Annotated in this window: 53 protein-coding genes and 1 tRNA gene (2 of these 54 only partly in view); 18 read left to right on the top strand and 36 right to left on the bottom strand. The window is 69.5% G+C overall.

Annotated elements, in window-relative coordinates:
- A protein-coding gene (gene gltX, locus KL771_RS02615) for a glutamate--tRNA ligase (RefSeq protein ID WP_261966996.1) crosses the window boundary here: on the bottom strand, positions 1-457 show its beginning. 968 nt of this gene lie to the left of the window's left edge; only the first 457 of its 1,425 coding nucleotides appear in the window; its start codon is at positions 455-457; the stop codon falls past the left edge of the window.
- Positions 458-1,075: 618 nt separating this feature from the next.
- On the opposite strand from gltX, the gene KL771_RS02610 reads away from it, so the two are divergent.
- On the top strand, positions 1,076-3,418 hold the full coding sequence (locus KL771_RS02610) for a ComEC/Rec2 family competence protein (RefSeq protein ID WP_261966995.1): 2,343 nt from the start codon (positions 1,076-1,078) through the stop codon (positions 3,416-3,418).
- Between the two features lie 167 nt (positions 3,419-3,585).
- Here the strand turns inward: KL771_RS02610 and lexA are convergent, their stop codons facing one another.
- From lexA to moaC, 3 genes are all read right to left on the bottom strand, one after another.
- Positions 3,586-4,293, bottom strand: coding sequence for a transcriptional repressor LexA (gene lexA, locus KL771_RS02605; protein ID WP_261966994.1), 708 nt, complete (start codon positions 4,291-4,293; stop codon positions 3,586-3,588).
- A 467-nt stretch (positions 4,294-4,760) separates the two neighbouring features.
- Entirely contained in the window at positions 4,761-5,972 is a 1,212-nt protein-coding gene (locus KL771_RS02600) for a molybdopterin molybdotransferase MoeA (protein ID WP_261966993.1), read from the bottom strand.
- Between the two features lie 40 nt (positions 5,973-6,012).
- On the bottom strand, positions 6,013-6,492 hold the full coding sequence (gene moaC, locus KL771_RS02595) for a cyclic pyranopterin monophosphate synthase MoaC (RefSeq protein ID WP_261966992.1): 480 nt from the start codon (positions 6,490-6,492) through the stop codon (positions 6,013-6,015).
- A gap of 259 nt (positions 6,493-6,751) precedes the next feature.
- Between moaC and KL771_RS02590 the strand changes: the two genes are divergently transcribed.
- The 4 genes from KL771_RS02590 to KL771_RS02575 all read left to right on the top strand — a co-directional run bounded on the left by KL771_RS02590 (position 6,752) and on the right by KL771_RS02575 (position 8,693).
- Positions 6,752-7,534 carry a 2-keto-4-pentenoate hydratase gene (locus tag KL771_RS02590; RefSeq protein WP_261966991.1) on the top strand — a complete coding sequence of 261 codons (783 nt, stop codon included), beginning with the start codon at positions 6,752-6,754 and terminating at the stop codon, positions 7,532-7,534.
- Positions 7,535-7,633: 99 nt separating this feature from the next.
- Positions 7,634-7,718 (top strand) — tRNA-Leu (locus KL771_RS02585).
- 118 nt (positions 7,719-7,836) lie between these two features.
- Positions 7,837-8,175 carry a type II toxin-antitoxin system TacA family antitoxin gene (locus KL771_RS02580; RefSeq protein WP_390866515.1) on the top strand — a complete coding sequence of 113 codons (339 nt, stop codon included), beginning with the start codon at positions 7,837-7,839 and terminating at the stop codon, positions 8,173-8,175.
- Complete coding sequence (locus tag KL771_RS02575) at positions 8,163-8,693, top strand: GNAT family N-acetyltransferase (protein WP_261966989.1); 531 nt, start codon at positions 8,163-8,165, stop codon at positions 8,691-8,693. Before KL771_RS02580 ends, KL771_RS02575 begins: the two co-directional genes overlap by 13 nt.
- Before the next feature lie 16 nt (positions 8,694-8,709).
- On the opposite strand, the gene KL771_RS02570 is transcribed toward KL771_RS02575, so the two are convergent.
- The 6 genes from KL771_RS02570 to KL771_RS02545 form a co-directional block, all read right to left on the bottom strand.
- A complete protein-coding gene (locus tag KL771_RS02570; RefSeq protein WP_261966988.1) occupies positions 8,710-9,336 on the bottom strand; it encodes a MarC family protein in 627 nt (208 codons plus the stop codon).
- Positions 9,337-9,339: 3 nt separating this feature from the next.
- Positions 9,340-10,464, bottom strand: coding sequence for a caspase family protein (locus tag KL771_RS02565; RefSeq protein WP_261966987.1), 1,125 nt, complete (start codon positions 10,462-10,464; stop codon positions 9,340-9,342).
- Between the two features lie 68 nt (positions 10,465-10,532).
- Positions 10,533-11,351 (bottom strand): hypothetical protein, encoded by an 819-nt coding sequence (locus tag KL771_RS02560; protein WP_261966986.1) that lies wholly within the window; start codon positions 11,349-11,351, stop codon positions 10,533-10,535.
- Positions 11,348-12,397, bottom strand: a complete 1,050-nt coding sequence (locus tag KL771_RS02555) for a glycosyltransferase family 4 protein (RefSeq protein WP_261966985.1) — start codon at positions 12,395-12,397, stop codon at positions 11,348-11,350. The genes KL771_RS02560 and KL771_RS02555 overlap by 4 nt, the downstream gene beginning before the upstream one ends.
- Positions 12,390-12,794, bottom strand: a complete 405-nt coding sequence (locus KL771_RS02550) for a 6-pyruvoyl trahydropterin synthase family protein (protein ID WP_261966984.1) — start codon at positions 12,792-12,794, stop codon at positions 12,390-12,392. The genes KL771_RS02555 and KL771_RS02550 overlap by 8 nt, the downstream gene beginning before the upstream one ends.
- A 42-nt stretch (positions 12,795-12,836) precedes the next feature.
- Positions 12,837-13,859, bottom strand: coding sequence for a zinc-dependent alcohol dehydrogenase (locus tag KL771_RS02545; protein WP_261966983.1), 1,023 nt, complete (start codon positions 13,857-13,859; stop codon positions 12,837-12,839).
- A 92-nt stretch (positions 13,860-13,951) separates the two neighbouring features.
- Here KL771_RS02545 and mdoH point away from each other — a divergent pair, with 92 nt between their 5' ends.
- The 6 genes from mdoH to KL771_RS02515 all read left to right on the top strand — a co-directional run bounded on the left by mdoH (position 13,952) and on the right by KL771_RS02515 (position 18,817).
- Positions 13,952-15,859: a glucans biosynthesis glucosyltransferase MdoH gene (gene mdoH, locus KL771_RS02540; protein WP_315901468.1), complete on the top strand. Its 1,908-nt coding sequence runs from the start codon at positions 13,952-13,954 to the stop codon at positions 15,857-15,859.
- On the top strand, positions 15,856-16,638 hold the full coding sequence (locus tag KL771_RS02535) for an FkbM family methyltransferase (protein ID WP_261966982.1): 783 nt from the start codon (positions 15,856-15,858) through the stop codon (positions 16,636-16,638). The genes mdoH and KL771_RS02535 overlap by 4 nt, the downstream gene beginning before the upstream one ends.
- A gap of 8 nt (positions 16,639-16,646) precedes the next feature.
- A complete protein-coding gene (locus KL771_RS02530; RefSeq protein ID WP_261966981.1) occupies positions 16,647-17,648 on the top strand; it encodes a hypothetical protein in 1,002 nt (333 codons plus the stop codon).
- Positions 17,649-17,740: 92 nt separating this feature from the next.
- Positions 17,741-18,031, top strand: a complete 291-nt coding sequence (locus KL771_RS02525; protein WP_261966980.1) for a helix-turn-helix domain-containing protein — start codon at positions 17,741-17,743, stop codon at positions 18,029-18,031.
- Between the two features lie 73 nt (positions 18,032-18,104).
- Positions 18,105-18,350, top strand: a complete 246-nt coding sequence (locus tag KL771_RS02520; protein WP_261966979.1) for a hypothetical protein — start codon at positions 18,105-18,107, stop codon at positions 18,348-18,350.
- A gap of 134 nt (positions 18,351-18,484) precedes the next feature.
- Complete coding sequence (locus KL771_RS02515) at positions 18,485-18,817, top strand: hypothetical protein (RefSeq protein WP_261966978.1); 333 nt, start codon at positions 18,485-18,487, stop codon at positions 18,815-18,817.
- A 27-nt stretch (positions 18,818-18,844) separates the two neighbouring features.
- Here KL771_RS02515 and trpC read toward each other — a convergent pair whose 3' ends face one another.
- The 12 genes from trpC to KL771_RS02455 form a co-directional block, all read right to left on the bottom strand.
- Positions 18,845-19,636, bottom strand: a complete 792-nt coding sequence (gene trpC, locus KL771_RS02510; protein WP_261966977.1) for an indole-3-glycerol phosphate synthase TrpC — start codon at positions 19,634-19,636, stop codon at positions 18,845-18,847.
- 7 nt (positions 19,637-19,643) lie between these two features.
- The gene (gene trpD / locus KL771_RS02505; protein ID WP_261966976.1) at positions 19,644-20,657 is read right to left on the bottom strand and encodes an anthranilate phosphoribosyltransferase; all 1,014 of its coding nucleotides are present in this window, start codon (positions 20,655-20,657) and stop codon (positions 19,644-19,646) included.
- Positions 20,658-20,712: 55 nt separating this feature from the next.
- Positions 20,713-21,321: an anthranilate synthase component II gene (locus tag KL771_RS02500; RefSeq protein WP_261966975.1), complete on the bottom strand. Its 609-nt coding sequence runs from the start codon at positions 21,319-21,321 to the stop codon at positions 20,713-20,715.
- A gap of 78 nt (positions 21,322-21,399) precedes the next feature.
- Entirely contained in the window at positions 21,400-22,692 is a 1,293-nt protein-coding gene (locus tag KL771_RS02495) for an amidohydrolase family protein (protein WP_261966974.1), read from the bottom strand.
- Positions 22,693-22,801: 109 nt separating this feature from the next.
- Positions 22,802-23,743, bottom strand: a complete 942-nt coding sequence (locus KL771_RS02490; RefSeq protein ID WP_261966973.1) for an ABC transporter permease — start codon at positions 23,741-23,743, stop codon at positions 22,802-22,804.
- A 6-nt stretch (positions 23,744-23,749) separates the two neighbouring features.
- The gene (locus tag KL771_RS02485) at positions 23,750-24,814 is read right to left on the bottom strand and encodes an ABC transporter permease (RefSeq protein ID WP_261966972.1); all 1,065 of its coding nucleotides are present in this window, start codon (positions 24,812-24,814) and stop codon (positions 23,750-23,752) included.
- Positions 24,811-26,358 (bottom strand): ABC transporter ATP-binding protein, encoded by a 1,548-nt coding sequence (locus KL771_RS02480; protein WP_261966971.1) that lies wholly within the window; start codon positions 26,356-26,358, stop codon positions 24,811-24,813. The genes KL771_RS02485 and KL771_RS02480 overlap by 4 nt, the downstream gene beginning before the upstream one ends.
- A 109-nt stretch (positions 26,359-26,467) precedes the next feature.
- The gene (locus KL771_RS02475) at positions 26,468-27,478 is read right to left on the bottom strand and encodes a BMP family protein (protein WP_261966970.1); all 1,011 of its coding nucleotides are present in this window, start codon (positions 27,476-27,478) and stop codon (positions 26,468-26,470) included.
- Positions 27,479-27,818: 340 nt separating this feature from the next.
- Positions 27,819-28,280, bottom strand: a complete 462-nt coding sequence (locus KL771_RS02470) for a type III secretion system chaperone (RefSeq protein WP_261966969.1) — start codon at positions 28,278-28,280, stop codon at positions 27,819-27,821.
- Between the two features lie 15 nt (positions 28,281-28,295).
- Positions 28,296-28,475, bottom strand: coding sequence for a hypothetical protein (locus KL771_RS02465; protein ID WP_261966968.1), 180 nt, complete (start codon positions 28,473-28,475; stop codon positions 28,296-28,298).
- A 1-nt stretch (position 28,476) separates the two neighbouring features.
- Positions 28,477-29,361 carry an ADP-ribosyltransferase gene (locus tag KL771_RS02460; RefSeq protein WP_261966967.1) on the bottom strand — a complete coding sequence of 295 codons (885 nt, stop codon included), beginning with the start codon at positions 29,359-29,361 and terminating at the stop codon, positions 28,477-28,479.
- A gap of 16 nt (positions 29,362-29,377) precedes the next feature.
- A complete protein-coding gene (locus KL771_RS02455; RefSeq protein ID WP_261966966.1) occupies positions 29,378-29,785 on the bottom strand; it encodes a type III secretion system chaperone in 408 nt (135 codons plus the stop codon).
- A gap of 380 nt (positions 29,786-30,165) precedes the next feature.
- On the opposite strand from KL771_RS02455, the gene tig reads away from it, so the two are divergent.
- The 5 genes from tig to KL771_RS02430 all read left to right on the top strand — a co-directional run bounded on the left by tig (position 30,166) and on the right by KL771_RS02430 (position 37,902).
- On the top strand, positions 30,166-31,506 hold the full coding sequence (gene tig / locus KL771_RS02450; protein WP_261966965.1) for a trigger factor: 1,341 nt from the start codon (positions 30,166-30,168) through the stop codon (positions 31,504-31,506).
- Positions 31,507-31,808: 302 nt separating this feature from the next.
- Positions 31,809-32,441 carry an ATP-dependent Clp protease proteolytic subunit gene (locus KL771_RS02445; protein WP_054361424.1) on the top strand — a complete coding sequence of 211 codons (633 nt, stop codon included), beginning with the start codon at positions 31,809-31,811 and terminating at the stop codon, positions 32,439-32,441.
- Between the two features lie 483 nt (positions 32,442-32,924).
- Complete coding sequence (clpX, locus tag KL771_RS02440; protein ID WP_054361425.1) at positions 32,925-34,190, top strand: ATP-dependent Clp protease ATP-binding subunit ClpX; 1,266 nt, start codon at positions 32,925-32,927, stop codon at positions 34,188-34,190.
- A 605-nt stretch (positions 34,191-34,795) separates the two neighbouring features.
- Complete coding sequence (gene lon / locus KL771_RS02435) at positions 34,796-37,213, top strand: endopeptidase La (protein ID WP_261966964.1); 2,418 nt, start codon at positions 34,796-34,798, stop codon at positions 37,211-37,213.
- A gap of 413 nt (positions 37,214-37,626) precedes the next feature.
- Positions 37,627-37,902, top strand: a complete 276-nt coding sequence (locus tag KL771_RS02430) for an HU family DNA-binding protein (RefSeq protein ID WP_261966963.1) — start codon at positions 37,627-37,629, stop codon at positions 37,900-37,902.
- A 209-nt stretch (positions 37,903-38,111) separates the two neighbouring features.
- On the opposite strand, the gene KL771_RS02425 is transcribed toward KL771_RS02430, so the two are convergent.
- From KL771_RS02425 to KL771_RS02375, 11 genes are all read right to left on the bottom strand, one after another.
- Positions 38,112-38,450, bottom strand: coding sequence for a hypothetical protein (locus KL771_RS02425; RefSeq protein ID WP_261966962.1), 339 nt, complete (start codon positions 38,448-38,450; stop codon positions 38,112-38,114).
- A 91-nt stretch (positions 38,451-38,541) separates the two neighbouring features.
- Positions 38,542-40,059 carry a hypothetical protein gene (locus tag KL771_RS02420; protein WP_261966961.1) on the bottom strand — a complete coding sequence of 506 codons (1,518 nt, stop codon included), beginning with the start codon at positions 40,057-40,059 and terminating at the stop codon, positions 38,542-38,544.
- Between the two features lie 273 nt (positions 40,060-40,332).
- Positions 40,333-42,609, bottom strand: coding sequence for a TRAP transporter permease (locus tag KL771_RS02415; RefSeq protein ID WP_261966960.1), 2,277 nt, complete (start codon positions 42,607-42,609; stop codon positions 40,333-40,335).
- 202 nt (positions 42,610-42,811) lie between these two features.
- Positions 42,812-43,765, bottom strand: coding sequence for a TAXI family TRAP transporter solute-binding subunit (locus KL771_RS02410; protein WP_261966959.1), 954 nt, complete (start codon positions 43,763-43,765; stop codon positions 42,812-42,814).
- A 107-nt stretch (positions 43,766-43,872) separates the two neighbouring features.
- Positions 43,873-44,808, bottom strand: a complete 936-nt coding sequence (locus KL771_RS02405; RefSeq protein WP_261966958.1) for a dethiobiotin synthase — start codon at positions 44,806-44,808, stop codon at positions 43,873-43,875.
- A gap of 120 nt (positions 44,809-44,928) precedes the next feature.
- Positions 44,929-45,915: a hypothetical protein gene (locus KL771_RS02400; protein WP_261966957.1), complete on the bottom strand. Its 987-nt coding sequence runs from the start codon at positions 45,913-45,915 to the stop codon at positions 44,929-44,931.
- Between the two features lie 106 nt (positions 45,916-46,021).
- A complete protein-coding gene (locus KL771_RS02395; RefSeq protein WP_261966956.1) occupies positions 46,022-46,993 on the bottom strand; it encodes a 2-hydroxyacid dehydrogenase in 972 nt (323 codons plus the stop codon).
- Between the two features lie 254 nt (positions 46,994-47,247).
- Positions 47,248-48,159 (bottom strand): succinate--CoA ligase subunit alpha, encoded by a 912-nt coding sequence (gene sucD / locus KL771_RS02390; RefSeq protein ID WP_261966955.1) that lies wholly within the window; start codon positions 48,157-48,159, stop codon positions 47,248-47,250.
- 14 nt (positions 48,160-48,173) lie between these two features.
- A complete protein-coding gene (locus KL771_RS02385; protein ID WP_261966954.1) occupies positions 48,174-49,358 on the bottom strand; it encodes a malate--CoA ligase subunit beta in 1,185 nt (394 codons plus the stop codon).
- Positions 49,359-49,660: 302 nt separating this feature from the next.
- Positions 49,661-50,614: an HpcH/HpaI aldolase/citrate lyase family protein gene (locus KL771_RS02380; RefSeq protein WP_261966953.1), complete on the bottom strand. Its 954-nt coding sequence runs from the start codon at positions 50,612-50,614 to the stop codon at positions 49,661-49,663.
- Between the two features lie 202 nt (positions 50,615-50,816).
- On the bottom strand, positions 50,817-52,007 hold the full coding sequence (locus KL771_RS02375) for an aminotransferase class V-fold PLP-dependent enzyme (RefSeq protein ID WP_140941460.1): 1,191 nt from the start codon (positions 52,005-52,007) through the stop codon (positions 50,817-50,819).
- 153 nt (positions 52,008-52,160) lie between these two features.
- Between KL771_RS02375 and gcvA the strand changes: the two genes are divergently transcribed.
- A complete protein-coding gene (gene gcvA / locus KL771_RS02370; RefSeq protein ID WP_054361438.1) occupies positions 52,161-53,063 on the top strand; it encodes a transcriptional regulator GcvA in 903 nt (300 codons plus the stop codon).
- 282 nt (positions 53,064-53,345) lie between these two features.
- Complete coding sequence (locus KL771_RS02365; RefSeq protein WP_261966952.1) at positions 53,346-53,855, top strand: TspO/MBR family protein; 510 nt, start codon at positions 53,346-53,348, stop codon at positions 53,853-53,855.
- A gap of 41 nt (positions 53,856-53,896) precedes the next feature.
- Here the strand turns inward: KL771_RS02365 and KL771_RS02360 are convergent, their stop codons facing one another.
- The 3 genes from KL771_RS02360 to murJ form a co-directional block, all read right to left on the bottom strand.
- Positions 53,897-55,150: an RNA polymerase sigma factor gene (locus KL771_RS02360; protein ID WP_261966951.1), complete on the bottom strand. Its 1,254-nt coding sequence runs from the start codon at positions 55,148-55,150 to the stop codon at positions 53,897-53,899.
- 20 nt (positions 55,151-55,170) lie between these two features.
- Positions 55,171-55,527, bottom strand: a complete 357-nt coding sequence (locus KL771_RS02355; protein ID WP_261966950.1) for a YciI family protein — start codon at positions 55,525-55,527, stop codon at positions 55,171-55,173.
- Positions 55,528-55,687: 160 nt separating this feature from the next.
- Positions 55,688-56,607, bottom strand: partial view of a murein biosynthesis integral membrane protein MurJ gene (gene murJ, locus KL771_RS02350; RefSeq protein ID WP_261966949.1) — the 3' portion only. It continues 460 nt past the right edge of the window; 920 of the gene's 1,380 nt are visible here — the last part of the coding sequence; its start codon lies beyond the right edge, outside the window — the gene reads right to left on this strand; the stop codon is at positions 55,688-55,690.

Here is a 56,607-nt window from a genome sequence, read left to right as displayed (position 1 = left end):
TCTCGCCGGTCTGCGGCGCCTTCAGCCGGATCACCGGGCGGACGCCCTCCGGTGCCTCTGCAGGGTCGCGATCGCGCCAGCGGCCGTCATAGCGCGGCGGGCGGCCCTCTTTCATGGCCGCTTCGCGCATCGCCTCCAGTTCGGCCTGGCTGGCATAGCAGCGATAGGCATGGCCGCGGGCAAGCAGTTCGTGGGCGATCTCGGCATGCCGGTCCATGCGCGCGAACTGGAAGATCGGCTCGCCCTCCCAGTCGAGGCCGAGCCATTTCAGTCCGTCCAGGATGGCCGTGATGGCCGCCTCGGTCGACCGCTCCCGATCGGTATCCTCGATCCGCAGCAGCATCTTGCCGCCGGTGTGGCGGGCATAGAGCCAGTTGAACAGCGCCGTGCGGGCGCCGCCGATATGCAGGAAGCCGGTCGGCGAGGGGGCGAAGCGGGTGACGACGGGGGCGGACATGGCGTGAGGCTCCGACCGGCGCGGCAGGGCGCCAGGATGGCGTGATCGAGGGCGGTTCCTGTAGCATGGCGCGACAGAAAAGCCAGAGCTTCGGCAGGTCCCGGGCGCGGGCGCGGCGGTCGGATCTGGGCCCGGCGGCCGAATGCGGTGCAAGTCCGAAAGAGCGCGGCGCCTGGCGGCGATGCGGCGGGCCGGACGCTGCGGAGATCGGGACGGGAAGTGAGGCGGCCGCCGCCGCGAAGCCGGTCGCCATGTATCCCGTCGGGTCGCGGTATCTCCGAAATGCGCTGTTGTGGCCGCGCCGGGCGCGCCGTCGGTCCGTCTGACGGGGGGCGACGGGGCGATCCGGCGGAATCGGGCGGCCGGTCCGGGGAGGGTGGGACGGCGGCCAACCGGCCGGCCGGCGGGAACCGCCGGCGAGGAAATGCGCTCGGGAACAGGCGTCCGAAGCAGGCGCCCGGAACAGGCGGCCGGAACAGGCACCCGGAGAGCCGTCGGGCAGGGATGTCGGGACCCGAGGCTCTGCGGTTCGGTCGGAACCGGTGGTGGGATCCCGTCTCGGCAACCGCTATGGTGCGCTCCGGGGCGGGCGCGCCCCGGGATCGAGCGGGGTCTAGGGTGCTGGACGAGCAGGCGCCATCCGCCGCCACGGAGCTTCGGCCGGCCCCGGGACCGGACGACGGGCGGAGCCGTGCCCGTATCGGCCTGGCGCGGCTGCGCGCGCTGCCGCGGCCGTCCGCGCTGCGCGTGGCCGTCGCGGCCCTGATCGAACACGATCTCGATCGGGGCGCCGGCTTCTGCTGGATGGTGGTCGCCTTCGGCTGCGGCGCCGGCCTCTATCTGGTCCTGCCGCAGGAGCCGTGGTTCCCCGCACTGGCGCTTGCGGCCGCCGGCCTCGCCGCGCTCGCCACGATCCGGCGCCGGGCCGGGCACCGGGCGGCGGTACTCAGCCTGGCGGCAGCCGTCGCGGCCGGCATGCTGGCCGGCAAGATCGAGGCTTGGCGGGTGGCGGCGCCGCGGCTCGACCGCGAACGGACGGTCGTGGTCACCGGCTGGGTCGCGGAAGCGGAGACGACGGCGAGCGGCGGCACGCGCATGATCGTGCGCGTCGCCCGGATGGAAAGCCGCGGCAGGGCGATCGCGGAGCCGCCGGCGCTGATCGCGGCGACCGCGCAGCGCGGGCGCGATGCCGGCGCAGCGATCGGCGCCGGCGTCACCTTCATGGCGCGGCTGAAGCCGCCCGACGGCCCTGTCCTGCCGGGCGGCTACGATTTCGCCCGCCGGGCCTATTTCGACGGTCGCGGCGCGGCCGGCTACGTGCTCGGCCGGGTGCGGGCAGCGGATGCCGGACCGGCGCCGACAACGCTGGTGCTGAAGGCCGCGATCGCGGACCTGCGCCACCGGATCGCCGTGCGCATCCGCGCCGCGCTGCCGGGCGCCTCGGGGGCGATCGCGGCGGCGCTGACGGTCGGCGAGACCCGGGCCATCCCGGCCGAGGCGAACGAGGCGCTGCGCGCCTCCGGGCTGACCCACATCATCTCGATCTCCGGTCTGCACATGACCCTGGTCGGCGGCGGCGTCTTTGCGGCGGTGCGCTATGGGCTCGCCCTGGTGCCGGTCATCGCGCTGCGCCGGCCGGTCAAGAAATGGGCCGCGGTCGCCGCCTTCGCGGCCGTGACCTTCTATCTGCTGCTGTCCGGCGGCGGGGTCGCGACCGAACGCTCCTGGGTGATGTTCGTGGTCGGACTGGTCGCGATCCTGGCCGACCGGCCGGTGGTCAGCCAGCGCAACGTCGCCTTCGCGGCGCTCGCGCTGATGGCGATCGAGCCCCATACTGTGGTCGAGCCGAGCTTCCTGATGTCCTTTCTGGCGGTTCTGGCGCTGGTCTCGGCGTGGCGCGGCCTCAGCGCCCGGCCGCCCGACCCGGCCTCTGCCGAGGCGTCCGGGATCGTTGCGGAACTGGTCCGGCGCGGCTTCGGCCATGTCATCGGCATGGCGGCGGCCTCCTTCGTGGCGGGTCTGGCGACCGCACCCGTCGTGGCGGCCGAGTTCCACCGGGCGGCACCCTACGGCATGATCGCCAATATGATCGTGTTGCCGATCGTCGGTACCGTGATCATGCCCTTCGCCTGCCTCGCCATGCTGGCCATCCCGTTCGGTCTCGAAATCGTGCCGCTGACCGTGATGGGCTGGGGCATCGACGCGATGCTGGCGGTCGCCCGCATGGTCTCGGCCTGGCCGGGCGGGCAGGGGCTGATCGGGCGCATCCATCCGGCAAGCCTGCCGCTGGCGATCGCCGGCATCCTCTGGTTCTGTCTCTGGACGACGCCGCTGCGCCGTCTCGGCCTCGTGGCGCTGGCGGCGGCCCTGGCGGTCGCCCCCTTCGCGGCGCGGCCGGATATCCTGGTCGGCCAGGGCGGTGCGCCGATCGCGGTTCGGGCGGCCGACGGACGGCTGGCGATCCTCGACGCTCGCGCGAACCGCTTCACCACCGCGACCTGGCTCGCCGCTGGTGCCGACCCGCGCAGCCCCACCGCCGCCCGCGACCTTGCCGGGGACTGGCGCTGCGACCCGCTCGGCTGCGCCTTCCGGGACGGGCATCCCGGCCGTGCGCCGCGGATCCTGGCCCTGGTGCGCGACCCGCGCGCCTTCGAGGAGGACTGCCGGCTGGCCGCCATCGTGGTGACCACGCTCGACGCCCCGCCGGGCTGCGCGGCGAGCGCCGTCGTCATCGACCGCAAGACGCTGGCCCGTACCGGCGCGCTGACGCTCGACTGGCCCCGGCCGCCCGCGTCGACCGGACATCGCCCGTCCTCCGAAGCCGAACCGGGCGATCGCGGCGACCAGTACGACCATCAGCCTGCCTCCGCCCTGGAGCCCGCAGGTCCGACCCCGCCGCAGGCCACGATCACCGCCAGCTTGCCCGCCGGCCGACGCCCCTGGCACGCAGCCGGCCCGTAGTCGTGCAGTCTCCGACCGCGCTGGGACAGTCCGCGCCGGCCCATGACGCCACGCCCAACGCCCCCACCGTACGGCCAGCCATCCAGGGACCCCGGACATCGGACCCCGGATCTCAGCTCGACCGGCACCAGGACCGCTCCGGCCACCGGGCCCGAGCGCCGCGCCGCTCAGTAGCGGCGGATCAGGCCGACCAGCTTGCCTTGGATCTTGACCCGGTCGGGGCCGAAGATGCGGGTCTCGTAGGCCGGATTGGCGGCTTCCAGCGCGACCGAGGCGCCGCGCTTGCGCAGCCGCTTCAGCGTCGCCTCCTCTTCGTCGACCAGCGCGACGACGATGTCGCCGGTATCGGCATTCTCCGAGCGCTTGATCACCACCGTGTCGCCGTCGAGGATGCCGGCCTCGATCATGGAATCGCCGCGCACTTCAAGCGCGAAATGGTCGCCGGACGAGATCAGGTCGAGAGGCACCGGGATCGCGTGGCTGTAGGTCTGGATGGCGGCGATCGGCGTGCCGGCGGCGATCCGGCCCATGACCGGCACCGAGACGACCTGCGCCTTCTCTTCCGCCGGCCCCACCGGCTTCATCTTGCCGAGGCTGCCCTCGATCACCGAGGGGGCGAAGCCCTTGGCGTTGCGGGCGCTGGCAAGGCCCGGCACGACCGAATCCGGCAGCCGGACGACTTCCAGCGCGCGCGCCCGATTGGGCAGGCGCCGGATGAAGCCGCGCTCCTCAAGGGCCGTGATCAGGCGATGGATGCCCGATTTCGAGCGCAGGTCGAGCGCATCCTTCATCTCGTCGAAGGAGGGCGGGACGCCGGCTTCCTTCAGCCGCTCGTGTATGAACATGAGGAGCTCGAATTGCTTCCGCGTCAGCATCGATCGCCGCCTTCGGTTTCGTTTCCAGGTTTCGTGCCCTTCGGATCCGACCGCCGGCCCTCGGCAGCATCGCGGCGGCGAAGACGATCGATCGACCGTCACGACTGCCCGAACACTCTGATGGACCGGTACAAATCACGAACTAAAGCTACACGTTCCCTCGATGTTCTACAAGTGTTAATTTTTCGATAAAAACGGAACACGAACGAAAGAGACACGCATCGAAACGAAACCGTGATGGTCGAAATCGCTCATGTGCGGTCCCGAATCCCGCCGGGCCGGCATGCCCGCCCTCGCGCCCGGCCGGTGGTTCGGCATGGTGGCGCCGTTCGGCGCAAAACCGGCGCGGCCGGACGCGAACCGGCGCGAACCGGGATCGGCGCGTTGCCGGTCTGCCGCCGGGATGCCCGGCGAACCGATCGAATTGTTTAGCCGGCTCTCGGTTGGTCGCGCGGCGGCCGGCCTGCTCAGAAGCGGATGATTCGGCAGGCATCGCCGGCCGCCGCCGCTTCGGCGCCGGGCGCGCGCACGACCAGGCAATCGGCACGGGTGAGCCGGCTCAGCATCGAGGAATCCTGCAGGTCGACCGGCCGGACATGCGGCGGCACAGTGCCGCCGGGCTCGAAGGTCGCGCGCAGGTAGTCCTGCCGGCTGTCGTTCGCCGGCAGTGGCGCGGCCAGCACGGCGGGTTCCTCGGTTTCGATCGCCGGCGCGAGGCCGAGCAGTGCCTTGAGCAGCGGCTTCAGGAACAGGAGCGCGCAGACGAGGCCTGAGACCGGGTTGCCGGGCAGGCCGAGCACGCGCATCGGCCCGAGCGTGCCGAACATCAGCGGCTTGCCGGGCCGCATGGCGATCTTCCAGAAGCCGAGATCCATGCCGGCGCCGCCGAGCGTCTTCTGGACCAGGTCGAGATCGCCGACCGAGGCGCCGCCGAGCGTGACCAGGATGTCGGCCTCCGCGGCCAGTGCCGCGCCGATCTTCTCGGCGATCGCCGCCTCGGTGTCGGCGGCTATGCCGAGATCGATGCCGAGGCCGCCCTGGGCTTCGACCATGGCCAGCACGCCGAAGGCGTTGGAGGCGACGATCTGGTCGGGTCCCGGCATGGCGCCGGGCGGGACCAGTTCGTCGCCGGTCGCCAGCACCGCGACCCGGGGGCGGCGGCGCACCGGCAGCACCGGATGGTTCATGGCGGCGGCGAGCGAGACGGTCCGCCAGTCGAGCCGCGTACCGGCCGGGATGAGCACGTCGCCGGCACGAAAGTCGAGCCCGACGGCACGGATATGGCGGCCGGTCGCGACCGGCTCGACGACCTCGATCTCGCGCTCGGCGACGACCCGCGCATTCTCCTGGATCAGGATGGTGTCGGCGCCCTCCGGCACGGGCGCGCCGGTGAAGATCCGCACGCACTGGCCGGGTCCGAGCCGGCCCTCGAAGGCGCGTCCGGCCGGCGCGGTTCCGATGACGGCGAGGCGGCAGCCGGCGACGGCGTCTTCGGCCCGCAGCGCGTAGCCGTCCATGGCCGAGGCCGCAAAGGGCGGCTGGGTGCGGGTGGCGGCGAGGCCGGCGGCGAGGACCCGGCCCGCCGCCGCGGCGAGCGCGACCGTCTCGCCGCCGAGCGGTTCCACCCCGGCGAGCAGCCGCGCCCGGGCGGCCTCCACCGACAGCAATCCTCCGGCCATGCCTGCGTTCTCCCCGTCGTGCCTGCGTCGCGCTGCCCGGTCAGGCGGCCTGCCAGGGGCCCGACTTGCCGCCCGACTTCTCCAGAAGCCGGATGCCCCCGATCACCATGCCGCGGTCGACCGCCTTGGCCATATCGTAGACCGTCAGGCAGGCGACCGAGACTGCCGTCAGCGCCTCCATCTCGACGCCCGTCTGCCCGGAGACCCGTGCGGTCGCCGTGATCCTGAGGCCGGGCAGCGCCTCGTCGGCCTCGATCTCCACGGCCACCTTGGTCAGCAGCAGCGGATGGCAGAGCGGGATCAGCTCGTGCGTGCGCTTGGCCGCCATGATGCCGGCGATGCGCGCGGTCGCGATCACGTCGCCCTTCTTGGCGAGGCCCTGGCGGATCAGCGCCAGCGTCTCGGGCAGCATGGTCACATGGCCTTCGGCGACGGCCGTGCGCTGGGTCACGCTCTTGTCGCCGACATCGACCATGTGGGCAGCGCCGGTATCGTCGAGATGGGTGAGCCGGGCGGTCAAGGGGCGCTCCTCCGGGGCGGCTGCGTCGGGATTCGGGGACACTAGTCCGCGGCCGGGGCGGGGGAAAGAGCATTGCCGCGCGGCCGGCCCGGCCGCCGGGTGCTGCGGTCGCCGGCCGGCGATGCGCCGGAGCCGCGACCGGCCTCCGCGGTCGGCTCCCGGGGCAGGCGCGCGGGGTGGGCGCGCGGGGCGGGGATTGCGCCTGGCCGCGGGGCGGATAGGCTCCGCACCAACAACCAGCAAGAGGGAGCGAACCGGCATGGAGCGGGATGGGGCGGCGGCGGCGGAGACCGTCTGGGCGGCCTGGCAGGCGGGCGAGCGCTTCGAAGCGCTGCCGGAGGCGCAGCGGCCGGCGGACCGGCGCGACGGCTACAGGATCCAGGCGCTGCTGGCCGCCCGGAGCGCGCGGCCGATCGTCGGCTGGAAGATCGCGGCGACCAGCGAGGCTGGGCAGCGGCACATCAATGTCGGCGGTCCGCTGATCGGGCGGCTGCTGGCCGAGCGGGTCCATCCGGACGGGGCGGATGTGCCCTTCGGCGCCAACGCGATGGCGGTCGCCGAGCCGGAATTCTGCTTCCGCATGGCGCGCGACCTGCCGCCGCGGGCCGAACCCTATGGTGTCGCCGAGGTGCTCGACGCAGTTGCGGTGCTGCATCTGGCCATCGAGCTGCCCGATTCGCGCTTCCGCGATTTCACCAAGGCCGGCGAGGCGCAGCTCCTCGCCGACAATGCCTGCGCGCATGAATTCGTGCTTGGGCCGGAGGCGCCGGCGCTGTGGCGCGACCTCGATCTCGCCGCCCATCGTGTGTCGGGCCGGGTCGTCGGCGGGCCGGTGCACGAGGGTGGCGGCTTCAACGTGCTCGGCGATCCGCGCGCCGCGCTCGCCTGGGCGGCCAACGAGCTTTCGGGCCTCGGCATCCCGCTCAAGGGCGGCGAGATCGTCACCACCGGCACCTGCGTGGTGCCGATCCCGATCGCCCGCGGCGACCGCGTCGAGATGGATTTCGGCAGCCTCGGCACGGTCGCCTGCCGGCTGGTCTGAGGGGCCAGCCGGGGTCTGGTTGTAAACCGTGGGGTTGCGCCGAGATCGTCGCAAGACGGCTTCCAAGCGCGGCCCGATCTCACTATGGTGCGCGCCGCCGCGGGTGTGGTGGAACTGGTAGACACAACGGATTTAGGTTCCGTCGCTGCAAGGCATGGGGGTTCGAGTCCCTCCACCCGCACCATTTGACAGATCCGCCCTCTGGCCCTCGAGGTCGAAGACGGGCGGATTGCCATACAGTGCTTCGTCGACGGCGGATCGGTCGTATTGACATTGTGGATACGCCCACCCATTCTCGGGGCATGGCAAAGCAACTCTCATCGTCCGACGAAATGGAGCCTGCGGAGGTCGCCGTCGCGGCGCGGGGTGCCGGGGGCGACGCCAAGGGCAGCATCAATCTGCGCATCGGTGCCGAAACCCGCCAGCTGATCGACGACGCGGCCGCCGTCTTGGGCAAGACGCGCACGGAATTCATGATCGACAGTGCACGCCGCCAGGCGATCGATGTCCTGCTCGATCAGCGTCTGTTCGCCCTGGACTCCGACCGTTTCGATGCCTTCATGCGGGCGCTCGACAGCGCCCCCGAGCCCGGGCCGAAGCTGCGCGCGCTGATGCGTCGCGTCCCGGCATGGCGGTCCTGACGGACAGGTCCGGGCGCCCGGACGGCTCCCTGTCGGCGCCGGTTCCACTGACCGCGGCGCACGACCTGTCCGGCTTCGATTGCGGCGAACCGGCGTTGAACGAATGGCTGCGCCAGCGGGCCTTGAAGAATGAAAGCCGCTTTTCCCGCACCTATGTGGTCTGTGTCGGCGATCGGGTCGTGGCCTACTATTGCATCGCGGCCGGGGCGGTCGACCGGGCCGTCGCGCCCGGCCGGTTGCGGCGCAATGCCCCCGATTCGGTGCCCGTCTCGGTGATCGGACGGCTGGCCGTCAGCCGCGAGCATGCCGGCCGCGGGTTGGGCACCGACCTCGTGGCGGATGCGCTGCGGCGCATCGCGCATGCCTCGCAGAGCATCGGCATCGGCGCGGTCCTGGTCCAGGCCAAGGACGAAGCCGCCCGTCGCTTCTATCTGCGCTGCGCCGAGTTCATCGAATATCCGGCCGAGAGCCGGACCTTGTTCCTGCCGATCGAGACGGTGGTGACGGCCTTCGGTTGATCGCCGGGGCCTTGCCTCACGGCAGCCGGGCGATGGCCTTGATGCCGTCGGCGACGAACTGAACGGCGAGCGCGGCGAGGACCAGACCGAGCAGGCGTTCGACCACGACGCGGCCGGTCTCGCCGAGCAGGCGGTTCAACTGGTCGGCGGCCATGAAGACGGCGAGGCAGGACCCGACCACCACCACGATGATGCCCAGGAACAGCGCCAGTGCGACGGGGCCGGGGGCCTGCGAGGCGGCCAGGATGGTCGCCGAGATGGCGCCCGGACCGGCGACCAGCGGGATGGCGATCGGGAACACGGCGAGATGGCGGATCTCGTCCTCCGACAGGGGCCGGGCGACCTGCTCGGACTTGCGCTCGCTGCGCTTGGCGAAAACCATCTCGAAGGCGATGTAGAACAAAAGGAGCCCGCCGGCGATGCGGAAGGCCGGCACGGTGATGCCGAGCAGCGCCAGGACCGGCCCGCCGATCGCGGCGAAGACCAACAGCGTGACGGTCGCGATGATCGTCGACCGGATCGCCACGGCACGCCGGTCGGCCGGCTGCAGCCGGGCGGTCAGGGCCATGAAGATCGGCGCCAGACCGGGCGGGTCGACGGTCACGAACAGCGTCACGAAGGCATTGAGCAGATAGTCGGGCATCGGCTATTCCGGGCTCACAACGGTGACGTCCGACCATTGCATCGGATTTTGATATGACCATTGCGTCACACCGCCGGCAATCGGAATTCGATAAAGCATTGGCGAGCCGCGGCTGCTCTTCCGACTGCGGTCGATCAGATAGATCCAGGTGGAATCCACGAAAAGTTCTTCGAACCGAAAATTGCGACCAGGCGCATAGGGAGGCTGCTCGACCCAGCCGGATCCTTCCTTCTGGAACCATCCCGTTGGCGAGCGGTAGCGCCGGGCCGGTTTACGTGGAGCGGGCGTCGCCGGTGCCAGACTGGCCGTGGCGGGGCCGGACGAGCCGGCGCTAGGCGTCGATTCGGATCCCGTGGCCGCCCGCGACAAGGCGATGGCCTCACCGCCGATCGAGCCGGTCTTGAAGGGCCTCTGTGCGCCGCCGGTCGCCGTCATGACGTCGTCGCGCACCTTTCGCAGCGCCATCTCCACATCGAGACCGGGCGTGGCGAGATGCTGTGCGAGGGCGATGGCGAAGGGACTGGCGCCGCGGGTGCCGTCCTGGGCGGTTTCGCCCTCGGCGGTGGCGAAACCCACCAGGGTGTCGCTCGCAGTCGGTTCGAATCGACCCAGGCCTCGCGTCAGCGAGCGCGAGGCTGAGCGGCGCGCCATCGTGGCGAGGAACGGATTGTCCCGGCACGCATCGAGAAGAACCAGCTTCAGGCGCCTGACACCGTCGAGGCTGCGCAGAACGCGGTCAAGCGATACGGTCTCGTCTTCGATGTCCCGGTCGGTAGCCAGACGTGCATCGGTCGGGACCAGATAGTTCTGCCCCTGGGCCGACAGCCCATGACCGGAATAGTAGAGCACGGCGATGTCAGCGTTCTGCGCCGCATCCTCGAACTGACGCAGGGTCCGCTTTATCGCCGTCAGATCCAGATCCTTGGCGACGCTGACATTGTCGAATCCGGCGTCGGCGAGCGTCCTGCGCAGCAATTCCACATCGTGGTGCGGATTTGTCAGCGCCGGCGCCGACCGGTAGGCGGCATTCCCGATCAGCAGGGCGATGCGCCGGTCGGCCATCGCGGCCGTGGCGAAGACGAATGTCGCCGCCAGTGCAACCACGGTCGAAAAAAGACAGCGCGGCATGCCAGTCCCCACCGGTCAACTGCGGGAACCGTAGACTGCGGGGCCGCCGCGCTCAAGGCCGCAACATCTCAGTCCGGCAGCGCGAGGATATCCAGGTGGCCGACCTCGAAGCGGGCAGTGCCGGCGGCGATCTCGGCGTGGCGGCGGCGCGACCAGCGGGCGAGTTCGGCCGGATCGACGAGGCCGGTCTCGGCGGCGGCTGCGGTCCAGCCGTCGAGCAGGCGGATGGCGAATTCCGGTTCGTCGGCGCCGACGGACCAGTCGGAGCGACCGGCCTCGACGCGGAAGCCGCGCTGGCGCAGCACATGCAGGGCGGTGTCGGGCGCGCGCGGGCCGCAGGCCGGACCGAAGCCCTTGTCGCGGCCCATATGGGCGTTGAAGGCGTCGAAGACGGCCCGGTCGAGCGGGTCGGGCGGCTCGCAGGCGAGGCGGCCGTCCACCGTCAGGGCAGCGTAAAGGGGGATGCCGCGGGCGGCGGCGGTGGCGGCGAGCCGTTCCAGGAAACCGCGCGAGACGAGATCGAAGAAGGCCGAGGTGGCGATCAGCCCGCAGCCGTCGAGAAGCGCGGTCGGCACGCCGGCGGAGAGGTCGGCCCGGCAGGTCTCCAGAGCGATCGCCCGTCCGTCGCGGTCGGTCAGGCCTGCGAGCGCGGTGCGGGCGCGGGCGAGATGGCCCTCGTCGTGATCGACCAGACGCCAGCGTTGCGGGCCGGGCAGCAGGCCGGCGATGGCGCGCGCGGTCGAGCCGGTGCCGCAGCCGAGATCGACCACCGTCAGGCCGTCGGCGTCCTTGAAGCGGCTGGCCAGGCGGGCGGCGATGACGCCGTTGCGGGCGCGGCGGTCGGCCGGCTCGCGCAGGTCCAGCCAATCGGTCTCGAACTGGTTCATGTCGGCCGTCCGATCACGCGCGCCACGGCCAGCGCCGTCTCGCGCCAGGTGGGAAGGAGGCGGGCCGCCGCCTGCGCCGCGGCCGAACGGGCCCGGCGGGCGTCGGGGTCGGCGAGGAGGCCGCGCAGGGCGGCGGCAAGGGCCGGGCGATCGCCGGCCGGGACCAGCACGGCGGCCTGCCGCACTGCCTCGGCCATCACCGCCTCGCCGGTTCCGACCACCGGAAGGCCATGGGCCAGCGCCTCCGTATAGGCCATGCCCCAGCCTTCGTAGCGGGAAGCCAGCACGAAGAGATCGGCGGCGCGGTAGCGGGCGGCGACCGCCTCGGCGGGAATCGCGCCGGTCAGGCGGATGCGATCGGCAAGGCCGGAGGCCTCGATCCTCTGTGCCAGGGTGGCGGCATGGCCGCGATCGAGCGTGGCCGAACCGACGATGTCGAGCCGCCAGTCGAGATCGGCGAGGCCGGCCAGCGCGGCGATCAGGTCGTCATGGCCCTTGCGCGGGATCAGCGAGCCGACCGCGAGCAGCCGCACCGGTCCGTCGTCCGAAGGGATGGCCGGCGGCGCCGGGTCGGTGCCGGGAGGGGCCAGCGTGATGCGGCCGGGCGCGACGCCGTACTCGGCGGCGAGGCTGCGGGCCGTGCCGGGACCGGTGGCGACGACGGCGTCGGCATGGGCCAATGCGGCGCGCTCGCTCGCCGCCAGCCGGGCGGCGGTCTCTGCCGAATGCCCGGTCTCGTGGGCGAGCGGATGGTGCACCAGCGCGACCAGCCGCCCCCGCCGGGCGACCGCGGCGGCGGCCTCGGGCAGCACGCCGAGCGCGAGCCCGTCGACCAGCACGGTCTCGCCCGCCGGCACCTCTGCCAGCAGCCGGCCGGCCTCGGCGATGGCCGCGGCATCGGGGAAGGGGAACCCCTCCGGCAGGCGCAAAGGCGTGACGCGCAGGCCAAGTTCGGTCAGTTCGAGCGCGATGCGCCGGCCGTAGCCGTAGCCCCCGGTCGGCAGGCCGGGATCGCCCGGGACCGCGAAGGTGAAGCCGTCAGCCACCGAGCGCCGCCTCGTACCAGGCGCGGGCGACATGGCTCTCGTGCAGGGTCACGCGCAGTTTCGCGATCGCCCGGGCGTCCGCGCCGAGGTCGCCGCGCGCGATTGCGGCCGCCATGGCGTCGAAGATGTGCCGGGCCAGCACCTCGGTGGTGGTGTTGCGGCCGGCGAATTCGGGCAGGTCGTCGAGATTGCGGTAGGTCAGCGGGCCGAGCACCGCCTTCAGCGCCTCGTGGGCGAGGCCGATGTCGACCACGATGCCGTTCTCGTCCAGTTCTGGGCGGAAGAAGGCGAGATCGACCACGAAGGTCGCCCCGTGCAGGGCCTGGGCCGGGCCGAACACGGCGCCCCGGAACGAATGGGCGATCATGATGTGATCGCGGACTTCGACGGCAAACATGGCGGGCTCCGGGGTCGGGCGCGAGGGCTGGGAAAGACGGATCTACGGGCGGGCCGGGTATCGGATCAGCGGACAGGGCGCCGTGCCGGGGGCGGTCAGGATGGCCGGCAGGCGCGCCGGCACCTCGTCGAAGGGTATCGGGTCGCCGAGGAGGACGTCGAGCCTGTCGTCGGCGAGGAGATCGAGCGCCTTGGCCAGACGGCGGCGATAGTCCCAGCGGCTGCGCCGGCCGGGCGCGACGCGGCCGACCTGGCTGGAGACGAGCTTCAGCCTCTGGGCGTGGAAGCCGCCGCCGAGGCAGACCGAGACCTCCGCGGTGCCGTACCAGCTCATCTCGACCACGGTCGCCTCGTCGCCGGCGAGCGACAGGGCGGTGGCGAGGCCGGCGGAGCGGGCGGAGGCGTGGAAGACGATGTCCGCACCGCCCGGCGCCGCCTCCGGCAGGGCGAAGCCGACGCCGAGCGCGGCGGCGATGGTCGCGCGGGTGGGATCGATATCGACCAGCGTCACCTCCGCGCCCGGCAGCCGGCCGGCGAGCGCGGCGGTCAGCGCGCCGACCGCACCGGCGCCGACCACCACGATCCGGTCGCCGGGGCCGGCGCCGCCGTCCCACAATGCGTTGAGGGCGGTCTCCATGTTGGCGGCCAGCACGGCGCGCGCCGGCGGCACGGCGGCCGGCACGACGGTGACGGCACCGACGGGCACGCGGAACAGGTCCTGGTGCGGGTGCAGGCAGAAGACCGTGTGGCCGACGAGGTCGTCGGGGCCATCCTCGACCCGCCCGACGGCCGCATAGCCGTATTTGACCGGAAAGCAGAAATCGCCGGCCTGGAACGGGGCGCGCATGCGCTGATGCTCGCCGGGGGGCACGCGGCCGGCGAAGACGAGGCTTTCGGTGCCGCGGCTGATGCCGGAATAGAGCATGCGCACCTGCACCGTGGCCGGATCGGCCGCGGCGAGGGGCTCGGCCCGGATCGCCGCCCGGCCGATCTCCTCGAACCACAAGGCACGGCCCAGTGCGGGGCAACTGACGGATTCGTGACCGTCACACGGCGATTTCGGCATCTGTCTCCCCGGATCCGCCGCATCCGACGGGCATCCACTCGCGTAACCTTGCCGTCTCCGCTAAGGTTCGTCCATTCTCGATCCGTCTACGCGTGGCGGTGGGATCGGATCGCCGGTGCCCCGGAGACCGGCCACATGCGGGACGAGGGATCCGCAGCCGGCCAGACCTGTCACCCATCCCCATCCAGGCGATCCGACCGATGAGCCTCAGCACCGACGCCGGCCAATTCGATGCCGACGCCAGCCGTAGCACCAACCCGGCCGGAGGGCGCCGGTTTCTTTTCGGGCTCCTGGTTTTCGCCTCCTGGCTCGCCATGATGGCACTCGCCATCGCGGCGCTCGCGCCCGGCGGCTACGGTGCGCTCGACATCGCGATCCTTGTGCTGGTCGGCTTCTACCTGCCCTGGTCGCTTCTAAATTTCTGGAACGCCCTGATCGGCTTCGTGATCATGCGGCTCGCCCGTGATCCCCTGGCGCTGACCTGCCCGCCGGCCGCGACCGTCTCGCACGACCAGCCGATCACCGCCGACACCGCGATCCTGATGTGCATCCGCAACGAGGACAGCGAGCGGGTGTTCCGCAACATCGCGCTGATGCTCGACGATCTGGTCAGGGCCGGCGCCGGCGCGCATTTCGCGCTGCATGTCCTGTCCGACACCAACCGCGCCGATGTCGCCCGCGCCGAGGAGGCGGCCTTCGCAGGCCTGCGGGTCCGCTTCGAGGGCCGCGTCAAGGCGCTCGACTATCGCCGCCGCGCCACCAATCCAGGTTTCAAGGCCGGCAACATCCGCGAATTCTGCGAGCGCCGGGGCCACGAGACCGAATTCGCGCTGGTGCTCGATGCCGACAGTTTCATGGCCGCCGACCGCATCCTGCGCATGGTGCGCATCGCCCAATCCGACCCGAAGCTCGGCATCCTGCAGAGCCTGACCGTCGGCCTGCCCTCGGCGAGCCCGCTGGCGCGTCTGTTCCAGTTCGGCATGCGGCTCGGCATGCGCTCCTACACGCTCGGCAGCGCCTGGTGGCATGCCGATTGCGGACCCTATTGGGGCCACAACGCGCTGATCCGGCTCGCGCCCTTCACCCGCCATTGCCACCTGCCGGCACTGCCTGGCCAGGGACCGCTCGGCGGCGACATCATGAGCCACGACCAGGTCGAGGCGGTGCTGATGCGACGCGCCGGCTATGACGTGCGCGTGGTGCCGGAGGAGGGCGGCTCCTACGAGGAGAATCCGCCCACCCTGATCGAGTTCATCCGCCGCGACATGCGCTGGTGCCTCGGCAACACGCAGTATCTGAAACTCGTCGGCCTGCCGGGCATCCGGCCGACCAGCCGGTTCCAGCTGGTCGTCGCTGTGGTCATGTTCGCCGCCTCGCCGGCCTTCATCGCGATGTGGCTTCTGGCCTTGCTTGCGGCCCATGTCGCGGCTCCGGGCGAGGCCTGGCTCGCGGCCGGCCCCGCGCTCGGCCTGGTCGCGCTCCTGTTCGTGACCATGTTCGCGCCGAAGATCATGTCCGCGCTCGACGTGCTCGCCCGGCCGGCCGCGCGCGCCGGCTTTGGTGGCACGGCGGCCTTTCTCGGCGGGCTCCTGACCGAGACGGTGTTCTCCCTCCTGCTGACGCCGATCTCCGCGCTCAGCCACACGATGATGCTTGTTGCGGTTGCCTGCGGCCGCACGGTCGGCTGGACCGCGCAGGTCCGCGACGCCCACGCGGTGCCGTGGCGCGAGGCCGCCGCCCGCTTCTGGCCCCATACCCTGCTCGGCGCCGTCGCGGGGTTGGGCCTGTGGACGCTGTCGCCTTGGGCCTTTCTGTTCGCCACGCCGCTGTTCCTGGGCCTGCTCCTGGCCATCCCGCTGACGGTCCTGACTTCCAGCCCGGCCTTCGGGCGCTTCATGGTCCGAACCGGCTGGTGCCGGATCCCCGAGGAGGTGGCGACGCCGGCCGAACTCGACGGCTTGCAGCTGCCGGCGCTCGCCATCGCCAAGGCCAAGCCATGAGCGGGGGCGAAGCGCTTGGCCCGGGCGGCGCCGACGCCGAGGCCGGGGTGCGCCGGTCGCTCGACATCTACTATGGCGACCCGGCGCGCGACGCGGCGATGGATCGGCTGCATGCCCGCTTCGTGCGCCCCGGAGACCTCGCCTTCGACATCGGCGCCCATGTCGGCGACCGCATCGCCTCGCTGCGCCGCCTCGGCTGCCGGGTTGTCGCGGTCGAGCCGCAGCCGGCCCTGGTCGCCACGCTGACGCGGCTCTACGGCGCCGCCGCCGCGGTCGCGATCGAGCCGGTCGCGCTCGGATCGGCGGAGGGCCACGTCGACCTGCATGTCAATCTCGCCAATCCGACCATCTCGACGGCCTCGGCCGAGTTCATCGCCGCCGCCGCAGCGGCGCCCGGCTGGGAGGGGCAGGTCTGGTCGGAGCGGATCGCGGTGCCGCTGACCACGCTCGACCGGCTGATCACCCGCCACGGCGCGCCGGCCTTCGTGAAGATCGACGTGGAGGGCTTCGAGGCCGAGGTGCTGGCCGGCCTGTCCCGGCCGGTGCCGGCGATCTCGTTCGAGTTCACCACGATCCAGCGGCCCGTCGCCCATCGGGCTCTCGACCGGCTCGCCGCGCTCGGCTACGACGGCTTCGAGGCCTGCCTCGGCGAGAGCCAGCGTTTCGTCCACGACGCCTGGATCCCGCTCGACGCGTTGCGCGCCTGGCTCGACGCCCTGCCGGTCGAGGCCAATTCCGGCGATATCTACGCGATCCTGCCCGGTTCGCACCTGAGATGAGGATGTTGATGCAAAGCTTTGTCGCCACGCACTTCCGCAAAGGTTTCGGTGCCACGCTGTCCGCCGTTCTGATGGCGCCGGCGATGTTGCTGCCGGCGGTCCTCGGACCGGTCGCGGCGCGCGCCGAGACGGTCACGGTCGATGTGGCGAACAAGTCCTACGCGACCAAATGCGCGGAGGAGGACAACATCTACTACACGCTCGGCGGCGCCAAGGTCGACGGCTTCACGGTGATCGCGCGCAGCCCGGTCTATCTCGACACGGTGATGCGCGATTCGACCGCGCCGGACTTCACCGACTGCTCCTTCGGCCCGGGCCCCGATCCGGCGCCGGTGAAGCCCTACATTCCGCCGACGGCGATCCTCTACGAGGACGACCAGTATATGGTGAAGGGCGTCGTCTATCCGGACTTCTGGCGCCCGACCGTGGTGCCGGTCAAGGTCGGCAAGCTGACGCAGAATTTCCTACATCTGGTCCAGGTCTGGAAGAAGACCGTCGCCGGCCCCTACGAGGTGCTGGTCATGTATCCGCAGGACGGCTACTGGCGCCTGCGGCCGCTGCCGCCCTTCCGCATGCACGAGGTCGCCTACGGCTCGTCCTTCCTGGTCGGCCCGGTCGAGGAATCGACCCGACCCTTCGTCGCCTACAAGGCGATCGAGTTCGACCCGAAGACGCTGACCTTCACGCTCGATTTCGCCAAGGGCGGCAAGGGCACGGTGCGGCTGGCCGATCTCGACATCGGCCACGCCGCGGTCGCGGTCAAGCTCGACCCGCCTTCCGACGGCGCGCTGCCCTTCTCGGCACTGCGCTCGATGTATGTGCGCCCCGGCAATGCCGATACCGCAGAGGCCCAGTGGCGCGCCGCGCCGGGGGCTCCGGTGCAGGTCCAGTCGGTGATCGAGTTCAAGTCCGGCAAGGCCGCCGAGATCGTCTTCGGCCGCTCGACGCCCTCGACCCACAACACCTCCGCCCCCGATGTCGGCTTCACGGGGTTCACGGCCGGGCGGTAAGGGGTATCATCGTTTTTGTTTGATGCGTCGGTCCAGCATGCGTGTTTGAACCAAAGGCGTCCCACGGCCGCCCTCCCTTGAGGGAGATCGCAATGAGCAAGTTCGGCGAGACCCTGGTCGAGGCGGCCCGTGAGGCGCTGGCGGTTGCGGAAGGACGCGCCGAGCCGGCCAGGATCGTCACCGTCGAAGATATCGATGTGAAGGCCATCCGGTTGCGCCTGAAAATGTCCCAGGACGCCTTCGCGGCCGAATTTGGTCTGTCCCCCGCCACGGTGCGCGATTGGGAGCAGGGTCGGCGCAAGCCGGACGGGCCGGCGCGGACGCTGTTGCGGGTCATCGCCAGCGAACCCGATGCCGTCCGCCGGGCTGCCCGCGCCTCATGATCGCCGGGGTGGCAATTGCCAACCTCGGGTGGCCGGGCTAGGCTCCGTTGCGTCACCCGAAGGAGCCGAACCCATGCGCCTGATCCTTGCTGCGCTTCTCGCCCTCGCGGTCCTGCCGGCGGTGCCGGCCGCCGCGGCGGGGTCCTGTTCCGGGTTCCAGTCCATGTGCGCGGCGCGCTGCAAGCAGCGCGCGCCGACCGACCTCAACTGCGTCCAAGACCATTGCACGCCCAAGCTGCAGGAATGTCGGGCGACCGGCTGCTGGCAGGAGGGCAAGCTCTATGGTGGCGCGAAGACCTGCAACCTGAAGAAGACCTGATCCCGTTGGGCAGCGGTTTCCGCATGCCCGACCCGGGTCACGGCGGCCGTCTCGCCGGCTGATCGCGGCTTCGTGTCTTCCGGGCCGACCCGGGCCGCGATAGCGTCTTACCCTGCGGTAACGGGGGATGCGGGATGCAGCGGATCGGGCTCATTCTCTCAGGCGCGGGCGCGGCGCTGCTGCTTGGCGCCGGGCTGGCGCAGGCGGATGCCATCGACGGCAAATGGTGCCGCAAGGATGGCCGGCGCATGGAGATCGATGGCACCCGGATCATCACGCCCGGCGGGGCCGACATGACCGGCGACTACAGCCGTCACGCCTTCCGGTATCTGGTGCCCGAGAAGGAGGAGCACGGCGGCACGCGCCGGTTCCTGCGCCTGCGCGGCGAAAACTGGGTTTATGCCTATCCGGCCGACCAGCCGGGCGCCGATCCGGAAATCTGGGAACGCTGCACGCCGGTCAGCTGATTTAGACCTGGCTCCCGGCCGCTCGCCTCAGCGTGCGAGCAGGGTCCGCGTCGCCGCCGTGACATCGTCCTGGCGCATCAGGCTTTCGCCGATCAGGAAGGTGCCGATGCCGACGTGGTCCAGGCGGGCGAGATCGGCGGGCGTGAAGAGGCCGCTTTCGCCGACCACCAGCCGGTCGGACGGGACCAAGGGCGCCAGCCGCTCGGAGGTGGTCAGCGACGTCTCGAAGGTCTTCAGGTTGCGGTTGTTGATGCCGACCATCGGGCTCGTCAGCTTGAGCGCCCGTTCGAGTTCGGCCTCGTCATGGACCTCGATCAGCACGTCCATGCCGAGCGCGAAGGCCGCGTCCTCGAGCGCCGCCGCTGCATCGTCGTCCAGCGAGGCCATGATGATCAGGATGCAGTCGGCGCCCCAGGCACGCGCCTCGGTGACCTGGTAGGGCTCGAACAGGAAATCCTTGCGCAGCGCCGGCAGGCCGGAGGCGTCGCGGGCGGCGGCGAGATAGTCGGGCCGGCCCTGGAAGGAGGGCGCGTCCGTCAGCACGCTGAGGCAGGCGGCGCCGCCGTCGCGATAGGCGCGGGCGAGCGCGGGCGGATCGAAGTCCGGCCGGATCAGGCCCTTGGACGGGCTCGCCTTCTTGATCTCGGCGATGAGCGCGTAGCGGCCCGCCGCCCGCTCGGCGCGCAGTGCTGCGAGGAAGCCGCGCGGCGGCTCCACATCGGCGATGCGCGCCTTGAGCTCGGCCTCCGGCACCGCGGCCTTGGCGGCGGCGATCTCCTCGCGCTTGTAGGCTTCGATGCGCTTCAGGATGTCGGTCATGGTCGGGTCAGCCGTTCGAGACGCGGATCAGCGCTTCGAGCCGGGCGCGGGCGCCGCCCTCGTCGATGGCGCGGGCGGCGCGCTCGACGCCGTCCTTCAGCCCGTCCGCCTTGCCGGCGACCACCAGGGCCGCGCCGGCATTCATCAGCACGATGTCGCGATAGGCACCCTTGCGGCCGTCCAGCACGGCGCGCAGCGCCTCGGCGTTCTGGATGCCGTCGCCGCCACGCAGATCCGCCGGGTCCGACCGGTCGAGCCCGACATCCTCGGGCGAGACCTCGAAGGTCGCGACCCGGCCGTCGCGCCATTCGGCGATGGTGGTCGGGCCGGTCACGGTGATCTCGTCGAGCCCGTCGGAGCCGTTCACCACCCAGGCGCGCGCGGCGCCGAGATTGCCGAGCACGCGGGCGATCGGCTCGACCCAGGAGCGCGCGAAGACGCCGGTCATCTGCCGCTTCACGCCGGCCGGGTTGGAGAGCGGGCCGAGCAGGTTGAACATGGTGCGCGTGCCGAGTTCGACCCGCGCCGGGCCGACATGCTTCATCGCCGAGTGGTGCGCCGGCGCGAACATGAAACCGAGGCCGGCGACGCGGATGCATTCGGCGATCCGCTCCGGTCCGATGTCGATCTTGACGCCGAGCGCGGTCAGCACGTCGGCGGCGCCGGATTTCGACGACAGCGCACGGTTGCCGTGCTTGGCGACCGGCACCCCGCAGGCGGCGGCCACGAAGGCCGAACAGGTCGAGACATTGTAGCTGCCCGAGCCGTCGCCGCCGGTGCCGACGATGTCGATCGCATCCGCCGGGGCGGCGACGCGCAGCATCTTGTCGCGCATGGTCTCGACCGCGCCGGTGATCTCGTCGACGGTCTCGCCGCGCACCCGGAGCGCCATCAGGAAGCCGCCGATCTGGGCCGGGGTCGCCTCGCCGGACATCATCACGTCGAAGGCGGTGCGCGCCTCCTCCCGGCTCAGCGTGGCGCCCGTGGCGGCCTTGCCGATCAGCGCTTTCAGGTCGGTCATGGGGTGCTCGGTTGGTTCGTCTGTCGTTTGGGGCGGAGCGGCGGGCGCGGCCGGGTCAGGCGGCGGCCGGCCGGGCGCGGTGCGTCCGGTTGAAGTCGTGCGCCAGGTCGAGGAAGTTCTTCAGGATGCGGTGGCCGTTCTCCGAGGCGATCGACTCGGGGTGGAACTGCACGCCGTGGACCGGATGCTCGCGATGCATCAGGCCCATCACCAGACCGTCGTCGGAATGCGCGACCGGAACCAGCGCCTCCGGCATGGTGGCGCGCTCGACCACCAGGGAATGGTAGCGGGTCCCGGTGAAATCGGCGTTGAGGCCCCGGAACACGCCGCGGCCGTCATGACGGATGGTCGAGGTCTTGCCGTGCATCAGATGCGGCGCGCGAATGACGTTGCCGCCATAGGCCTGGCCGATCGCCTGATGGCCGAGGCAGACGCCCATGATCGGCATCCGCCCGTCGAAGCCCGTGATCAGGTCGAGGCAGATGCCGGCCTCGTTGGGCGTGCAGGGGCCGGGCGAGAGGATCACCCCCTCCGGGTCCATCGCCGCCACCTCGTCGACCGTGATCTTGTCGTTGCGCACGACCTTGAGCGTGGCGCCGAGCTCGCCAAGATAGTGGACGAGGTTCCAGGTGAAGCTGTCGTAATTGTCGATGACCAGGAACATGCGCCGACGACCCCGTTTCGCGGACGCACAGGTTTAGAGACATCCGTCCGGTTTGTCATCCGAGCGGCGCGGGATCGCTCACCCGGCCTTCGGGGCGTAGGCGGCCGGGTCGACGGCGGCGGGGCGGCCGGGGAGCGAGAGGCCGGCGATGCGGGCCGGGGTCTCGGCGATCACGCGGCCGCGGCGAACGACGAACAGGCGGTTCGCGCGCAGCCGGATTGCCTCGATTGGATCCTTCGCCTGCAGAACCACCAGGTCGCCATGACTGCCCGGTGCGAGGCCGTAGCCGTCGAGATGCATGATCCTGGCCGGATTGGCGGTGACCGCGTCGAAGCACCAGCGCATCGCCTCGCGCGAGGTCATCTGCGCCACATGCAGCCCCATATGGGCGACATCGAGCATGTCGGCGCCGCCGAGGCTGTACCAGGGGTCCATGGTGCAGTCCTGGCCGAAGCCGATCTCGATGCCGAATGCGCGCATCTCCGGCACCCGGGTCATGCCGCGGCGCTTCGGATAGGTGTCGTGCCGGCCCTGCAGGGTGATGTTGATGAGCGGGTTCGGGATCGCGGCGAGGCCGGCCTCGGCGATCAGCGGCAGGAGTTTTGAGACGTAGTAGTTGTCCATCGAATGCATCGAGGTCAGGTGCGAGCCGGCAACGCGACCGTTGAGGCCGAGCCGCTGTGTCTCGTACGCGAGCGCCTCGATGTGGCGGGAGAGCGGGTCGTCGGTCTCGTCGCAATGGATGTCGACGAGCAAACCGCGCCGCTCGGCGATCTCACACAGCGCCTTCAGCGAGGCGGCGCCGTCCGCCATGGTGCGCTCGAAATGCGGGATGCCGCCGACCACGTCGACGCCCAGGTCGAGCGCCCGGTCCAGATTGGCGGCGGCGGTCGGCGAACGGAAGTAACCGTCCTGCGGGAAGGCGACCAGCTGCAGGTCGAGATAGGGCGCGACGGTCTTCTTGACGTGCAGCAGCGCCTCGACGGCGAGGAGGCGGTCGTCGCAGATATCGACATGGGTGCGCACCGCCAGGAGCCCCTGGGCGACGGCGAGATCGCAATAGCGCAGCGCCCGCTCGACCACCGCCTCGAAGGTCAGGAGCGGCTTTAGTTCGCCCCACAGCGCGATGCCCTCGAGCAGCGTGCCGGAGACGTTCATGCGCGGCAGGCCCAGCGACAGGGTTGCGTCCATATGGAAATGGCAGTCGACGAAGGGCGGCGCGACCAGATGTCCGCCGGCATCGATCACCCGGCCGGCCTCGGCGGCGATTCCGGGCTCGATCGCGGCGATGCGGCCATCCGCGATGGCGATGTCCTGGCCGGTGCGGCCGTCGGGCAGGGTGGCGTTGCGGACGAGGAGATCGAGGCTCATGGGGCGGGTCCGGTGCGGGTCGGCGTGAGGCGGCGGGCGGGGCAGGGCGGTCCGGCGTCGGGGCGATCCCGGCTGAGGCGGGCGGAGGCGCGCGATCGCCGGCGCGCCATCATCGCTGGCCCTTGATGTAGGGCACCATCAGGGCCTTGGGGTAGCTCGCCTTGCGCGACCAGACCACCAGGGCGACGATGGACAGGAGATAGGGGATCATCAGGAAGACCTGGCCGGGCACGGCACCGCCGACCACCTGCTGCAGGCGGACCTGGAAGGCATCGAAGGCACCGAACAGGATCGCGCCGAGCAGGGCCTTGCCGGGACGCCAGGAGGCGAACACGGTCAAGGCGATGCAGATCCAGCCGCGGCCGGCGACCATCTCGAAGAAAAAGGCGTTGAAGGCCGACATGGTCAGGAAGGCGCCGCCGAGCGCCATCACGGCCGAGCCGGCGACGACCGCGCCCATCCGCAACCGGTGCACGTCGAGCCCCTGCGCCTCGACGGCGGCCGGGTTCTCGCCGACCGCGCGTACGGCGAGGCCGAGCGGCGTGCGGGCCAGGAACCAGGCGGTCAGCGCGACCAGCGCGATGGCGAGGAGCGTCAGCGCCGTCTGCTGGAACAGGATCGGCCCGATCACCGGCAGGTCGGAGAGGCCCGGAATGTTCAAGGGTTCGAAGGGCTGGATGCGCGGCGGCGTGTTGGCGTTCGGCAGCACGACCCGGTAGGTGAAGTAGCTGGCGCTGGTCGCCAGCATGGTCACGCCGAGGCCGCTGACATGCTGGCTGAGGCCGAGCTTGACGGTCAGCACGGCCAGCACGAGCCCGCACAGCGCCCCCATCGCCATGGCGGCGGCGACCCCGCCCCAGAGCGATCCGCCGAGATGGACCGTGATCCAGCCGGTCATGGCGCCGACCGTCATGATGCCTTCGATGCCGAGATTGAGCACGCCGGCCCGCTCGCACAGCAGCGCGCCGGTGACGCCGAAGATCAGCGGCGTGGCGATGCGCAGCGCCGCGACCCAGAACGAGACAGTGAGCAGGATGTCGAAGATTTCCATGGCGCCTCAGCCCCCCGGCCGGCCGAAACGGATGCGCCAGCGCGTGACCACGCCGGAGACGAGCACCGAGATCAGGGCGAGCGCCACGATCAGGTTGGCGATGTAGCTCGACACGTTGATGCCGCGGCTCATCGAATCGGCGCCGACGAAGACCGCGGCCACGAAGAAGGCCGCCAGCACCACGCCAAGCGGCGACAGCCCGGCCAGCATGGCGACGACGATGCCGGCATAGCCGTAGCCCGGCGACAGGTTGTTGGTCAGGTAGCCCTTCAGGCCGGCGACCTCGCCGACCCCGGCAAGGCCCGCCAGCGCCCCTGACAGGGCGCCGACCAGCAGCATGGTGCCGGTCACGCTCATGCCGGCGAAGCGGGCGGCGGCCGGGTTGGCGCCGACCGCGCGGATGCGGAAGCCCGGCACCGTATGGGCCAGGAAGACATGCACGCCGAGCGCGGCCAGAAGCGCGACGATCAGCCCGGCATGGACGCGCGTCTTCTCGATCAGCTTCGGCAGGGCGGCCGAATCGATGATCGGCTCGGATTGCGGCCAGCCGAGGCTCATCGGATCCTTCATCGGCCCCTCGATCATGATCTGCACGAACAGGATCACGATGAAGTTGAGGAGCAGCGTGGTGACCACCTCGTCGGCGCCGAGCTTCACCTTCATCAGCGTCGGCCCGAGCATCAGGAGCGCGCCCGCGACCGCACCGGCGATCAGCACGGCGGCGATCATCAGCGCCGGCGGCCCGTCGAAGCGGCCGGAGCCGACCGCCACGGCCGCGACCGCACCGAGATAGAGCTGGCCCTCCGCGCCGATATTGTAGAGCCGCGCCCGGAAGGCGATCGCGGCGGCGAGGCCCGTCAGAATCAGCGGCGTGGCGCGCGAGACGACCTCGGTCAGGGCGAAGCGCGAGCCGAGCGCGCCCTCGAACATGACCTGATAGGCCTTCAGGAGCGGCGCGCCGGCCGCCATGATCGGGATGGCGGCGAGCGCCAGGGCGACCAGGGCGGCGACGACCGGCGCCAGCAGGGCAAGCAGGCGCGGGGTCTCGCCGCGCGGTTCGAGCCGGATCATGCCGCCACCTCTGCCGGATCGTGTCCGGCCATCATCAGGCCGAGGGTCTTCAGGTCGAGCCCGGCCGAGGGCAGGGCGGCGGTCAGGCGCGAGCGGAACATCACGGCGATGCGGTCGGACAGTTCGAACAATTCGTCGAGATCCTCGGAGATGAGCAGCACCGCGGCGCCGCGCATGCGGGCGGCGAGCAGGCGGCGGTGCACCTCGGCAACGGCCCCGACATCGAGCCCGCGCGTCGGCTGGTTGGCGATGATCAGCTTCGGCGCGCCGTCGAGCGCGCGCGCCAGGATCGCCTTCTGCATGTTGCCGCCGGACAGGAGCCGGATCGGCGCGTCGGGCCCCGGGCATTTGATCTCGTAGCCGCGGATCGCCGCCTCGGCGGCCTGGCGCATGGCACCGAAGCGGAGGAAGCCGCCGGTCTGGAAGCGCTCGGTGCCGATCGTCTCGAGCGCGACATTCTCGGCGATCGACATGGAGCCGACCACGCCCTCGCTGTGCCGGTCCTCCGGGATGCGGCCGATGCCGGCGGCCACGAAGGCGCCGGGGTCGAATTCGGTCAACGCGTGGTCGAGCAGCGTCATCGTGCCGGCGCTCGGCGCGACCAGGCCGCAAACGAGGCTCGCCAGCGCGGTCTGGCCGTTGCCGGAGACGCCCGCGATGCCGACCACCTCGCCCTCGCGCAGGTCGAGCGAGACCGAGGCCAGCCGGGTGCGCACGTCGTGACCGGCGACCGAGACGGCGTCGAGCTTCAGCACGGTGCGGCCGGGCTCGCGCGGCTCGCGCCGGGAGGCGGCGATCGGGCGGCCGACCATCAGTTCGGCGAGCGTCGCGCGATCGGCGCCGGCCGTCTCGCGTTCGGCCACCTTGCGGCCGCCGCGCAGGACCGCGACGCGGTCGCTGGCCGAGACCACCTCGTTGAGCTTGTGGGAGATGAAGACCACCGACAGGCCCTGCGCGGCCAAGGCGCGCAGCGTCGCGAACAGGCCGTCGCTTTCCTGCGGGGTCAGCACGGCGGTCGGTTCGTCGAGCACCAGGATGCGGGCATCGCGGTAGAGCGCCTTCAGGATCTCGATGCGCTGGCGCTCGCCGACCGCCAGCCGCGCCACGGTCGCGTCCAGGTCGACGGCGAGGCCGGAGCGGGCCATCAGGTCTTCGAGCTTGGTCCGGGCGGCCCGCGTCGAGCGATGCAGCGCGAACAGCGGCTCGGTGCCGAGCGTGATGTTGTCGAGGACGGTCAGGTTCTCGGCCAGCGTGAAATGCTGGTGCACCATGCCGATGCCGGCGGCGAGCGCGGCATGCGGGCTGCCCGGCGGCAGCGGCTGCAGCCCGCCATGGGCGTCGGCGACCAGGACCTCGCCCGTGTCGGCCAGATAGTGGCCGAACAGGATGTTCATCAGCGTGGTCTTGCCGGCGCCGTTTTCGCCGAGCAGCGCCAGGATCTCGCCCTTGCGCATGACCAGGTCGACCGCGTCGTTGGCGACCAGCGGCCCGAATCGCTTGGTGATGTTGCGCAGTTCCAGAACGATCGGGCGGGTTTCGGTCATGGGGGCTCGTCGCGCCGGACGCAGTGATGGGCGGCGCACGGGATCGCGCGCCGCCGGGAGCCGGGATGGGGGGGCCGGCACGCCTGTCGGCGGCGCCGGCCTCCGGGCGTCAGCTCGACTTCGGCTCGGCGTCGTTGATCTTCACCGTGTAGGTGCCGGCGCGGATGTCCTTCTCCTTGGCCAGCACCATGTCGATCACGTCCTGCGGCACCAGCTTCGGGTCCATCTTGGCGATCGAGCAGCCGCCATGGACCATGTGGCTGTAGAGGCCGTAATTCTCGCCCTTCCAGGAGCCGTCGATGACCTTGGCGATGGCGCGGTCGAGGGTCGGCTCCATGTGCCAGAGCGCCGAGGCGATGACGGTGCCGGGATACTGGGCGGCGGTGTCGATCACGTTGCCGATCGCCTTGACGCCCTTCTCCTTGGCAGCGTCCGAGACGCCGAAGCGCTCGGCATACATCACGTCCGCGCCCTTCTCGATCATGGCGAAGGCGGTCTCCTTCGCCTTGGGCGGATCGTACCAGGAATTGATGAAGGAAACCAGGAACTTGACGTTCGGGTTGACGGACTTCGCACCTTCCATGAAGGCCTGCATCAGGCGGTTCACCTCCGGAATCGCGTAGCCGCCGACCATGCCGATCAGGTTCGACTTGGTCGCCTTGCCGGCGACGATGCCGGTCAGGTAGGAGGCGTCCTGGATGTAGTTGTCGAACACCGACAGGTTCGGCGCCTGCTCGGAGAAGGACGAGCCCATCAGGAAGGCGGTGGTCTTGTAGTCGGTCGCGATCTTGCGCGCGGCGCGCTCCAGCCCGAAGGCCTCGCCGATGACCAGATCCTTCTTGGCCTCGGCATATTCGCGGATGACGCGCTCGGCGTCGGTATCGGCGACATTCTCCGAATAGACGTAGGTGATGTCGCCGCGCGCGACCGCCGCCTTCAGGGCGATGTGCAGGCGGGAAATCCACTGCTGCTCGATCGGCACCGAGGTCACCATGGCGACCGAGATCGGCTTGGCCTTGGCGGCGAGCGCCGGGCTGCCGAGGGCGGCGCTGAGAAGGGTCGCGCCCGTGCCGGCAAGGACCGCGCGGCGGCTGGCGGTGAGATCGAGAAAGTCGGTCATGTGGCTCCCCATCCGCCCGGGTCCGGACCTGTCCCTCGGCCGGGCGGATGAATTTGGCCATATGGTCAAGATTTGCGCAAGGCCATGGCGTGGGCACGATTGCCATGTGTATCGGCGGCGCCTGCCCAATCCTTCGGCGCTGTGCCGAGCCGCTGCGCAAGGTCCGGGCGATGAGGCCGCCGGGCTCGGCGGCAGGCCGAGCCGTGCCGGCACGCCCGCCATCGTCGGTGGATCGGGCTCTCGACGCGGTGGCGGCTGGCCTCTCGCGAACGAGGCGCCGGCCACCCCGGTCCGCACGCTGCGGCATCCCGCCGCAAGACGCACCGCCGTGCCGACAGTGTCAGGCGCGGAAGGTCAGGTAGTCCGACGGGACGTCGGCCGACAGGCCGGCGCCGGCATCGGTGGCTGCGGCGCGGACATAGCCGGCGGCGACCCTGTCGAAATCGGCCAGGAATTCCTCGATCGCCTTGGCGAACTGCCAATAGGCGAGGCCGGCCAGGAAGATGTCGCGCACCAGCACGACCGCCTTGGTGTTCGGGTCGATCGCGAGCCGGGTGCGTCGGGCTGCGAGGGGGCCGTTGGCCTTCAAGGCCGCCCAGGGGTCGGCGAGCCGGCCGCCGGCATCCACGTCCACGATCGCCATCAGGTAGAAGCTGTCATTGGCCGGGCTGTAGGCGATCGAGGTCTGGGTCTCGCGGATCTTCATCGGGATCAGGCCGTCGCGGTCGAAATCGAGCGATTTCAGGCCGTGATCGCGGGCAAGTTCCTGGAGCAGGGCCGAGGCCCGGGTGCTGAGCTGCATGGTCGGTGCCTCCGGTCAGGACTTCGGTTTGTCGTCGCGCGGGCGCGGCTCGGCATCCGCGGAGGTCATCTTGTCGATGAAGTCCTGGGTGAAGGGATTGCGCGTCTCCTTGCGGGCGCGGGCTTCGTATTCGGCGTCGATCGCCTCGGCCTTGGCGATTTCCTCGGGGGTGACGGTACCCTTGATGACTTTCATGTCAGACCTCCTGCAGCGTCAGCGTGGTCTTCTTGGATTCGAGCTTGGTCGGCATGCCCATGATGGCATAGGGGTCGGGCTCCGGCTCGGCCCGCTTCAGGACCTTGAATTTCGTGCCCGGCGGGAAGAGGATCTCGTTCTCGTCCTGCTTGTTCGAGAAGGCCTGCACGTCCTTGCCGCCCGACCCTTCCTTGACGGCGATCCGCATCAGGAATTCGCCGCCGAGGAAGTCCATGGCGCCGGTCGTGATGGTGCTGGTCGAGCTGTAGCCGCCGGGCTCGACGGTATTGCCGGCCTGGTAGTCGTCGGCGATATGCTTGGGCAGGTCGGTCAGGCGGGTCAGCGACGGGCCTTCGTAGCTCGGCAGCTTGGCCATGCCGCTGACGATCTCCTTGTTCAGGGCGCGCACGTCGTCGGTCATCTCGCCGGAGCGGAGCTGATTGTTGATCGGCGTATAGTCGCCGGTCGTGTACATGAAGATGCCGACCGCCTCGCCGAGCGTCAGGCCATGCTCCTTCATCAGGCTGACGCATTCCGGCCGCGACAGGATGGTCTTCATGCCGGTCTCGAGGTTTTCCTTCTTGATGCCGCTGTCGCCGTTCATGACGGCCTGATACATCTCGCTGGCGCGGAAATCCTTCTTGGCCTGATTGATCTCCTTCTTGCTCGTTGTCGGTGAGAAGGACACCTCGGCGCCGCCATTGTCGTGCTTCGGCTGGGTCGCGGTCTTCTGTCCGAGCGAGGCGAAGGTATCGCGGATCCGGCCGAACAGAGCGGAGAAGAAGCGCGTGAAGGCGTTGCCCTTCACCTCCGGCTGATTCTGCTGGGCGTCGACGCCGAAATTGGCGTGGGTTCCCTTCGGGGCATTGACGTTCAGGTGGGTCATGGTCTCGTCTCCCCGTTCAGGCGGCGCGGGCCAGTTTCTTGTCGATGGTGCGGGACATTTCGAGCGCGGCCTTGCCTTGGGCGCCGGCCAGATTGCCGAGCGCCTCCGGTTCCACGGCGGCCAGCGGCAGCACGTTGACGAGTTCCAGGCCGATCCCATCCGCCGGCCAGGCCAGGATGGCGCCGGCAGTGACCGCATTTGGGAAGTTGAACTCGAACAGCGAGGACACCAGCGCTGTCGGCAGCGAGGGCGAGGAGGCGTTGACCGGCGTGCGGATGGTGACGGTTCCGGCATCCGCATCGAAGCCGATATTCACCAGCTGCCGGCCTTCGACGACAATGCCGTAGAAGCCATCGTCCGGCTCGTCGAGCTCGAAGCCGATCCGCTTCTCCAGGGCTGCGATATACTTGCCGATGTCGGTCATGGCTCCCTCCGTGTTGACCGGACCATGTCACGGCGACCGCGCCATCGACTGTGCCATTTGTCACTGAATTGTCTGAATGTGACCAACGGTCCGGACCGCGCCGGCCGGGCGCACGCCGCAGGCCGCCAGCCTTGCGCCCGGGCCGGCCTCGGCCGCGCAAAGGGTCTTCGCAGTGCACCAAAGGGCTGCAGGACCGGAATCGGCCTCCCGGCCCGACCATCCGGCCGGTTCGCCCCCCGGAAAGGCGGGCCCGCGGCGCTTTTTTGCTTTCCATCGGGCCGCCTTTTCGACTATGAGGGCCGCTCGAAACGAAGCGCCCTCCGGCCATGGCAGCCGCGGGGCGTACGACCGCACTCAAAAAAGCCACAGGAATCCGCCCCATGCAGGTGACCGAGACCCTTTCCGAGGGCCTGAAGCGCGAACTCAAGCTCGTCGTTCCGGCCCACGACCTCTCCAGCCGCCTCGACCAGCGGCTGGTCGAGATGAAGGATCGCGTCCGCATCAACGGCTTCCGTCCCGGCAAGGTGCCGGTGGCGCATCTGCGCCGCCTGGTCGGCCGCCAGGAAATGGCGCAGATCATCGACTCGGTGATCGGCGAGACCATCCGCAAGGTGGTCGAGGACCGTAATGAGCGGCCGGCGCTCAACCCCGAGGTCAAGCTGTCCGAAGAGGTCGAGGCCGAGAAGCTGGTCGACGGCGAGGCCGATCTGATCTTCACCGCCACCTACGAACTGCTGCCGGCCTTCGAGATCCAGGATTTCTCGGCGATCTCCGTCGAGCGACCGGTCGCCGAGGTGGCCGAGACGGAAGTCGACGAGCAGCTCGCGCGCATCGCCGAGGGCAACCGTCCCTTCGTCGACAAGGAGGGCGCTGCCGCGACCGGCGACCGCGTCACCATCGACTTCGTCGGCAAGATCGACGGCGAGCCCTTCGAGGGCGGTTCCGGCGAGGGCGTCGACCTGACGCTCGGCTCGGGCCAGTTCATCCCGGGCTTCGAGGACCAGCTGGTTGGCGCTTCCGCCGGCGACGCGCGCACCGTCGAGGTGTCGTTCCCGGCCGAGTATCCGGCCAAGCATCTGGCCGGCAAGGCCGCCACCTTCGACGTGACCGTCAAGACGGTCTCGGCCCCGGGCGAGCTCGTCGTCGACGACGAGTGGGCGACCAAGCTCGGCCTGGAGAGCCTCGACAAGCTCAAGGAGATCCTGCGCGAGCAGATCCGCTCGCAGTACGATCAGGCCAGCCGCGCCAAGGTCAAGCGCGCGCTGCTCGACCAGCTCGACGGCGTCTACCAGTTCGACCTGCCCGAGAAGCTGGTCGAGGGCGAGTTCGAGCAGATCTGGAAGCAGGTCGTCGACGAGATGACCCAGGCGGGCAAGAGCTTCACCGACGAGAACACCACCGAGGAGGCCGCCAAGGCCGACTACCGCCGGATCGCCGAGCGTCGCGTGCGCCTCGGCCTCGTGCTCTCCGAGGTCGGCGAAAAGAACGAAGTCCAGGTGACCGACGACGAAGTCAGCCGCGCGCTGGTCGAGCGGGCCCGCCAGTTCCCGGGCCAGGAGCGCGAGGTATTCGAGTATTACCGCAAGACGCCGGCGGCCCTCGCCACCCTGCGCGCTCCCCTGTTCGAGGAGAAAGTCGTGGATTTCATCCTCGGCAAGGCCCAGGTCACCGACAAGACCGTCGCCAAGGACGAACTGTTCAAGGAAACCGAAGAGGCTTGAAAAAGCCGTTCGGGATCACGATCTGGACGGATGCCGAGCCCGCCTGACCTGGCGGGCTCGCTGCATTTCCGGGGGGTGGTGACGCATCCGCCGGCGTTCACGTTACCGTCACGACGATGGGGTCCGGCCGAGCGGGCCTCTTTCGCTGGCCGGTTCCTTGCAATATGTATCGACGATCAGGCGACTCTGTCCGCTTTTCGACAGGGTCCGGGGGCGGCATGGGCCGTTCCCGACAGAGTTTGGGCCGGAAGGCCGCAGCCGTCGCCCCGCCGCGGGGAACGTGCCAGGAACAAGGACCTCAGATGCGGGATCCCATCGACACCTATATGAGCTACGTGATTCCCCAGGTCATCGAGACGACCAATCGCGGCGAGCGCTATCAGGATATCTTCTCGCGCCTCCTGAAGGAGCGCATCATCTTCGTTTCGGGTCCGATCGACGACGTGATGGCGACGCTGGTCTGCGCCCAGTTGCTATTCCTCGAAGCCGAGAATCCGAACAAGGAAATCGCCATGTACATCAACTCGCCCGGCGGGTTGGTGACGGCGGGCCTGGCGATCTACGACACCATGCAGTTCATCAAGCCGCAGGTCTCGACGCTGTGCATCGGACAGGCGGCCTCGATGGGCTCGCTGCTGCTCGGCGCCGGCGAGAAGGGCTCGCGCTTCTCGCTGCCCAATTCGCGCATCATGCTGCATCAGCCGTCGGCCGGCTTCCGGGGGCAGGCCTCGGACATCCATTTGCACGCCCAGGAAATTCTGAACCTGAAGCGGCGCCTGAACGAGCTCTATGTGCGCCACACCGGCATGGATCTGGCAACGGTGGAGAGTGCGCTCGAGCGCGACAACTTCATGACGCCCGACAAGGCGAAGGATTTCGGTCTCATCGACGGTGTGATCTCCAGTCGCGCCGCTCTCGAGGCCGCCGCCGCCTGAGCGGTGCGACGAGGCGGGGCCGGGTCGGTCCCGCAAGGACAGGGTTCGCGCCCGGTCCGCGCCCCGCGCGGGCGCTGTGCGGACCGGGACGATGCCACGCTGGCGAACTGCAGCCCGGCGGGCACGGCGGCGAGGGTTTCGGTTGTTCTTAAGACAACCTTGAACTTTCGCTCCCTAGCCTGACGGGATGGCTGCCAGGACTCCGCGCGAATCGGCCGACCGCCTCTCGGCGGCACCGGGACGCACGGATCGGAAGTCGACCGAAGACCCGGTCCCTGCCTGGAACGAGCGTTCCGGCGGGTCCCCCGGCGAGACGGGCAGAGGAGGGGAGGCCACGGACCGGGCGACCGGGACGCGGGCTTCCGGGCGATAGCCAATGACGGTCGAGGGGGCGACCCCGCAACCGCGGAGGCCGCGCCCTGATCAGCGGTGGCCGGACGGGTTCCCGATGGAATCCGAAAGGCGCACCCGACGGAGACGATGATGAGCGTCAAGCAAAACGGAAGCGACACCAAGAACACCCTTTACTGCTCGTTCTGCGGCAAGTCGCAACACGAGGTGCGCAAGCTCATCGCCGGGCCCACGGTGTTCATCTGCGACGAGTGCGTCGAGCTGTGCATGGACATCATCCGCGAGGAGAACAAGTCCTCGCTGGTCAAGTCCCGTGACGGGATCCCGACGCCGCGCGAGATCCGAAAGGTCCTCGACGATTACGTGATCGGTCAGGAGCACGCCAAGAAGGTGCTCTCGGTCGCGGTGCACAATCACTACAAGCGCCTGAACCACGCGTCGAAGAACAACGACGTCGAACTGGCCAAGTCCAACGTGCTGCTGATCGGCCCGACCGGCTCGGGCAAGACGCTGCTTGCGCAGACGCTCGCCCGCATCCTGGACGTGCCCTTCACGATGGCGGATGCGACGACACTGACCGAAGCCGGCTATGTCGGCGAGGATGTCGAGAACATCATCCTGAAGCTGCTCCAGGCGGCCGACTACAATGTTGAGCGGGCGCAGCGCGGCATCGTCTATATCGACGAGGTCGACAAGATCAGCCGCAAGTCGGACAATCCCTCGATCACCCGCGACGTGTCGGGCGAGGGCGTCCAGCAGGCGCTGCTCAAGATCATGGAAGGCACGGTCGCTTCGGTACCGCCGCAGGGCGGCCGCAAGCATCCGCAGCAGGAGTTTCTGCAGGTCGACACCACCAACATCCTGTTCGTGGTCGGCGGCGCCTTTGCGGGCCTGGAGAAGATCATCTCCGAGCGCGGCCGCGGCACCTCCATCGGCTTCAAGGCCCGCGTGGCGGCGCCCGAGGAGCGGCGCACAGGAACGCTGTTCCGGATGGTCGAGCCGGAGGATCTGCTCAAGTTCGGCCTGATCCCCGAATTCATCGGCCGCCTGCCGATCGTGGCGACGCTGGAGGACCTGGACGAGGAGGCGCTGGTCAAGATCCTGACCGAGCCGAAGAACGCGCTCGCCCGCCAGTACCAGCGGCTGTTCGAGATGGAAGGCGTCGAACTCGTGTTCCACGAGGAGGCGCTGAAGGCGATCGCCCGCAAGGCCATCGAGCGCAAGACCGGCGCCCGCGGCCTGCGTTCGATCCTGGAAGGCATCCTGCTCGACACCATGTTCGACCTGCCGGGCCTGAAGGGCGTCAAGGAGATCGTGATCTCCTCGGAGGTCGTCGACGGCAAGGCGCGTCCCCTCTACACCTACGAGGATCAGGCCCAGGCCGGCATCTCGGCCTGATCCGATCCCCGTCCGGTCGGTATCTGGTGGTCAAAATCAGACATTTGCGTCCCGCATATGTCTGATTGAAAGGACCACGTCATCAAAGAGTCAGTGGTTCAGATTCACGAGACGGATGGGAACCATCCGTCTCGATCAAACCACTAGGGCGTCCGTGACGAGCGGGCGCCCTTTTCCGTTCGGGGCGTCCCGCCGGCGCTGTCTGGTCGACCGGAGGGCGCCGCGGGCGACGTCGTTGCAGCGCGGCCACGCGCCGTCACCATTGTGACGCAATCCCGCCGGGATCTTGTCCGCCGCAATGCGATGTCAGAATTAAGTGTCGGGTGACATTGAACTTCGCGGCCCGGCGCAATTTCCGGCGAGGATATCCGATCGCCTTGACACCCCCCTGTCGCGTCGCCACCTAATAAACACCTGAGACGGTCCTCGGAGATCTGTTCGCGTGCCCAAGTTGGTCGGGGCGCGGCGGGTCGGCCGATTGCGGCAGCGTCGTCGGCCCTTTGAGACAGGGCGCGGACAACCGGCCGGTCCGTTGCGGGTCCGCTCTCCCCGGGGCCGCGACAGGTGGCCCGGATGCCGAGAGCGACGAGAAAGGAAACGAGAGAATGACCGAGAAGCCCCGCGCCGCCGGGGGACCCGCCGAAGTCTTTCCGGTGCTACCGCTCCGGGACATCGTCGTCTTCCCACACATGATCGTTCCGCTCTTCGTCGGCCGCGAAAAGTCGATTCGCGCGCTCGAGGAAGTCATGCGCGCCGACAAGCAGATCCTCCTCGCGACGCAGATCAATGCCAGCGACGACGATCCGGCCACCGACGCGATCTACACGATCGGCACGCTGGCGAGCGTGCTGCAACTGCTGAAGCTGCCCGACGGCACCGTCAAGGTGCTGGTCGAGGGCGCCTCGCGTGCCGAGATCGTGCGCTTCTCCGACCGCCAGGACCTCTATGAAGCGGAAGTGCAGCCGCTTGCGGAGGAAGTGAGCGCCAAGGTCGAGATGGAGGCGCTGGCCCGCTCCGTGGTCTCGGAATTCGAGAACTACGTGAAGCTGAACAAGAAGGTCTCGCCCGAGGTGCTCGGCACCGTGACCCAGATCGAGGACTACTCGAAGCTGGCCGATACGGTTGCCTCGCATCTGGCCGTCAAGATTCCCGAGAAGCAGGAGATGCTCGGCATCGTCTCGGTCGCCCAGCGGCTGGAGAAAGTGCTCGGCCACATGGAGTCGGAGATTTCCGTGCTCCAGGTGGAGAAGCGCATCCGCTCGCGCGTCAAGCGCCAGATGGAGAAGACCCAGCGCGAATACTATCTGAACGAGCAGATCAAGGCGATCCAGAAGGAACTCGGCGACAACGAGGAGGGCCGCGACGAGCTGGCCGAACTCGAAGAGCGGATCAAGAAGACCAAGCTCTCCAAGGAGGCCCGCGAGAAGGCCGGCAACGAGCTGAAGAAGCTGCGCCAGATGTCGCCCATGTCGGCCGAAGCCACCGTGGTGCGCAACTATCTGGATTGGCTGCTCGGCTTGCCCTGGGGCAAGAAGTCGAAGCTGAAGCAGGATCTGGTCCATGCCCAGGAGGTGCTGGACACGGATCACTTCGGGCTCGACAAGGTCAAGGAGCGGATCGTCGAGTATCTCGCCGTGCAGGCCCGCGCCAACAAGCTGAAGGGTCCGATCCTGTGCCTCGTCGGCCCCCCGGGCGTCGGCAAGACCTCGCTCGGCAAGTCGATCGCCAAGTCCACGGGCCGCGAATTCGTGCGCATGTCGCTCGGCGGCGTGCGTGACGAAGCCGAGATCCGCGGCCATCGCCGGACCTATATCGGCTCGATGCCCGGCAAGGTCCTGCAGTCGATGCGCAAGGCCAAGAAGTCCAACCCGCTCTTCCTGCTCGACGAGATCGACAAGATGGGCATGGACTTCCGCGGCGATCCGTCGGCGGCCCTGCTGGAAGTGCTCGATCCCGAGCAGAACCAGTCCTTCATGGATCACTATCTGGAGGTCGAATACGACCTTTCGGACGTGATGTTCGTGACCACGGCCAATACGCTCAACATCCCGGCGCCGCTCATGGACCGGATGGAGATCATCCGGATCGCGGGCTACACGGAGGACGAGAAGGTCGAGATCGCGCGCCGGCACCTGCTGCCGAAGGCGAACAAGGATCACGGCCTGACCGCCGGCGAATTCGAGATCGCGCCCGAGGCCCTGAAGCAGATCATCCGCCGCTATACCCGCGAGGCGGGGGTGCGCAATCTCGAGCGCGAGATCATGACGCTCGCCCGCAAGGCGACCAAGGACCTGGTGCTCAAGAAGACCGACAAGGTGCTGGTCGATCTGGTCAAGCTCGAGGAGTATCTCGGCGTGCCGCGCTATCGCTACGGCGAGGCGGAGCGCGAGGATCAGGTCGGTGCGGTCACGGGGCTCGCCTGGACGGAAGTCGGCGGCGAGCTTCTGACGATCGAAGCCGTCATGATGCCCGGCAAGGGCAAGATGACGGTCACCGGCAACCTGAAGGACGTGATGAAGGAATCGATCTCGGCGGCGGCCTCCTATGTCCGTTCGCGCGCGCTCGATTTCGGCATCGAGCCGCCGCTGTTCGACCGGCGCGACGTGCACGTCCACGTGCCGGAAGGCGCCACGCCGAAGGACGGTCCGTCCGCCGGCATCGCCATGGCCACCTGCATGGTCTCGGTCATGACCGGTATCCCGATCTCCAAGGATATCGCCATGACCGGCGAGGTCACGCTGCGCGGTCGGGTGCTGCCGATTGGCGGCCTCAAGGAGAAGCTCCTGGCGGCCCTGCGCGGCGGCCTCAAGAAGGTGCTGATCCCCGAGGATAACGCCAAGGATCTGGCCGACATCCCCGAGAACGTGAAGAGCGGGCTGGAGATCGTTCCGGTCAGCCGGATGGACGAGGTGCTCAGGCATGCGCTGAGCCGCATGCCCGAGCCGATCGAATGGGAGGAGCCGGCGACGCCGCCGCGCTCGACCCCGGGCGACGAGGACGCGTCTGGCATCACAGCCCACTGATCCCGCTACGGCAGTCCGAGAAAGCCCCGCCCCGTGAAGGCGGGGCTTTTTCGTGACTGCGAGGCTCCGGCGCGGTGTCGCAGGCGGGAAAAAGGGCGGCAAACTCCCGTATATTTCGGGGTTCGGCTTCGAAAGGCCTTGCGGACGGCCACTTTTCGGGGCTTTTGGCTATCCCGTGATCGTCCCGACTCGAAGGGGCGCCCGCGAGCCTCCGGGCAAGGTCCCGGAGGCGAGGCGAGGAGTATCCGGTCACACGGGGCGCCGTTGCACGGACGGCGCCGGTCGACCGGAGCCGCGATCATTGACCCGGTCAGGAGCCGGGCGGGCTTCGGGTGGAAGCGGGGCCCGATCCGTCCACGAGATCGGCCGGCGCCCTCCGGGACGGCCGCAGAGACGAAAGAAGGAACGCGAGTATGAACAAGAACGAGCTGATCGCCGAAGTCGCCGCCAAGACCGGCCAGACGAAGGCCGCTGCCGGCGAGGCCGTCGATGCCACCTTCGAAGCGATCGCCGCCGCGCTCGCCAAGGGCGACGAAGTGAAGATCGCCGGCTTCGGCAACTTCAACGTCGCCGAACGTGCCGCCTCCGAGGGCCGCAATCCGCGCACCGGCGAGACCATCAAGATCCCGGCGCAGAAGTCGCCGAAGTTCCGGGCCGGCAAGGGCCTCAAGGACGCCGTCAACGGCTGATCCGACGCCCGGGCGATCGCCCACGGGCTGCAACCCCGTCCGGTCCGCCGGGCGGGGTTTTTTCATGCGCCGGCCCGGCACCGGCACCGCGGATCGTTTCGCAGAGGCTTTCCTCCGCCGCGATGGTGCATCAGCCCGGAGCCTGGCATGGCCCGATGTCGAGCCGGGGGCGAGGAAGGCTGACGCTGGGGCCGGGCGGCGAAACCGGGTCAGGTGACGAAGGGCATGATGTCGACGCCATCACCTGGAAAGACGGTGAGGTGCGGGTGATCCAGGAACATCCGTGCCGCCGCATCGGCGGTTTCCGCCTCGACGACCAAGTAGCCGCAGACCGGGTTCACGGCTTCGGCGACGCCGTCCCTGGTTACGCGTGTCGTCTTGCCGACCATGCCGCCGCGATCGCGAATGAACGGCGCGTGGCGTTCCTCCCACGCCGCCCATTGGGCCACGCCTTCCTTGTCGATGGCATCCTGCTCGGATCGGGGCCGGCCTCGAAACGACGCGATCGCTTCGCGGGTTATGGTGTAGACCGCAAGAAATCGCGGCATTGACGGAGCTCCCCTGGCGCGCCGGGTGTTTCCTGACCTGACCTGACCTGACATAGCCCGACCTGGCGGGGCGTCGCGCGACAGCCGCCGCCTACGGCTGGGTAGGCTTCGGCTTGGCGCCCGCGGCGCCGGTCGGACCCGGCCGGGCCCCGGTCGAGGCGCCGTCGCTGCCGAACCCCGAGCGGAACTTGTCGAAATCATCCGTCGTCATGGTCGGCGCCCAGACGCCGTTGTTGACCGGCGCCGGCGCGGCGGCCGGAAGCAGCGGGACGGCCGGGAAGGGCCGGCCGACGACGTGGGCGGCACCGCCGGACGGCAGGCCGGCCGCCGCGGCATCGAGGCCGGCGGGTGCCTTGCCGCCGACGGGCGCCGACGGGCTGCCGAGCGGCGAGGGCGGCTTTGCCGGACCTGCGCCCGCGGCCGCAACGGCCGGAGCCGGCGGTGGCGGCGGTGCCGGACGCGAGGTCGTCAGCGGCGGCGCCGGCGGCTGGCCCGTGGCGAGCGAGCCCGGGCCGCCCGCTCCGGGGCCGCTGTCGCCGAGGCCGGGCGGGGGAGCGTCGTTGATAGCCGCCGTTCCGGTCGTGCCCGCGGCGGACGCCCGGGTCGGCTTCGGACGGGGCTGGGCCGTGATCGTCGGCGTGCCTTCGGCCTCTCCTGAGGCATCGCTGCCGTCCCGGTCGGTGCCGGCCGCGGCGATCGCGTCGCCGGCGCCGGGCGGGCGGCGGTCCAGCGAGAAGCCGGGGATGCGGCTCAGCACCGACTGCAGCGGGTTCGATACCCAGGCCCGCGTGACGAAGTCGCGATGGTTGGCATTGCGCCCGCCATAGAGGAAGCTGACCCGGCCCGGCTCGAAGCGTGCCGGTATGCCGATCTCGAACGGGACGCGCCGCGCTTCGGCTGAATTCATCAGCCGGGTGTTGTTGCTCTCCGACCCGCTCGAATAGGCACTGAAAAAGAAGGCGCGGCCACGCCTCGGCAGCCATTCCGCGAAGCGATCCTCCTCGCCGAACAGGGCGTCGAGCAGCACGACGCCATGGATGCGCTCGGACGCATCGCCGACGCTCATGGCGTAGATCGCCGGCAGGTAGCCGCCGCTATAGGCGACGATCAGCACGGGCGATCTGGCGAGCGTCTCGGCTAGCGGCGGATCGCCCCGCAGGCGGGCGAGCTCGGCCGCCGCCTCCTGCAGGAATTTGGCGAAATGGCCCGGCTGCCAGAACTTGCCGGCACTGGAATCGAGCGCGTTGACGGCGAATTGCGGTGCGACCAGCACGGCGTTGAGACCGGATTCGGCGACCTGGCGCGGCACGCGCTGGCGGTCGCGCACGTCGCGCTCCAGCTTCGCCTCGTTGCCGTGCAGATAGAGCACGATCAGCGTCGGCCTGCTCGGGTCGTAGCCGCGCGGGATCGACAGCAGGACATTGGAATCGCTATAGGTCTGGTCTTCGAAATAGACCCCGCCGCGCGGCGAGGTATGGCCGGCGCGGCCGTCCTGCACGACATCCAGGAAGGGCTTGCCCTGACCGGGTATGTCGCCCCGATATGGGAACGGTGCGGTCGAAAATGGGACCAGGGCGGTTTGCGCGAAGCTCGCGGTCGGATCGCGCAACGGCCGAGCCGCGGCCGCCACACCGGTCCGCGCCGAATCCGCGCCCGGGGCGCGTCCCGCATCCTGCGCGGCGACCGGATCGCACCAGCACAACCCCGCTGCGAGTCCACCGCACAGCGATGCACTCCGCAACCATGTACCGCAACGCCCCACGGCGGCCCATAGCATCGGCTGAACTCCACCATCGCACACCGTGTCCGTGCACGGATTGTATGCTACAGCGTTCCGCCCCGCGCCCCAATCCCGATTTGGTGCGGAAGCGATTTTGTTAACCTACGCTGCGGCCCTCCGACGGGCGAGTAGCAAGCGCCACGCCAGAAATCCGGTGGTCGCGACCAGGCCGATGATGTCGGTGGCCGTGCTCGGAAAGATCAGGAAGCCGGCCGCCACGAAGCAATAGACCCGCTCCGGCCAGGAGACCGGCCGGTCGAGATGGCCGAAGGCGGCGATGCCCCACAGCGCCATCGCGATCACCGCCTTCAGGGTGGTGAAGCCAACCGCAAGCCAGTAGAGCGCGCCGTCGAGGCCCGGCACCGGCTGCAGCATCAGGGTCGGATCGTAGATCGCCATATAGGGAATGATGAAGCCGGGCAGGGCGATGCGCACCGCCTGCAGGCCGATCTTCATGCCGGATTCCTTGGCCATCGGCGCTGCCGCGAAGGCGGCCAGCGCCACCGGCGGGGTCAGGTCGGCCATGATGCCGAAATAGAAGACGAACATGTGGCTGACGATCAGCGGGATGTTCAGTCCGAGCAGGATCGGCGCCGCCAGCGACGAGGTGATGATGTAGTTCGGGATGGTCGGGATGCCCATGCCCAGGATCAGGCTGAAGATCATGGTCAGCACGAGGGTCGCCGCCAGGTTCTCCTTGCCGAGCGAGATCAGGCTGTTGCCGACGATGGTGCCGAGCCCGGTCAGCGTCATGGTGCCGATGACGATTCCGACCAGCGCGCAGGCGAGGCCGACCGGCAGTGCCTGGCGGGCGCCGTCGGCCAGCGCCGCGCGGCAGCCGAGCAGGGTCTCGCGTCCGTGCCCGGTCAGCAGCGCCGGGATCACCATGGCGAAGACCACCGCAGTCACCGCCGCCACGGAGTACCATAGCGAGGCCGCCGACAGGCCGGCGAGTGCGAGCCAGAACACCGTCCGGACGACCACCGAGCCGAGCCCGAGGACCAGGGCCGTGCCGATGATCATGATCACCGTCAGCGCCACGCCGACCGCGCCGGCGAAGAGCGGCGTGAAGCCGGCGAACAGGAGCCAGACCAGCACGGCCAGCGGTAGGATCAGGAACCAGTTGCGCCGGACCTCGCTGAAGAAGCTCGGCAGTTCGGCGCGCGGCAGGCCTTCCAGACCGAGCTTGCCGGCTTCCAGATGCACCGACCAGAAGCAGGCACCGAAATAGAGGCAGGCCGGGATGATCGCCGCCTTGACGATCTCCGAATAGGGCACGTCGATGGTCTCGGCCATGATGAAGGCGACCGCGCCCATCACGGGCGGCATGATCTGGCCGCCCATCGACGAGGTCGCCTCGACGCCGCCGGCAAAGGCCGAGGTGAAGCCGAAGCGCTTCATCAGCGGGATGGTGAACTGGCCCGAGGCGACCACATTGGCGACGCCCGACCCCGACACGGTGCCCATCAACGCCGAGGAGGCGACGCAGACCTTGGCCGGGCCGCCGCGCGACCCGCCGAACAGCGCCATCGAGATGTCGTTGAAGAAGTCGATCACCCCCGCCTTCTCCATGAAGGCGCCGAACAGGATGAACAGGAAGATGTAGGTCGCCGAGACCAGCGTCGGGGTGCCGTAGATGCCCTCGGTGCCGAAGACCATGTGCTCGACGACCTGCTCGACATCGTAGGGCCGGTGGTCGAGCGGGCGCGGCAGCCAGTGGCCGAACAGGCTGTAGGCCAGGAAGATCAGCGCCACGATCGGCAGGGCCGGGCCCATGGCGCGCCAGACCATGATCACCAGGATGGCGAGGGCGCCGCCGCCGACGACGAAGTCGAGCGGGGTGAGGTCGCCGGAGCGCTGCACCAGGGCCTCATAGAGGTGCCACTGGTAGAGGCCGATGGCGAAGGCGGCGATGCCGATCGCCCAGGAGAGGATGCGGCCGAGGCCCGGGCCGCTGCGGTGGTTGGCGAGCATGCCGCCGGCGAGCAGGCACAGGAAGCCGACATGCAGCGCGCGCAGCACCTGGCTCGGCACGCCGCCGGCATAGCGGGCGAACAGGATCCAGGTCGCCGCCATGGCGGCGAGCCCGATCACGCTGCCGGCAACCGAGCCGCCGCGGCTCGCGCGCCATCCGGTCCACACGGCCCAGAGGATCAGGAAGCCGCCCGATGCCCGAATGGCGTCGAGGCCGGGCAGGAAAGCCTTGTCGAGCGGGATGCCGAAGGCGGTGACGAGCTGGAAGGTCGAGAAGGCGACGCCGATCCAGAACAGGACCACGCCGCCGAGACCCGGGCCGAAATCCTCCGGCAGGTGGATTTCGGGATTGTCTGCGTGGCTGGGGCGGGCGAGTTCGTCCTGCGCAATCGGGGTATCGGTCATGAAGGGCTCCGGGCCCGCGCGCGCGGGAATGCAGGCGTCCGCATCGGGTGGCGGGTGCGGATGGCCCGCCGTCCGATCTGGACCCGGCGGACCGTCCGTGGGGCAGGGGCGGTTGACGGCCCCCCGATCGCGAATTGGGCGGCCGGACCTGTCCGGCTAGTGGCGAAGGGGGCGGCCGGACCTGCCCGGTCGGGGCGCCTGATCAGAGCGCGCCTTTCTCCTTGAAATACTTGGCGGCGCCCGGATGCAGCGGGGCGATCGGGTTCTTGGCGCCGGTTTCGATCTTGATCACCTTGGCGGCCGCATGGGCGGCGTAGAGGTCGTTCAGGTTGTCGAAGATCGCCTTGGTCATCTGATAGACGGTGTCCTCCGAGAGGTCGGACCGGGTGACCAGATAGTTGATGATCGCCGCGGTCTGCACGTCCGCGTCCTGGCCCTGGTAGGTCTTGGCCGGGATGGTGGCGGACACGAAGGGCGCGCCGACCTTCTGGATCACGCTCGCCGGCACCTCGACGACGGTGATCGGCACTGAATTGGCGAGGTCACGGATCGAGGCCACCCCGAGACCGGCCGACTGCAGGGTCGCGTCGAGCTGGCGGTTCTTGATCAGTTCGACCGACTGGCCGAAATCGAGATACTCGACCTTGCCGAGATCGGAATATTGCAGGCCGGCGGCAGTCAGGATGGCGCGGGCGTTGAGTTCGGTGCCCGACTTCGGCGCACCGACCGAGAGCCGCTTGCCCTTCAGGTCGGCGAGCGACTTGATGCCGCTGTCGGCGGAGGCGACGATCTGGACATAGTTCGGATAGATCGCCGCGATGGTGCGGATCTTGTCGAGCTTGCCCTTGAAGCCCATCTCGGTGTCGCCCGCGACGGCCGCCTGGACCGCGTCGCCGAGCACCAGACCGATTTCGCCCTTGCCGGATTGGATCAGGTTCAGGTTCTCGACCGAGGCCTTGGTCGCCTGAACCGACGGCCGCGCGCCGGGCATCTTGTCGGTCAGGATCTTGGAGATGCCGACGCCGATCGGATAGTAGACCCCCGACGTACCCCCGGTCAGCACGTTGACGAACTCGTCGGCGCGCGCGATCGCCGGAGCCAGGACGAGGCTCAGGGCCGTCGCCAGGCCGATGGTCTTGGATGCCAATTTACGCATTTCACTTCCTCCCGATCTTTACGTAGGACCAATCGTAGACAAACGACGGGCCGGGAGAAAACCCAAAATTTGCGCGCACCCGGCCGACGCGCTCCGGACCGGGCGCCTCATCGGGCGCTGCTTGGCGGGGCGAGGGTCCGGCGTCGCCGGGCGAGCAGCCAGACCGCCGACCGAAAACGCGCCCAGCGACTTTCGGTGCACACGATATGGGAGAGAATCTCCGCGGCCATGGCGTCGGCCACGGCTTCCTGCCGGTCTTCCGCTGCCTCAGGCAGCGTCAGGGCGATCGGCGGGTGACCCGCCTCGGCGAGGGATCGGATCAACTGGTCGTTTGTGACGAGCTGGCTCTGAGCCCGGAAGCGCGGCTGCGGCCGGTGCACGGCCGGATGGACCGTGATGGCCGGGCGCTCCAGGTAGACCAGATGGTCGATCGGCAGGCCGCCCCGGAAGCTCGGGATGAACTTCGTCGCGCCCTCGATGACGATGGTGTGCGGCCGCAGCCGCAGGAGACGGCGGAACGCGGCGACCGGCAGGTCGGGGGCGATCTTGCCGGCATCGCGGAAATTCAGGCCCGGCAGCGGCACGGCGTCGGCGAGCGCCAAACCCAGGCTTTCGACCAGCGCCGCGCGGGCGTCCGGATCGGCGATCTCCAGCGGGACCTCCGGCCGGAAGTAGCGGCGGTTGTCGAGCAGGGTCGAGCCGGCCCGGGCCATCACGGTCTTGGTGAAATCCGGAAAGCAAACGAACTGCACCGGGGCGACCAGATCGAAATAGCCGAAGGTCAGCGGCGAGGCATTGGCGAGCTGGATGGCGTCGTGGCCGACCTCCGGTCCGGTCAACGCCGGGTCGCGCCAAGCCTGTCGTTCCGGCATTTCGGCAAGCAGGCCGGCCGCGTAGGGTTTGAAGGCCGTCGTCGGATAGCCCCTGCGGTTGAGGACGCGGACCAGCGCGGCGGCAACGGTCGTCTTGCCGACCTCCGTGCCGCTGCCGGTCACCCAGATGATGCGTGGCGGTGGTCGCCGAAACCTGTGCAGAATCGCCATTTCCGAGTCCAGGGCCAGTGTCTGGCCCAGTGATAACCGGCAGCCGCGCCATCTGACATGCGCATGATAGTATTTCGATCCCGATCCCGATCCCGATCAGAATTTCCGGACCCAGGTGTCCTAAGGTGGCAGCCCGTCGGCTGCGCCAGACGGTCCGGCGGTCGGGGCCGCCGCCGTTGCTCCGGCGGCCGTGGTCTGGCCCCGGTGCCGCCTGCGCAGCGGCCGCAGCCGTTCGAGGCGTCCGCGCAGGCCTTCCGCCCGATCGAAGACAGCCAGGATGTCGCGCGCCACGCCATCGGCCATGCCGGCCAGTTCGGCTTCCGCGACCGGGGGCAGGCAGAACGGCGTCGGCCGGTATCCTCTCGCCTCCAGTCGATCAACGAAGGGCGCGGCCGGGATCAGTTGCCGGCCCGGCTCGAAGCGCAGGCGGGCGCCGAGGCCGGCATAGACCGTGACCGCCGGTCGCTGGACATGGACGACATGGTCGATCGTCGGCATGCCGTCGAAGGCCGGCAGGAAGGCGCCGGCGCCTTCGATCACCATGGTGTGCGGCTCGAGCCTGAGCAGCCAGCGATAGGCGGCGAGCACGGCGGCCTGATCGAGCCGTGGCGCATCGCGAAAATTGAGGCCGGGCCAGGGCCTCGCGCTGGCGAGCGGCACGCCGAGTTTGCCGATCGCGTCGGCGACGATCTCGGGTTCGGGTTGCGGCCAGGCCGGTTCGGGCCGGTAGTAGACCATGTTGCCGAGCAGCAAGGACCCCGACCTAGCCGCGACCGTGGTCCGGAACGTCGGATGGCAGACGAACGAGATCGGCGCCACGAGGTCGAAATAGCCGTCGGTCAGCGGGGATGTGCGGGACAGACGCATCGCGTCGCCGCCGACCTCCGGCGCGGTTTTCGCAGGATCGCGGATGGCGAGGCGGTCCGGCAGCAGCGTCAGCTGACTGGCCGAATAGGGCTTCATCGGAATGGTGCGGACGCCGTTCCGGTTCAGGAGCCGGATCAGCGCCATGGCGACGGTCGACTTGCCGGCCTCGGTGCCGTCGCCGACCACCCAGATGATCCGCGGCCGACGGATCGGAATCGAAAAACCGGTCGTGAGTCGCATGCTTCGCCGTGTCGGTTTGAGACCCCAGGATAGACCGGGGCCTCATCCGACAGAAGGCATTCGCGCGGGCCGAGCCGACCGGCCGCCGGACAAGCGCCGCGCGGGCTTAGGCCACCCGGTCGCGCGGCGCCTGGCCGGCGAAGAAGGCTTCGAGATTTTCCAGCACGCGCCAGCCCATCGCCTCGCGGGTCGCCTGGGTGGCCGAGCCGAGATGCGGCAGCAGGACGGCATTCTCGCATTCGAGAAGGGTGGGTTCGATCCGGGGCTCGCCCTCGAACACGTCGAGGCCGGCGCCCTTGATCGTGCCGGCCTTCAACGCCTCAGCCAGCGCCTTGCCGTCGATCACCTCGCCGCGTGCCGAGTTCACCAGGATGGCGGTCGGCTTCATCATCTTCAGCCGCTCGGCATTGATCAGGTGATAGTTGTCCTTGCCGCCCGGCATGTGCAGCGAGACCACGTCGGCCTCGCGCAGGACCTCCTCGATCGTGTCGCGCTTCTCGGCGCCGGTCTCGGCCGCCAGTTCCGGCTTGACCGGGAAGGGGTCGAAATAGATCACCTTCATGCCGAAGCCGCCATGGGCGCGCTTGGCCGCCTCGCGGCCGATCCGGCCGAAGCCGAGTACGCCGAAGGTGCCGCCCGAGACCTTGGTGCCGATCATGTGGGTCGGCCGCCAGCCGATCCAGTTGCCGGCGCGCACCTCGCGCTCGCCCTCGCCGGCGCGGCGCGCGGCCATCAGCATCAGCGTGATGGCGAGATCGGCGGTGCATTCTGACAGCACCTCGGGCGTGTTGGTGACGACGAAGCCGGCCTTCTTGGCCGCTTCGGTGTCGATATGGCTGTAGCCGACGCCGTAGGAGGCAATGATCCGGGTGCGCGCGCCGGCGACATCCAGCACCGTCGCGTCGACCTTGTCGCTGACCGTCGGGCAGAAGGCGTCGTAGTCCTTGAGGGCCTGGCGCATCGCGTCCGCGGTCATCGGCACGTCGGTTTCGTTGAGCGTGACGTCGTAGAGCGCCTTCAGCCGGGCTTCGACGGCATCGGGCCAGCGGCGGGTGACGAGGACCTTGGGCTTGGACACGGGAGCGATTCCTCTTGTGGGTTCCGGCGCGGCGGCGCCTCGACGATCTTACGCATTCTGGCGTCTGGGATGCCACGGGTACCTGCGACATCGGTTGTCGCAGGCCCGCCACGGATGCGGTCCCGCGCGGCCGCCCACGTCGAGGAAGGCACCCGGATCGGCGCTCCTGGCGGGGCCGATCCGGGGGAGGGGCGGGACGGCAGGGACGGTGGGCCGGGGCGGGGCGCGATGCGTCCGCTGTCCGGGCCGGCCGATCACTCCGCCGCGGCCGCGAGGAGACCGCGCTCGGCGAGCATCTTCTGCACGGTCGGGGCGAATTCCGACGGGGTCGGCACGATGGTGACGCCGCACCCCTTCAGGATCTCGACCTTCTCGGCCGCGCTTTCGCCGAAGGCGGACACGATCGCGCCGGCATGGCCCATCTTGCGGCCCTTCGGGGCGGACAGGCCGGCGATATAGGCGCAGACCGGCTTGGTCATGTGGTCGCGCGCATACTGCCCAGCCTCGGCCTCCTGCGGTCCGCCGATTTCGCCGATCATGATCACCGCATCGGTGTCGGGATCGTTCTCGAACAGTTCGAGCACGTCGCGATGCGAGCAGCCGTTGATCGGGTCGCCGCCGATGCCGACCGAGGTCGAGATGCCGAGGCCGACCGCCTTCAGCTGCGAGGCCGCCTCGTAGCCGAGGGTACCGGAGCGGCCGACGATGCCGATGCGGCCAGGCAGGTAGATGTGGCCGGGCATGATGCCGACCAGCGCCTCGCCGGGGGTGATCACGCCGGCGCAGTTCGGCCCGAGCAGGCGCATGCGGCTGTCGGCCTTGTAGCGGCGCATGTAGCGCTTCACGCGCATCATGTCCTGGGCCGGGATGCCGTCGGTGATGCAGACGCAGACCTTGATGCCCGCATCGGCGGCTTCCATGATCGAATCGGCCGCGAAGGGCGGCGGCACGAACACGATCGTGGTGTCGGCGCCGGTCGCCTCGACGGCCTGCTTGACGGTATCGAAGACCGGCTTGCCGTGCACCTCGGTGCCGCCCTTGCCGGGGGTCACGCCGCCAACCACGGGCGAGCCGTAGCGGATCATGTCCTCGGCATGGAAGGAGCCGATCTTGCCGGTGATGCCCTGAACGAGGATCCGGCTGTTCTTGTTGATCAGAACCGACATGGGTCTTGCTCCTCTCAGGCCGCGGCCTTGGCGGCGACGGACTTCGCCGCGGCGACCGACTTCTCGGCGGCTTCCGCCAGCGTGTCGGCGGTGATGACGTTGATGCCGGACTCGCGCAGGATCTGCTGGCCGAGCTCGACATTGGTGCCGGCCAGCCGGACCACGAGCGGCAGCTTCAGGTTGGTCATCTCGACCGCCTTGACGACGCCCTGGGCGACCCAGTCGCACCGGTTGATGCCGGCGAAGATGTTGACCAGCACGCATTTCACGTTGCCGTCCTGGGTGACCAGCCGGAACGCCTTGGCGACCCGCTCGGGCGTGGCGCCGCCGCCGATATCCAGGAAGTTGGCGGGCGCGCCGCCGGCGAGAAGGATCATGTCCATGGTCGCCATGGCGAGGCCCGCCCCGTTGACGATGCAGCCGACATCGCCCTCGAGACCGACATAGGACAGGCCCCGGTCGGCGGCCTGCGTCTCGCGCGGATCCTCCTGGCTCTTGTCGCGCAGCTCCGAGATGTCGGCGTGGCGGAAGAGCGCGTTGTCGTCGAAGCTCATCTTGGCGTCGAGCGCGACGAGGTGGCCCTCATGGGTCAGCACCAGCGGATTGATCTCCAGCATCGTGCCGTCCTTGTCGCGGAAGGCCCGGTAGGCGCGCAGGATCAGCTGGCTGGCTTCCGTCACCGAATTGGCCGGGATGCCGAGCGCGAAGGCGATCTCGCGGGCTTGGAAGGCCTGCATGCCGACCGCGGGCTCGACCGGCATGCGCACGATCTTCTCGGGCGTCGCCGCCGCGACCTCCTCGATCTCCATGCCGCCCTCGGTCGAGGCGATCACCATGACGCGCTGTTCGGAGCGGTCGAGCACGAAGCCGAGATAGAGCTCCTTGGCGATGTTGACGCCGCCCTCGACATAGAGCCGGCCGACCATCTTGCCGGCCGGACCGGTCTGGTGCGTCACCAGCTTGCGGCCGAGCATCCGGTCGGCGGCTTCCTCGACCTCGTTCTCGGTCCTGCACACCTTGACGCCGCCGGCCTTGCCGCGGCCGCCGGTATGGACCTGGGCCTTGACGACCCAGACCGAGCCGCCGATCTCGCGCGCCCGGTAGGCCGCCTGTTCGGGCGAATAGGCCAGCCCGCCCTTGGGGATCGGGACCCCGAACTTCGCGAGAATTTCTTTCGCCTGATACTCGTGAATGTCCATTGTCGGCTCCTCGGGTGAGTGGCGTCAGCGGTCGGGGCGGCGCAGGCGGTCCGGCATGCGGTTCATGCGGGCATAAGGGCGTGCGTCTTCCTTCCCCTTTCCCGGGGGCGGGAAAGGTGGCCGAAGGCCGGGTGGTGCGTTCGGTCGGTTTGGTTGCCTGCGGCCGTCATTCGCCGCGTCCGCAGGATGCATCGGCTTTTCGCGGGCCTCCGCGATCGGCGGGCCGCGCAGTCAAGGCCCCGGCGAGGCCCGGAAGGGTCCGGCCCGGCACGGCCCTCACGGGCGCACCGGACCGGCCTGGCTCAGGCCGCCTGCTTCTTGGCGATCTCCTCGGCCACCTTGACCACGTTCATGGCCATGCGGGCCGAGGCCGCGTCGATCATGCGGCCGTCGAGGGATGCGGCGCCCTTGCCCTGGGCGGCGGCTTCGTCGAGGGCGATCAGGATGCGCTTGGCGCGGTCGACCTCGGCCGGCGGCGGCGAGAAGACCTCGTTGGCGAGCGCGATCTGGGAGGGATGGATCGCCCACTTCCCCTCGCAGCCGAGCACCGCGGCACGCTTGGCGCCGGCGATATAGTCCTGCGGGGCGTTGAAGTCGCCGAACGGGCCGTCGATCGCGCGCAGGCCGAAGGCACGGCAGGCGGTGACCATCCGGTCGATGGCGGCGTGCCACTGGTCGCCCGGATAGTCCGGGTTGAGGCCGCCGATCACCACGGTGCGCGAGCGGCGCGAGGCGGCGAAGTCGGCGACGCCGAAATGCAGCGCCTCCAGCCGCTTGGTGTAGTGCTGGCGGGCGATGTCCTCGACATTGGCCATGCCGATCGCGGTCTCGATCAGGGCCTCCAGGCCGATCCGGTTCGGCAGGCGCTTGGCCTCCTCGATCTGGGCGACCATGGCCTCGACCATGTAGACGTCGTGCGGGGTGCCGACCTTCGGGATCAGGATCGTATCCAGCTTCGAGCCGGCCTGTTCGACCACGTCGACCACGTCGCGATACATGTAGTGCGTGTCGAGGCCGTTGATGCGGACCGACACGGTCTTGCCCTTGGCCTTCCAGTCGATGTCGTTGAGCGCCTGGATGATGTTCTTGCGGGCCTGCTCCTTGTCGCCGGGGGCGACGGCGTCCTCGAGGTCGAGGAACACGAAATCGGCGGCGCTGTCGGCGGCCTTGTCGATCATCGTCGGGTTGGAGCCCGGGCAGGCGAGTTCGGAGCGCTGCAGGCGCGTCGCCACGGGCTTGTACTGGGTGAAGCTCATAGGATGCTCTTCCTCCCTCGAAGGGCGGTTTTGCCGGCGGGGCGCCGGACCAGCGGAAGTGTTGTGTTGTTCGGTGGCGGCCGCAACGGTTTGTCCTGCGGCCCGGGCCGTCGCTCGCCATCGAAGCGAACCGGCCTTGGAGGCGAACCTCCGGAAACGCGACCGCCGGACCGGGGGCCCGGCGGTCGTCGCGGCGGCGGGGTCAGGCCGCCTGCGCCAGGGAGTTGCGGCGGGTCGTGTAGACGCCCTGCGCGGCGGCGACGCCGGAGCCGAGCTCGATCTTGGCACCGCAATCGACCAGCGCCATTTCGGCGACCGAGATCGCGCCGAGCAGCATCAGTTCGTTCATCGCGCCGAGATGGCCGATGCGGAACACCTTGCCGCCGAGCTTGTTCAGGCCCGAGCCGAACGAAGTGTGGTAGCGGTCATAGGCATGGCGGATGACGCGGACGGCATCGACGCCGGCCGGCACGTAGATCGCCGAGACGGTGTCGGAATGCCACTTCGGCGCGGCGGCGACCAGGCGGCAGCCGTTCCAGGCCTCGACCGCGGCGCGCACGCCGGAGGCGACATGGTGGTGGCGGGCGAAGATATTCTCCAGGCCTTCCTCGAACATCAGGTCGAGCGAGGCGCGCAGGCCGCGCAGCAGCGTGGTGGCCGGCGTGTAGGGGAAGTAGCCGTCCTTGTTCATGCGCGCCATGTCTTCGAACGAGAAGAAGCAGCGGCCCATCTTGGACGACTTGTGCGCCTCCAGCGCCTTCTGGCTGACGCAGATGATGGCCAGGCCCGTCGGCAGCATGAAGCCCTTCTGCGAGCCCGAGACGATGCCGTCGACGCCCCATTCGTCCATGCGGAAGTCGATCGAGCCGACCGAGGAGACGCCGTCGACGAACAGCAGGGCCGGATGGCCGGCCGCGTCCATCGCCTTGCGCACGCCGCCGATGTCGGAGGTGACGCCGGTCGCGGTCTCGTTCTGGGTGGTCAGGACCGCCCGGATCTTGTGTTCCGTGTCGGCCTTCAGGATGTCGTGGAAGGTCTCGACCGGGACGCCCTCGCCCCATTCGACCTCGACCACCTGGGTGTCGAAGCCGAGGCGCTGGCACATGTCGGCCCACAGCAGCGAGAACTGGCCGAAGGTCGAGATCAGCACCTTGTCGCCCGGATTGAGCGTGTTGGAGAGCACGGCTTCCCAGCCGCCCGTGCCCGAGGACGGGTAGATGAAGGGCTGGCCGGTCTCGGTCTTGAAGACCTTCTTCAGGTCGGCGAAGAGCGGCAGGGTCAGCTTGGGGAAGTCCGGCGAGCGCATGTCCTCCATCGGGAGGTTCATGGCCATGCGCACCTCGTTGGGGACATTGGTCGGGCCGGGGATGAAGAGACCGGGATGATAGCGCATGGCGTTCCTCAATGGCGTGGCTTAGAAAGGATCCGCCGCCCCGGCCGATGCAACCCGGCGATGGAGAGCGGCGCCTTCTCCTTAACGCCATGGTGGGATCCGGCATTACCGATGAAAACGGCAAGAATGTTTATACGGGCATGAGGTAGGATCATGGCTTCGCTGCGCCGCACACTTCCGCCCGTGAACAGCCTCGTGATTTTCGAGGCCGCCGCCCGGCATTTGAATTTCACCCGCGCCGCGAGCGAGCTGGGTCTGACCCAGGCCGCGGTGTCGCGCCAGATCCAGGCCCTGGAGGCTTCGCTCGGCGCGCCGCTGTTCCAGCGCCAGGCGCGCGGCCTGACGATGACCAAGGACGGCACGCGGCTTCACTATGCCACCACGATGGGCCTCGAATATATCGCGACCGTCTGCGTCGACATCCGCCGCCGGCGCGGCCCGAAGGATCTGACCGTTTCCTCGAGCGTGACCTTCGCATCCTATTGGCTGGTCGGCCGTCTGAACAATTTCCGCGCCGCCCATCCGGATGTCGATCTGCGCCTGGTCGCCTCGGCCCCGGTTTCGGACCTGGTGTCGGCCGGAATCGACGTGGCGATCCGCTACGGTTCGGGCCAATGGCTTGGCGTCGTTGCGGAAAGGCTGTTCGGCAACGAGATCTGGCCGGTCTGCAGTCCGCGCTATCTGGAAGGCCGCGAGCCGCCGAAATCGGTCGAGGACCTGCTCGACGAGACGCTGCTGCATCTCGGCGCCTTCGACCGCAACTGGGTCACCTGGGAGGCCTGGTTCAAGCAGCTGGGCGTCACCATGCGCCCCACCAAACGCGGCTTCACCTTCGACAACTATCTGATTTTGCTGCAGACCGCGATCCGCGGCGAGGGCATCGCCCTGTGCGGCCAGCGCCTCGCCGAGGATTTCATCGCGCGCGGCGACCTGATCCGCCCGATCGAGACGGCGCTCGTCTCCGACAATGCCTTCTATCTCGTCTATCCGACCGACGTGCCGCTCTCCGACAGCGCCCAGCGCTTCCGCGACTGGATCCGCGCCGAGGTCCGCTGAACCCGCCGCCGGCCTGCAAGGGCGGCGGCGGTGTTTGGCCACATATGAGTTTGGGTAATACCGCCGGCGACGGTGCAGGGGGCGGTCCGCAGTTCGGAGGCGGCGCGAACGGGACAGCCCTGTCGTTTGGCGGTGCAACCCTCGCGCGACCGTCCTGTCGCAGGCGATATCTGATCATGGCGGCGCGGCAGAAATCCGCCCCTGCGACATCTTGGCTGCATCTTGCCGGGGGGGCCGATCGCCCCATTTATATTGCAATGCACAATGGAGTTGTCTGAGCCGATGACCGCAATATCCGCCTTTCGGGACGAAATGCCGCGCCCGTATCGCTGGCTGATCTTGGCTGCCTTCATCGTCGTGACCCTTCTGATCGGCTGGGCCAGCGGGATCGTGACGGCTTCGAAGATCGCGACCTGGTATGCCGGCCTCGCCAAGCCCTGGTTCACGCCGCCGCGCTGGGCCTTCCCGGTCGCCTGGACGCTGCTCTACATCATGATGGCGGTGGCCGCGTGGCGGGTCTGGTCGGGGCCGGCCAGTCCGGCGCGTCGGGTCGCGCTCGGCTGGTACGCGGTCCAGCTGACTTTCAACGCGCTCTGGACGCCGGCCTTCTTCGGCGCGGAGAATCCGACGCTCGGCCTTGCCGTCATCGTGCCGCTCTGGATCTCGGTCCTGATGACGCTGCGCCGCTTCGGCGCGATCGACCGCGTCGCCGGCTGGCTATTCGTGCCCTATCTCGCCTGGGTCAGCTACGCAACGCTGCTCAACGCCACCATCGTGGTGATGAACCGCTAGACTTTCTGATCACCGGCGGCGCGCGCGGGGAACGCGCGCGTTCAGCTCGCGAGGGTGGCCGCCCGGCCAAGCAGGTAGCTGCGCAAGGCCGGGTCCTCGGCCATGCCGGCGGCGCGGAGAAAACTCGCCGCGGCCTCGGCGGGCTGGCCGCTGCGGGCCAGGAGATGGGCGCGCGTCGCCCAATAGGGCTGGTAGGCGTCGGCTGCGGCCGCGAGCGCGTCGAGCACGGCCAGGCCTGCCGCCGGCCCGTCGGCCTCCGCGATGGCGGCCGCGCGGGCGACCCGGTTGCCGACCGTCGGCGCCAGGGTGACCAGGAGGTCGTAGAAGCCCGCCAGCGCCGTCCAGTCCGTGCGGCCGGTCAGGCGCCGGGACAGGTGCACCGACTGGATACAGGCCTCGATCTGGAACCGTCCGGGGCGCCCGAATGTGGCGGCCCGGCGCAGCAAATCCTCCGCCTCGTCGATCAAAAGGCCGTCCCAGAGCGCCGGATGCTGGTCGGCGAGCGCGACGAAGCGGCCGGCCGCATCGCGGCGTGCCGGGCGGCGGGCCTCGCTGGCGAGCATCAGCGCGAGCAGGCCGAGCGCCTCCGGCTGCGGCCCGGCAAGCCCGACGATCAGCCGGCCGAGCCAGATCGCCTCCTCGGCAAGACCGGCGCGGCGCGGGTCGTCGCCGAAGGCACCGTCCCACCCGGTGCCATAGGCGGCATAGACGGCCGACAGGACGGCGTCGAGGCGGCCGGCCAGTTCGTCGCGCCCCGGCACTTCGAAGGCCAGTCCGGCTTCGCGGATCCGGGCCTTGGCCCGCACCAGCCGTTGCGACATGGCGGCCGGCGAGGTCAGGAACGACGCCGCGATCCGGGCCGCATCGAGGCCGAGCACAGACTGCAGCATGAGCGGCGCCTGGGCCGCCGGTTCGATTGCCGGATGCGCGCAGACGAACATGAGCTTCAGCCGCTCGTCGGGAATGGCGGCCGGATCGGTCTCGGTCATGGTGTCCACCAGGAGCCGGATTTCGGCCGCCGCCGCTTCGTGCACCCGGTTGTGGCGGGCGGCCTGGCCGAGGCGGCGCCGCGCCGCGACCAGGAGCCAGGCCTCGGGACGGTCCGGCACGCCGTCTTCCGGCCAGCGCAGGAGGGCCGCGGCGAGGGCGTCGGCGAGCGCGTCCTCCGCCGCCGCGATATTGCGCGAACGCGCCGCCAGGATGGCGACCAGCCGGCCATAGGACGCGCGGACCGCCATCTCGGCCGCCGCCCGCGCGTTGGCCCCCGGTGCCGGCGGCGCGTCGATGGTCTTCATGTCCGGCCGGTCGCTCCCGGTCACGGCATGGGCGGCATGAGCGGCCGCACGATCACCGAGCCGTCGCTCGCCGCGGGGCTGCGGGCGGCCCATTCCAGCGCGGTGTCCAGGTCGGGCACCTCGACGATGAAGAAGCCGCCAAGCTGTTCCTTGCTGTCCGGATAGGGACCGTCGACGACCTGGCGTCCGCCGTCGCGCACGGTCACCACCGCGCCGGTCGAGGGCGGCATCAACCCGGCGCCGCCGGTCACGATGCCGCTGGCCCGGATCGCGCCGATATAGGCGTACCAGGCGCCCATGTCGGGACCGGAATTATCAATCGGCGAGCGGTGTTCGAAGGTCGCGGGGCTTTCCATGAAGGCGATCAGATATTGCATTGTCGGTCTCCCTCCGGCCGGATCGGTCGGCAACGGCCGCGCCCCGCGGTGACGGAGCGAGGCGGCGGGGAGGCCGGTCGACCCCCGCGCCCCCATGAGCCGCCAGCATGCCCGGCTTCGACAGCGGCCGCGAAATAATTTCGCAGCCGGTCGGGGAGGGTCAGACGCCGGGGGTCTCGGATGCGCGCGCGGCGGCTTCCTGCGTCAGCCGGCGTTCGATCCGGTGCGACAGGGCCATCAGGATGATCAGGTTCGACCACGCTGCCGCCGAGGTCGCGAGCGCCAGGCCCTGCACGTCGATCATCCCGGTCAGGGCGATCTTCAGCCCGACATTGACGACCAGCACACCGAGGCCGACCAGCATCGGCGTGCGCGTGTCGCCGCGCGCCTGGAAGCTGGCGACGACCGGGCGGAGCATGACCACCGCCATCAGGCCGAGCCCATAGGCCTGCAGCGTGTCGCCGGCGCGGTCGACCGCCTCGGGCCGGAAGGCGCCATGGGCGAACACGAGCCGGATCAGGGTATCGCCATAGACCGAGAAGGCGACCACGAAGGGGGCGGTGACGGCCACGCTGGCGACGAGCGCGCGGCGCCGGGCCGACTGCGCGCCGGCCAGATCGCCGCGGGCGAAGCGCTCCGAGAGTTCCGGCAGCAGCACGGTGCCGAGGGCGACGGCGATGACGCCGACCGGCAGCTGATAGAGCCGGTCGGCATAGTAGAGCGCCGAGACCGCCCCGGCCGGCAGCGCGGCGGCCAGGATCGTATCGGCGAACATGGCGATCTGCGCCGCGCCCGAACCAATCAGGGCCGGGCCGAGACGGACCAGGAAGGTCCGGACCGCCGGGTCGAGCGCGGGCTTGCGTACCGCCGGCAGGATTCCGGCGCGCCGGGCCGCCCAGACGACCAGCACGACCTCGGCGAGGCCGGCCGCGGCGACGCCCCAGGCGGCCCCATAGGCCGGGCTGCCGAGTGGCGCGCCGAGAGCGAGCCCGGCCATGATGCCGAGATTGAACAGCACCGGTGCCGCGGCGACCGCGGCGAAACGCTGGTGCGCGTTGAGCACCGCGCCGATCGCCGTCA

The sequence above is a fragment of the Prosthecodimorpha staleyi genome (assembly GCF_018729455.1).
In the GTDB taxonomy this organism is placed as follows: domain Bacteria; phylum Pseudomonadota; class Alphaproteobacteria; order Rhizobiales; family Ancalomicrobiaceae; genus Prosthecodimorpha; species Prosthecodimorpha staleyi.
The sequence above is the reverse complement of the archived record's forward strand: the minus strand, read 5'-3'. Positions and strand labels throughout refer to the sequence as shown.

Coding starts and splice junctions, on each gene's coding strand:
- lexA (WP_261966994.1), bottom strand. CDS start 4,293: ATGCTGACGCGGAAGCAATTCGAGCTCCTCATGTTCATACACGAGCGG.
- KL771_RS02600 (WP_261966993.1), bottom strand. CDS start 5,972: ATGGCCGGAGGATTGCTGTCGGTGGAGGCCGCCCGGGCGCGGCTGCTC.
- KL771_RS02590 (WP_261966991.1), top strand. CDS start 6,752: ATGGAGCGGGATGGGGCGGCGGCGGCGGAGACCGTCTGGGCGGCCTGG.
- KL771_RS02580 (WP_390866515.1), top strand. CDS start 7,837: ATGGCAAAGCAACTCTCATCGTCCGACGAAATGGAGCCTGCGGAGGTC.
- KL771_RS02575 (WP_261966989.1), top strand. CDS start 8,163: ATGGCGGTCCTGACGGACAGGTCCGGGCGCCCGGACGGCTCCCTGTCG.
- KL771_RS02570 (WP_261966988.1), bottom strand. CDS start 9,336: ATGCCCGACTATCTGCTCAATGCCTTCGTGACGCTGTTCGTGACCGTC.
- KL771_RS02565 (WP_261966987.1), bottom strand. CDS start 10,464: ATGCCGCGCTGTCTTTTTTCGACCGTGGTTGCACTGGCGGCGACATTC.
- KL771_RS02560 (WP_261966986.1), bottom strand. CDS start 11,351: ATGAACCAGTTCGAGACCGATTGGCTGGACCTGCGCGAGCCGGCCGAC.
- KL771_RS02550 (WP_261966984.1), bottom strand. CDS start 12,794: ATGTTTGCCGTCGAAGTCCGCGATCACATCATGATCGCCCATTCGTTC.
- KL771_RS02545 (WP_261966983.1), bottom strand. CDS start 13,859: ATGCCGAAATCGCCGTGTGACGGTCACGAATCCGTCAGTTGCCCCGCA.
- KL771_RS02535 (WP_261966982.1), top strand. CDS start 15,856: ATGAGCGGGGGCGAAGCGCTTGGCCCGGGCGGCGCCGACGCCGAGGCC.
- KL771_RS02530 (WP_261966981.1), top strand. CDS start 16,647: ATGCAAAGCTTTGTCGCCACGCACTTCCGCAAAGGTTTCGGTGCCACG.
- KL771_RS02525 (WP_261966980.1), top strand. CDS start 17,741: ATGAGCAAGTTCGGCGAGACCCTGGTCGAGGCGGCCCGTGAGGCGCTG.
- KL771_RS02520 (WP_261966979.1), top strand. CDS start 18,105: ATGCGCCTGATCCTTGCTGCGCTTCTCGCCCTCGCGGTCCTGCCGGCG.
- KL771_RS02515 (WP_261966978.1), top strand. CDS start 18,485: ATGCAGCGGATCGGGCTCATTCTCTCAGGCGCGGGCGCGGCGCTGCTG.
- trpC (WP_261966977.1), bottom strand. CDS start 19,636: ATGACCGACATCCTGAAGCGCATCGAAGCCTACAAGCGCGAGGAGATC.
- trpD (WP_261966976.1), bottom strand. CDS start 20,657: ATGACCGACCTGAAAGCGCTGATCGGCAAGGCCGCCACGGGCGCCACG.
- KL771_RS02500 (WP_261966975.1), bottom strand. CDS start 21,321: ATGTTCCTGGTCATCGACAATTACGACAGCTTCACCTGGAACCTCGTC.
- KL771_RS02495 (WP_261966974.1), bottom strand. CDS start 22,692: ATGAGCCTCGATCTCCTCGTCCGCAACGCCACCCTGCCCGACGGCCGC.
- KL771_RS02490 (WP_261966973.1), bottom strand. CDS start 23,743: ATGGAAATCTTCGACATCCTGCTCACTGTCTCGTTCTGGGTCGCGGCG.
- KL771_RS02485 (WP_261966972.1), bottom strand. CDS start 24,814: ATGATCCGGCTCGAACCGCGCGGCGAGACCCCGCGCCTGCTTGCCCTG.
- KL771_RS02480 (WP_261966971.1), bottom strand. CDS start 26,358: ATGACCGAAACCCGCCCGATCGTTCTGGAACTGCGCAACATCACCAAG.
- KL771_RS02475 (WP_261966970.1), bottom strand. CDS start 27,478: ATGACCGACTTTCTCGATCTCACCGCCAGCCGCCGCGCGGTCCTTGCC.
- KL771_RS02470 (WP_261966969.1), bottom strand. CDS start 28,280: ATGCAGCTCAGCACCCGGGCCTCGGCCCTGCTCCAGGAACTTGCCCGC.
- KL771_RS02465 (WP_261966968.1), bottom strand. CDS start 28,475: ATGAAAGTCATCAAGGGTACCGTCACCCCCGAGGAAATCGCCAAGGCC.
- KL771_RS02460 (WP_261966967.1), bottom strand. CDS start 29,361: ATGACCCACCTGAACGTCAATGCCCCGAAGGGAACCCACGCCAATTTC.
- KL771_RS02455 (WP_261966966.1), bottom strand. CDS start 29,785: ATGACCGACATCGGCAAGTATATCGCAGCCCTGGAGAAGCGGATCGGC.
- tig (WP_261966965.1), top strand. CDS start 30,166: ATGCAGGTGACCGAGACCCTTTCCGAGGGCCTGAAGCGCGAACTCAAG.
- KL771_RS02445 (WP_054361424.1), top strand. CDS start 31,809: ATGCGGGATCCCATCGACACCTATATGAGCTACGTGATTCCCCAGGTC.
- clpX (WP_054361425.1), top strand. CDS start 32,925: ATGAGCGTCAAGCAAAACGGAAGCGACACCAAGAACACCCTTTACTGC.
- lon (WP_261966964.1), top strand. CDS start 34,796: ATGACCGAGAAGCCCCGCGCCGCCGGGGGACCCGCCGAAGTCTTTCCG.
- KL771_RS02430 (WP_261966963.1), top strand. CDS start 37,627: ATGAACAAGAACGAGCTGATCGCCGAAGTCGCCGCCAAGACCGGCCAG.
- KL771_RS02425 (WP_261966962.1), bottom strand. CDS start 38,450: ATGCCGCGATTTCTTGCGGTCTACACCATAACCCGCGAAGCGATCGCG.
- KL771_RS02415 (WP_261966960.1), bottom strand. CDS start 42,609: ATGACCGATACCCCGATTGCGCAGGACGAACTCGCCCGCCCCAGCCAC.
- KL771_RS02410 (WP_261966959.1), bottom strand. CDS start 43,765: ATGCGTAAATTGGCATCCAAGACCATCGGCCTGGCGACGGCCCTGAGC.
- KL771_RS02405 (WP_261966958.1), bottom strand. CDS start 44,808: ATGGCGATTCTGCACAGGTTTCGGCGACCACCGCCACGCATCATCTGG.
- KL771_RS02400 (WP_261966957.1), bottom strand. CDS start 45,915: ATGCGACTCACGACCGGTTTTTCGATTCCGATCCGTCGGCCGCGGATC.
- sucD (WP_261966955.1), bottom strand. CDS start 48,159: ATGTCGGTTCTGATCAACAAGAACAGCCGGATCCTCGTTCAGGGCATC.
- KL771_RS02385 (WP_261966954.1), bottom strand. CDS start 49,358: ATGGACATTCACGAGTATCAGGCGAAAGAAATTCTCGCGAAGTTCGGG.
- KL771_RS02380 (WP_261966953.1), bottom strand. CDS start 50,614: ATGAGCTTCACCCAGTACAAGCCCGTGGCGACGCGCCTGCAGCGCTCC.
- KL771_RS02375 (WP_140941460.1), bottom strand. CDS start 52,007: ATGCGCTATCATCCCGGTCTCTTCATCCCCGGCCCGACCAATGTCCCC.
- gcvA (WP_054361438.1), top strand. CDS start 52,161: ATGGCTTCGCTGCGCCGCACACTTCCGCCCGTGAACAGCCTCGTGATT.
- KL771_RS02365 (WP_261966952.1), top strand. CDS start 53,346: ATGACCGCAATATCCGCCTTTCGGGACGAAATGCCGCGCCCGTATCGC.
- KL771_RS02360 (WP_261966951.1), bottom strand. CDS start 55,150: ATGAAGACCATCGACGCGCCGCCGGCACCGGGGGCCAACGCGCGGGCG.
- KL771_RS02355 (WP_261966950.1), bottom strand. CDS start 55,527: ATGCAATATCTGATCGCCTTCATGGAAAGCCCCGCGACCTTCGAACAC.